Source organism: Streptomyces sp. CB02980 (assembly GCF_014451325.2).
In the GTDB taxonomy this organism is placed as follows: Bacteria; Actinomycetota; Actinomycetes; order Streptomycetales; family Streptomycetaceae; genus Streptomyces.
On record NZ_JACSCH020000016.1, the window covers coordinates 1 to 44,116 of the forward strand.

Here is a 44,116-nt window from a genome sequence, read left to right on the forward strand (position 1 = left end):
GCCCCGCACGCCGGCACCGTCACCGAACTCGACGTCACACCCGGTTCGACCGTCGCCATGGACCAGATCCTCGCCGTGGTGACGCCCCGCGAGGAGGAGGACGCGTGAGCCTGCCGATGACCGTGAAGGACCCCTCCCTCCCCACCCGGGTACGCATCCACGAGGTCGGGGCCCGGGACGGGCTGCAGAACGAGAAGACGGCCGTCCCGACCGACGTGAAGGCCGAGTTCGTCCGGCGGCTCGCCGCCGCCGGGCTCGGCACGATCGAGGCGACCAGCTTCGTGCACCCGAAGTGGGTGCCCCAACTGGCCGACGCGGAGGAGCTGTTCCCGCTCGTCCGCGACCTCCCGGTCCGGCTCCCGGTGCTCGTGCCGAACGAGCGCGGCCTCGACCGCGCGCTCGCACTCGGGGCCCGCGAGGTCGCCGTGTTCGCCTCGGCGACCGAGTCCTTCGCGAAGGCCAACCTGAACCGGACCGTCGACGAGGCGCTCGCGATGTTCGCGCCGACCGTCACCCGGGCCATAGAGGCCGGTCTCAAGGTCCGCGGCTATCTGTCCATGTGCTTCGGCGACCCCTGGGAGGGCGCCGTCCCGATCGAACAGGTCGTCCGTGTCACCAAGGCCCTGGCCGACATGGGCTGCGACGAGCTGAGCCTTGGGGACACCATCGGCGTCGCCACCCCCGGGCACGTCCAGGCGCTGCTCACGGCCCTGAACGAGGCCGGTGTCCCCACCTCCCGCCTCGCCGTGCACTTCCACGACACCTACGGCCAGGCCCTCTCCAACACCCTCGCCGCCCTCCGCCACGGAGTGACCACGGTCGACGCCTCCGCCGGCGGCCTCGGCGGCTGCCCGTACGCGAAGAGCGCGACCGGCAATCTCGCCACCGAGGATCTCGTGTGGATGCTCGACGGTCTCGGCATCGAGACCGGGGTCGATCTGGCCGCCCTCACCGCCACAAGCGCGTGGATGGCCGACCAGCTGGGCCGGCCCAGCCCCTCCCGTACCGTCCGCGCCCTCTCCCACAAGGAGTGACGTCCCCCATGTCTCTCGACCACCGGCTCTCCGCAGAGCACGAGGAACTCCGCCGTACCGTCGAGGCGTTCGCGCACGACGTCGTGGCGCCGAAGATCGGCGACTACTACGAGCGGCACGAGTTCCCGTACGAGATCGTCCGTGAGATGGGCCGTATGGGCCTGTTCGGGCTGCCGTTCCCCGAGGAGTACGGCGGCATGGGCGGTGACTACCTGGCGCTCGGCATCGCCCTGGAGGAGCTGGCCCGGGTCGACTCCTCCGTGGCGATCACCCTGGAGGCGGGTGTCTCGCTCGGGGCGATGCCCGTGTACCTCTTCGGCACGGACGAGCAGAAGCGCGAGTGGCTGCCGAGGCTGTGTGCCGGCGAGCTGCTCGGTGCCTTCGGTCTGACCGAGCCGGGCGCCGGTTCGGACGCGGGCGGCACCCGTACGACGGCCGTCCGCGACGGCGACCACTGGGTCATCAACGGTTCGAAGTGCTTCATCACCAACTCCGGTACGGACATCACGGGTCTGGTGACGGTCACGGCGGTCACCGGCCGCAAGCCCGACGGCCGTCCGCTGATCTCCTCGATCATCGTCCCCTCCGGCACCCCCGGTTTCACCGTCGCCGCCCCCTACTCGAAGGTCGGCTGGAACGCCTCGGACACCCGTGAGCTGTCCTTCGACGACGTCCGCGTCCCGGTGGAGAACCTCCTCGGCGAGGAGGGCCGCGGGTACGCGCAGTTCCTGCGGATCCTCGACGAGGGCCGGGTCGCGATCGCGGCGCTGGCGACGGGTCTGGCGCAGGGCTGTGTCGACGAGTCGGTGAAGTACGCGAAGGAGCGTCACGCCTTCGGCCGGCCGATCGGCGACAACCAGGCCATCCAGTTCAAGATCGCCGACATGGAGATGCGGGCACACATGGCCCGGATCGGCTGGCGGGACGCGGCCTCGCGGCTGGTCCTCGGCGAGACGTTCAAGAAGGAGGCGGCGATCGCGAAGCTGTACTCCTCGACGGTGGCCGTGGACAACGCCCGTGAGGCGACCCAGATCCACGGTGGCTACGGCTTCATGAACGAGTACCCGGTGGCCCGGATGTGGCGCGACTCGAAGATCCTGGAGATCGGCGAGGGCACGAGCGAGGTCCAGCGCATGCTGATCGCCCGGGAGTTGGGCCTCCAGGCCTGACCCGGCTCGGCCCGGCACGGCTCGGCCCGACCCGTCCTGACCCGGTCTGGCCCGGCCCGGCCCGACCCGACCCGGTCCGGCTCGCACGGAGGGTCCGCCGCCCCGAGGGGGTGGCGGGCCCTCCCCCCTTACCTGTGTTTATGAGGTTAGGCTAACCTATGTTTTCATGACGAACCCCGAGACCGCCCCCTTCCAGTTCTTCCACCTGCGGGTGGACCGGACCCGGCGGCTCGGCCCGTCCCTGGTCCGCGTCACCTTCACCGGCGACGAGCTGAAGAACTTCGCCGCCGGCGGCCGCGACCAGTCGCTCTCCCTCTTCCTGCCGCACCCCGGCCAGGACGCGCCCGTCCTGCCGCCGCTCGACGACCCGGACATGTACGCGATCCTCGGCGCCTGGCGCGCGATGCCCGACGACGTGCGGGCCGTGATGCGTTCGTACACCGTCCGCGAGCAGCGCTCCGAGCCGGAGCACACCGAGAACGCCGTCGACATCGACTTCGCGATCCACGAGGACGGCGGCCCCGCCTGCCGTTGGGCCTCGCGGGCCACCCCCGGCGACCGCGTGGTCGTCCTCGGCCCGGCGATCGCCGAGAACACGGGTGTCCGCTTCCAGCTGCCCGAGGACGCCGACTCCGTCCTGATCTGGGCGGACGAGACGGCCCTTCCGGCCGCCTCGGCGATCCTGGAGTGGCTGCCGGCCGAGACCCGCGCCCAGGTGTTCCTGGAGGTGCCGTACTCCGGCGACCGTACGGAACTGGCGACACAGGCGGACGCGACCGTCACCTGGCTCGTACGCGAGGAGGGGGCGCCGTCCGCCGTGGACGCGGTGCGCGGCGCCGAGCTGCCCGGGGAGGCCCCGTACGTCTGGATCGCGGGCGAGTCGGGCGCGGTGAAGGCGCTGCGCCGGCACTTCGTGCGGGACCGTGAACTCGACCGGCGCCGGGTGACGTTCGTCGGCTACTGGCGCAAGGGCCTGTCCGAGGACGCGCTGCGCGAGGTCCCGGACGAGACTCAGGAAGACGCGTAGCCCAGGGCACACCCCGCCAAAAGCGGACAGTCCGGTCGATGGCGGCCGTCAACTGCCGTGACATGCGAGGGGCGAGAGGTCGTTGCGGTGGAAAGTTAGGTTAGGCTAACCTTGTTTTCACCGCGTCGCCCCTCGCCCCTTTCCCCTGTCCGGAGGGCGCGACCGAGCCCCGTACCTGGAGGCCCCCCACATGCGCTCTCACCTGCTCAACGACGCCACGGCGGAGAGCTACCGGCGCTCCGTCACCGAAGGAGTCGAGCGGGTGGCGGACAAACTCGCCGCGACGCGACGTCCGTTCACCGGAGTGACCCCCGCCGAGCTCGCCCCCGTCATCGACGCCGTCGACCTCGACCGTCCGCTCGGCGACTCCTCCGCCGCGCTCGACGAGCTGGAGAGCGTCTACCTCCGCGACGCCGTCTACTTCCACCACCCCCGGTACCTGGGCCACCTCAACTGCCCGGTGGTCATCCCCGCCGTGCTCGGCGAGGCCGTCCTCTCGGCGGTCAACTCCTCGCTCGACACCTGGGACCAGAGCGCGGGCGCCACCCTCATCGAGCGCAAGCTCATCGACTGGACCAACGGCCGCATCGGCTTCGGCCCGGGCGCCGACGGCGTCTTCACCAGCGGCGGGTCGCAGTCCAACCTCCAGGCCCTGCTCCTCGCCCGCGAGGAGGCCAAGAGCGACGACCTGTCGAAGCTCCGGATCTTCTCCTCCGAGTGCAGCCACTTCAGCGTCCAGAAGTCGGCCACCCTCCTCGGCCTCGGCCAGGACGCCGTCATCTCCATACCGGTCGACCGGAACAAGCGGATGCAGTCCGTCGTCCTCGCCGCCGAGCTGGAGGCCTGCCGCGCCGAGGGCCTCGTCCCGATGGTGATCGTCGCCACCGCCGGCACCACCGACTTCGGCTCCATCGACCCGCTGCCCGAGATCGCCGCCCTGGCCGACGAGTACGGCGCCTGGATGCACGTGGACGCCGCCTACGGCTGCGGACTGCTCGCCTCCCCGACCCGCCGCGGGCTCCTGGCCGGCATCGAGCGGGCCGACTCGGTCACCGTCGACTTCCACAAGTCCTTCTTCCAGCCGGTGAGTTCCTCGGCGATCCTGGTCCGCGACGGAGCCACCCTGCGCCACGCGACCTACCACGCGGACTACCTCAACCCGCGCCGCACGATCGCGGAGCAGATCCCCAACCAGGTCGACAAGTCCCTCCAGACCACCCGCCGCTTCGACGCGCTCAAGCTGTGGATGACCCTGCGCGTGATGGGCGCCGACGGTGTCGGCCGGCTCTTCGACGAGGTCTGCGACCTGGCCGCCGAGGGCTTCGCGCTGCTCGCCGCCGACCCGCGCTACGACGTCGTGGTCGAGCCGCAGATCTCCACCCTCGTCTACCGCTACATCCCGGAGGACGTCACGTCCCCCGAGGACATCGACCGGGCCAATCTGCACGCCCGCAAGGCCCTGTTCGCGTCCGGCGAGGCCGTCGTCGCCGGCACCAAGGTCGACGGCCGCCAGTACCTCAAGTTCACCCTGCTCAACCCCGAGACCACCGCGGCCGACATCGCCGCCGTCCTCGATCTGATCGCCGGCTACGCCGAGCAGTACCTGGGAGAGACCCTTGTCCACGCCTGAGACGACCGAGATCCACGACTTCATCGGCATCGGACTCGGTCCGTTCAACCTCGGCCTCGCCTGCCTGACCGAGCCGATCGACGAGCTGAACGGTCTCTTCCTGGAGTCGAAGCCCGACTTCGAGTGGCACTCGGGGATGTTCCTCGAGGGCGCCCACCTCCAGACCCCGTTCATGTCGGACCTGGTCACGATGGCCGACCCGACCTCGCCGTACTCCTTCCTGAGCTACCTGAAGGACAAGGGCCGGCTGTACTCGTTCTACATCCGCGAGAACTTCTACCCGCTGCGGACCGAGTACAACGACTACTGCCGCTGGGCCGCCGGGCGCCTCTCCTCCGTCCGCTTCTCGACGACCGTCGCGACCGTGACGTTCGACGAGGCCGCCGAGGTGTACGTGGTGACCACCGAGACCGGAGAAACGTTCCGCTCGCGTCGTCTGGTCCTCGGCACCGGCACCCCGGCGTACGTCCCCGAGACCTGCCGGGGCCTCGGCGGCGACCTGATCCACAACTCGCGCTACCTCCCGAACAAGGAGGAGCTCCAGAAGAAGAAGTCGATCACCCTGGTCGGCAGCGGCCAGAGCGCCGCCGAGATCTACTACGACCTCCTCGGCGAGATCGACGTCCACGGGTACAAGCTCAACTGGGTGACCCGCTCCCCGCGCTTCTTCCCGCTGGAGTACACCAAGCTCACCCTGGAGATGACCTCCCCGGAGTACGTGGACTACTTCCACGCGCTCCCCGAGCGGACCCGCTACCGCCTGGAGACCGAGCAGAAGGGCCTCTTCAAGGGCATCGACGGCGAGCTGATCGACGCCATCTTCGACCTGCTCTACCAGAAGAACCTCGACGGCCCCGTGCCCACCCGCCTCCTCACCAACTCCGCGCTGCACACCGCCGCGTACGAGGAGTCGACGGGCACGTACACCCTCGGCTTCCGCCAGGAGGAGCAGGAGAAGGACTTCACCCTGGACACCGAGGGCCTGATCCTCGCCACCGGGTACAAGTACGCCGTCCCCGCCTTCCTCGAGCCGGTCCGCGACCGCCTCAACTGGGACGGCCAGGGCCGCTTCGACGTGGCCCGCAACTACGCGATCGACACGACGGGCCGCGGGGTGTTCCTGCAGAACTCCTCCGTGCACACCCACTCGATCACCTCGCCCGACCTCGGCATGGGGGCGTACCGCAACGCGTACATCATCGGGGCGATGCTGGGCTACGAGTACTACCCCGTCGAGAAGACCATCGCTTTCCAGGAGTTCGCCGCATGACCGTCCTCTTCCGCCCGCTCGACCCCGTCAAGGACGCGGAGCTGCTCCACGGCTGGGTCACCCACCCCAAGGCCGCGTTCTGGATGATGCAGGACGCGAGCGTCGAGGACGTCGTGCGCGAGTACACGGCCTTCGCCGCCCACCCGCACCACGAGGCGTTCATCGGCCTGGTCGACGGGGTCCCCGCGATCCTCATGGAGCGCTACGACCCGGCCCACCTGGAGCTGGTCGGTCTCTACGACCCGCTCCCCGGCGACGTCGGCATGCACTTCCTCGTCGCCCCGACCGACACCCCGGTGCACGGCTTCACCCGCAAGGTGATCACCGCCGTGATGACGGAGCTGTTCGCCGACCCGGCGACCGTCCGGGTCGTCGTCGAGCCGGACGTGTCCAACAAGGCCGTCCACGCCCTCAACGAGGCCGTCGGCTTCGTGCCGGAGCGGGAGATCCAGAAGCCGGAGAAGAAGGCTCTGCTGAGCTTCTGCACCCGGGAGCAGTTCGAGGCCGCCGTGGGAGTCGCCGCATGAGCACCACCGATGTGTCGAACCCCGTCGCGCACCTCACCCCCGAGCTCTGGGCGGACGCCAACCGCGCGCTGATCCGCAAGGGTCTCGCGGAGTTCGCCCACGAGCGGCTCCTCGACCCGCGGGAGCTCGGCGAGAGCCGCTACGTGGTCCTGTCGGACGACGGCGCCACCGAGTACCGCTTCACCGCGGACCGGTACGCCCTCGACCACTGGCAGGTCTACGCCGAGTCGATCAGCCGCCACCGCGGCGACGAGCAGCTTCCGCTGGACGCCCTCCAGTTCATCACCGAGCTGCGCGGCGCGCTGGGCCTGAGCGACGAGGTCCTGCCGGTCTACCTGGAGGAGATCTCCTCCACGCTCGCCGGTACGGCGTTCAAGGCGACCAAGGAGCCGGTCACCTCCGCCGAGCTCACCCACGCCGGTTTCCAGGCGATCGAGACGGGGATGACCGAGGGCCACCCCTGCTTCGTCGCCAACAACGGCCGGCTCGGCTTCGGCGTCGACGAGTTCCGCGCGTACGCCCCCGAGGCGGCGAGCGGGATCCATCTGATCTGGCTGGCGGCGCGGCGCGACCGCACCACCTTCACGGCCGGCGCGGGCATCGACTACGAGACCTTCGTCCGCGCGGAGCTGGGCGACGCGACGGTGGACGGCTTCGCGGCGACCCTGGCGGCCCGCGGCCTGGACCTGGCCGACTACCTCCTCATGCCGGCGCACCCGTGGCAGTGGTGGAACAAGCTGTCCGTCACCTTCGCGGCCGAGGTCGCACAGCAGCGTCTGGTGTACCTGGGCGCGGGCGACGACACGTATCTGGCGCAGCAGTCGATCCGTACCTTCTTCAACACCTCGGACCCGGCCAAGCACTACGTGAAGACCGCCCTCTCGGTCCTCAACATGGGCTTCATGCGGGGCCTTTCGGCCGCGTACATGGAGGCCACCCCGGCCATCAACGACTGGCTGCACACGCTGATCCAGTCGGACGCGACGTTCCGCTCGGTCCGCTTCTCGATCATCCGCGAGCGGGCGGCCGTCGGCTACCGGCACCTGGAGTACGAGGCCGCGACCGACCGCTACTCGCCGTACCGCAAGATGCTGGCGGCGCTCTGGCGCGAGTCCCCCGTGCCGACCCTCGCCGAGGGCGAGCGGCTCGCGACGATGGCGTCCCTCGTTCACGTGGACCACACGGGCGCGTCGTTCGCGGGCGCGCTGATCAAGGAGTCGGGCCTGGAGGCCTCGGTCTGGCTCCGCCAGTACCTGGACGCCTACCTGCTCCCGGTCCTGCACAGCTTCTACGCGTACGACCTGGCGTTCATGCCGCACGGCGAGAACGTGATCCTGGTCCTCGACGAGCGCGGCGCGGTGTCGCGGGCGATCTTCAAGGACATCGCCGAGGAGATCGTCGTCATGGACCCGGCGGCGGTCCTGCCGCCGGCGGTGGAGCGGGTCCGTGCGGAGATCCCCGAGGACATGAAGCTCCTCTCGGTCTTCACGGACGTCTTCGACTGCTTCTTCCGCTTCCTGGCGGCGACGCTCGCCACGGAGGGCGTCCTCGACGAGGACGGCTTCTGGCGGACGGTCGCGGAGTGCGTGCGCGGCTACGAGCAGTCGAAGCCGGAACTGGCGGACCGGTTCGCCCAGTACGACATGTTCGCGGAGACCTTCGCCCTGTCGGCCCTGAACCGCCTCCAGCTCCGCAACAACAAGCAGATGGTCGACCTCTCGGACCCGTCGGCGGCCCTCCAGCTCGTCGGCGACCTGGTCAACCCGATCGCCCGCTTCGCGTAACCCCCGGACCGATGCGAGCCCCGGCGGAGTACGGTCCTCCGCCGGGGCTCACATCTGTGTGTACGGGGCTACTCCGCCGGCCAGGGGACCTCCGGGGAGCGGTAGTAGTCGATGCCCAGGGCGTCGAACCTCGGGGCCTGCTCCGCGAGGCGGACCTTGTACGTGTCCCAGTCGTGGGTCGCCGCCGGCGACCAGCCCAGTTCCGCCAGGCCCGGCAGGCGCGGGAAGGCCATGACGTCCAGGTCGTCCGTGGTGGCCAGGGTCTCCGTCCAGAGCGGGGCCTCGACGCCGCGGACGCTGTCCTCCGGGGCGCCCGCGAGGTAGGCGGCCGGGTTCCAGTCGTACGACCTGCGGACCTCCACGTAGCCCGCCCAGGCGAGGCCGAGCTTGGTGTCCTTCGTGTACTTCATGTCGAGGTACGTGCGGTCGGCCGGGGAGAGGATCAGGCCGGCGCCGTTCCGGGCGGCGGCCGCGACCCGTTCCTTCTCCTCCGTGGGGGTGCGGTCGAGGCCCCAGTACTGGACGAGGGCGCCGTCCGCCGGGGTCGTGCCGGTCAGCTGGTGCCAGCCGACGACCTTCTTGCCGTACTTCGCGACGACGGGCTGCACCTTGTCCATGAAGGTGACGTAGTCCGCGTGGCTGGTGGAGTGCGCCTCGTCGCCGCCGATGTGGATGTACCGGCCGGGGGTGAGCGCGGCGATCTCGCGGATCACGTCGTCGACGAAGTCGTACGTGACGGACTTCGGCACGCACAGGGAGCTGAAGCCGACCTTGGTGCCGGTGTAGAGCGGCGGGGCGACGCCGTCGCAGTTGAGCTCGGCGTAGGAGGCGAGGGCGGCGTTGGTGTGGCCGGGGAGGTCGATCTCGGGGATCACCTCCTGGTAGCGGGAGGCGGCGTACCGGACGATCTCCTGGTACTGCGCCTTGGTGTAGAAGCCGCCGGGGCCGCCGCCGACCTCGGTGGAGCCGCCGTAGGTGGTGAGCCGGGGCCAGGAGTCGACGGCGATGCGCCAGCCCTGGTCGTCGGAGAGGTGCAGATGGAGGGTGTTGACCTTGTAGAGCGCGAGCTGGTCGATGTACCGCTTCACCTCGTCGACGGTGAAGAAGTGGCGGGAGACGTCGAGCATGGCGCCCCGGTAGGCGTAGCGCGGGGTGTCGGTGATGGTGCCGCCGGCGATCTTCCAGGGCCCGTTCTGGACGCTCTTGCGTTCGACGGCGGAGGGCAGCTGCTGGCGCAGGGTCTGGACGCCTCGGAAGAGGCCGGCGGGTTCGCGCGCGGTGAGGGTGACGCCGTCGGGGGCCGAGCGGAGCCGGTAGCCCTCGGCGCCGAGGGCGGTGTCGCCGGGGCTGAGACGGAGTCGGATGCCGCCGCCGGCGGCCTGGTCGTCGACGACGGGCAGCGGGAAGCCGGTGGCGGGGCGCAGCAGTCCGGCGAGGTAGCGGCCGAGCTCCCGGATCTCGCGGTTCGTGTCGTCCACGCCGATGCGGGTGGTCGGGGTGAGGGTGTAGGGCTCGCCCTCGGGGGCGACGGAGGCGGGTACGGGCACGATGCGGCCGAGCGGGCGGACCTCGGGCTCGGCGGCGGCCGGGGCGTTCTTGCCGTCCGCCGGGCTGTCGGCGGCGGCCTCGCCGCAGCCGACACCGGCGGCGGCGACGAGGAGCAGGGATCCGATCAGGCGCGGAATCCTTCGGCGCTGTGTCACAGGCTGGTCCCCTTCAGACGTTGGATCAGGCGTTGGACGCGTCTGTCGAGTTCTATATCCGAACCGTCACCATGCGTACCGCTGTGATAGCCATCAGTCAAGGTCTGGACCAATCACCCCGAATGACGGGGGGATCATGACGCACCTGCCCGATATCGGGCAGGATTCTTGCGAATGAGGACGGGTACCCCTCAATATTCATGGGTGCTCGAACGCCGCCCGTCGCACGACGACCTCATCGACCACCTGGTCCGCAGCACCGCGCTCCAGCGCGGTGAGGCCGCCCGGGTGGTACTCGACGTGCTGGCGTACTTCGACGAGACGACCGAGGAGTTCGTCCGCCGCCGACACCGCGAACTGCAGTCCGGCGGGGCCGTGAACGCCGAGATCTTCGAACGGATCTCGGCGGAACTGCCCCACCGGGCCGTGGCGCCGCCGGAGCTCTCGCTCCGGCAACTGCGCCGCATCGTCTACGGCTGAATCACGAACGAGCACGGCGAGCACGCTCACCAACCTGGAGGGGTTTCACCTTTATGTGCGGAATTGTCGGTTACATCGGAAAGCGCGACGTCGCCCCGCTGCTCCTCGAGGGCCTGGCGCGTCTGGAGTACCGGGGATACGACTCGGCCGGCATGGTCGTCACCAGCCCGAAGGCCTCCGGCCTGAAGATGGTGAAGGCCAAGGGTCGCGTCCGTGACCTGGAGGCCCGTGTCCCCAAGCGCTTCACCGGTACCACCGGCATCGCCCACACCCGCTGGGCCACCCACGGCGCGCCGAGCGACATCAACTCGCACCCGCACATGGACCCCGAGAACAAGGTCGCGGTCGTCCACAACGGCATCGTCGACAACGCCCAGGAGCTCCGCGCCAAGCTGGAGGCCGACGGCGTCGTCTTCGCCTCCGAGACGGACACCGAGGTCATCACCCACCTCATCGCCCGCTCCCAGGCCACCACCCTCGAGGAGAAGGTCCGCGAGGCGCTCAAGGTCATCGAGGGCACCTACGGCATCGCCGTGATGCACGCCGACTTCAACGACCGCATCGTCGTGGCCCGCAACGGCTCGCCGGTCATCCTCGGCATCGGCGAGAAGGAGATGCTCGTCGCCTCCGACGTCGCCGCCCTGATCGCCCACACCCGCCAGGTCGTCACCCTCGACGACGGCGAGATGGCCACCCTGAAGGCCGACGACTTCCGTACCTACACGACCTCGGGCGCGACCACCACCGCCACCCCGGAGACCGTGGAGTGGGAGGCCGCCTCGTACGACATGGGCGGTCACGACACGTTCATGCACAAGGAGATCTCCGAGCAGCCCGACGCGGTCGACCGCGTGCTGCGCGGCCGGATCGACGACCGCTTCTCCACCGTGCACCTGGGCGGCCTGAACCTGGACCCGCGCGAGGCCCGCACCATCCGCCGGATCAAGATCCTCGGCTGCGGCACCTCGTACCACGCCGGTCTCATCGGCGCCGGGCTCATCGAGTCCATGGCCCGCATCCCCGCCGACGCCGAGCCGGCCTCGGAGTTCCGCTACCGCAACCCGGTCGTGGACCCCGACACCCTCTACATCGCCGTCTCCCAGTCCGGCGAGACCTACGACGTGCTCGCCGCCGTCCAGGAGCTGAAGCGCAAGGGCGCCCGCGTCCTCGGCGTGGTCAACGTGGTCGGCTCCGCCATCGCCCGCGAGGCCGACGGCGGTGTGTACGTCCACGCCGGCCCCGAGGTCTGCGTCGTCTCCACCAAGTGCTTCACCAACACGGTCACCGCCTTCGCGCTGCTCGCCCTGCACCTGGGCCGCATCCGCGACCTGTCCGTCACCGACGGCAAGCGGATCATCGAGGGCCTGCGCAAGCTGCCCGCGCAGATCCAGGAGATCCTCGAGACCGAGGACGAGATCAAGAAGATCGCCGCGGAGTACGCCGGCGCCCAGTCGATGATGTTCATCGGCCGCGTCCGGGGCTACCCCGTCGCCCTCGAGGCCTCCCTGAAGCTCAAGGAGATCTCCTACATCCACGCCGAGGCCTACCCGGCCTCCGAGCTGAAGCACGGCCCGCTCGCCCTCATCGAGCCGGCCCTGCCGACGGTCGCGATCGTCCCCGACGACGACCTGCTCGAGAAGAACCGCGCCGCCCTGGAGGAGATCAAGGCCCGCAGCGGCCGCATCCTCGCGGTGGCGCACCAGCCGCAGGCCAAGGCCGACCACACCATCGTCGTGCCGAAGAACGAGGACGAGCTGGACCCGATCCTGATGGGCATCCCGCTCCAGCTCCTCGCCTACCACACGGCGCTCGCCATGGGCCGCGACATCGACAAGCCGCGCAACCTGGCCAAGTCCGTCACGGTCGAGTAGCAGCGACCTCGGGGCCTGTCCCCCCGAGCCGCGCCGCCGGGCCTGTCCCCCGGCGGTTCGACCGGACACGAAGCGGTCCCCCCGTGCATCCCAGGTGCACGGGGGGACCGCTTCTTTTGAGGCCCGGTTCACCTCCGGGGCCTGAGGGGCACCCCGGTCAGCTCGCCGCGGCCGCGCTGCGGTTCGCCCGGCCGAGTGCGGTCGGCCAGCCGGCCACCGCCGCCGTCGCGCCGTACCAGGCGACCAGACCGGCGACGGCCGCCACCCAGCCGCCCGCCTTCGCGAGCCCGCCGTTGTCGGCGAGCGCCCCGATGCCGAGCAGCAGGAGCGCGACGAACAACAGCCCGTACACGCCCTGTCCGAACAGTCCGCTGCCCGAGGCGGCCAGCGTCAGCGTGAGCGTGAGGAGCGCCCACAGGAGCAGGAAGACGCCCACGGCGTCGGCGGACTCACCGCCGCCGGCCGCGGTGCCCCAGGTGAACCAGAAGGCGCCGAGCGCCGCGAACGCCGTGCCCTCACCCTTGTCGCCCGCACGGAGGGCGAGCAGACCGACGAGGAAGAGCGTCACCCCGCCGACCCAGGTGGCGAGGCCCGCGGCATCCGCTGCCGCGACGTTGTCGATGACACCGGTGCCGCCCAGGCCGAAGGCCAGCAGGGTCAGTCCGAGTGCGAGGTGGCCGAGAGTGGAAGTGGTGTTTCCCGCGGCGACTTCGTTGTTCACGGCGGGCTCCCTTCAAGTGCGCAGGTGTACTGCGTGAGCTGCTGTGTTCCGGTGACACTTATGTACCCTTCACAAGCGCACAATTCACCTGAGGAAGGCCGAATTTATGGCGGGATGACGTCAGTTGAGGAAGAGACCTGACGGGTCGTACGGGACGGAAGGGGCCCTCGTACGCGACGGAAGGGGTTCTCGTACGCGACGGAAAGGGGTTCTCGTACGCCCTACGGGATGACGATCACGGGCCGCTGGGCGCGGCGCGCGAGGCGGCCGGCCACCGAGCCGAAGATCCGGCCGACGATCCCGTGCGTGGAGCCGACCACGATCGCGTCGGCCGAGTACTCCCGGCCGACCTCCTCCAGCTCGTGGCAGATGTCGCCGCCGCGCTCGACGAGGATCCAGGGCACCTCGGAGAGGTGCTCGGCGCAGGCCAGCTCCAGGCCGAGGACCTCGGTCCGGTGATCGGGCACGTCGACGAAGACGGGGGGCTCGCAGCCGGCCCACACCGTGGTGGGCAGCCTGTTGGCCACGTGCACGATGATCAGGCCCGAGCCGGAACGCCTGGCCATGCCGATGGCGTACGCGAGGGCGCGCTCACTGGACGTGGAGCCGTCGAAGCCGACGACGACACCGTGCCGGAAGGCCGGGTCGCAGGCGTGACGTGGCTGTTCTACCGCGAGGGGGTCGACCGTGGAATCGGCGACGCGCTTGCGGTCCGCGGGTTCGGGGAATTCGTGACCGGCCATCGGTGTCTCGGCGAAGAGAGTCCTCGTGGGAAGGGACGGGGAACGGAGGGGACGGAACAACGGGTGGCGGCGGAGCTGTGTCCGGGAATCATCTTCCCAAGCCCATACCCCCAAGGGTACGGCGACACTCCTCTCCTGCCCAGAGCCCGCCGTGCCACTCCCCGGCGTGCGCCCCGCTCGCGCGCGGCGTTCCAGGGAGCATGCCCGAGCGGCTCGGGATCTGGCAATGCCGGTTGTGCCCTACAGGTGTCCGTACGGGGGCCAAACGGACGTCGCCGAGAGTGACCGGAAGGTTCCGCTTCTCGTTGCCACAGGTCCAGCCCACCGTCGCAGGGAGACCGCCCGTGCCCGCACCATCGACCGCCGCCGGCCAGACCTCCACCGCCCCCGCCGCCACCCGCGCCACCGCGCTCGGAGGGCCCCGCGGCCGCCGCCGGGCGCCCGTCCTCGGCCCGGCCGCCGCCGCAGACCCGGATCCGGGCAACGGGCAGGGGGCCACGGGGACGGTCCCGCGCGCGGGGGCCGGCGCGGGCACGGCGGCCGGCGCGGGGACGGGTGCGGGGGCGGGCGCGGGGACGGGTGCGGGGGCGGGCTCGGGGACGGGCTCGGGGACGAGTGCAGGGACGGGTGCGGGGGCGGGCTCGGGGACGGGCTCGGGGACGAGTGCAGGGACGGGCTCGGGGGCGGGCTCGGGGATCGGCGGGGCCACCGCGGACCAGGCCGGTGACGTCGTCCGCTGGGCGGTCTTCTGCTGCGTACTGGTCCCGGTGGTCCTGCTCGTCTACGGCAGCTCCCTCGGCGGCGCCGCCGGGACCGCGCTCGGCCTCGTCTCGGTGACGGCGGCCTGCCGGGTGCTGCTGCGGCGCTCGGAGCGGGGGATGCGGAGCGAGGGCGTCCGTGGCAGGCGACGCAGCCAGGACACCCGCTAGGTTTCCAGGGGTGTAAATCAACCCGAATCGGGGCGCCGATCGGGCCCGCCCCTCGTGGAGTTGACAGGTTCGTACACGCGAACCCATATGTTTTCAGCCAACTTCCATCCGTCGGCGAGTCCTTGGCAAAACGGTTGCCCAACCCCGGTGCCGGCACCCGAAAATCCCCCGCCCCAAGGGCTCGCACCCCCCGCGTACGGGGGCGTTCACCGCCCCACCCCTTCCCCCGGGGGCCTCCCGACGGAAGACTTCGCGATCGATCGCTTCACGCCAAGTGGCCTTGTCGACAATCCACCGGATGAAGAACTTGTCACGCCGGCGCCATGGGACGCAGTAGATTCGATCATGGGTACCGAAGACTGGGGTCTCGTGCAAAACCGAGGGGAAACGTGCAGGAGCGACACGACCAGGGAGACGCGAACACCGAGGGGGGCTTAGCGTCATGAGCCAGGACTCCACCGCACCGGAGGCCGCACGGAAGCTGACCGGGCGGCGCCGTCGCGAAGTCGTCGCGGTGCTGCTGTTCAGCGGCGGCCCCATCTTCGAGAGCTCCATCCCGCTCTCCGTGTTCGGCATCGACCGGCAGGACGCCGGAGTGCCCCGCTACCGACTGCTGGTCTGTGCGGGCGAGGACGGACCGCTGCGGACCACCGGTGGACTCGAACTGACCGCGCCATACGGCCTGGAGGCGATCAGCCGGGCGGGCACCGTCGTCGTCCCGGCCTGGCGGTCGATCACCTCGCCGCCACCGCCGGAGGCGCTCGAAGCGCTGCGCCGCGCCCACGAGGAGGGCGCGCGGATCGTCGGGCTGTGCACCGGGGCGTTCGTCCTCGCCGCGGCCGGCCTGCTCGACGGCCGCCCGGCGACGACGCACTGGATGTACGCGCCGACGCTCGCCAAGCGCTACCCGTCGGTCCATGTGGACCCCCGGGAGCTCTTCGTCGACGACGGCGACGTGCTGACCTCCGCGGGCACGGCGGCCGGAATCGATCTGTGTCTGCACATCGTGCGGACCGACCACGGCACGGAGGCCGCGGGCGCCCTGGCGCGCCGGCTGGTCGTCCCGCCGCGGCGCAGCGGCGGTCAGGAGCGCTACCTCGACAGGTCTTTACCTGAGGAGATCGGCGCCGACCCGCTGGCCGAGGTCGTCGCCTGGGCGCTGGAGCACCTCCACGAGCAGTTCGACGTGGAGACCCTGGCGGCCCGCGCGTACATGTCACGGCGGACCTTCGACCGCCGGTTCCGCTCGCTGACCGGTTCGGCCCCCCTCCAGTGGCTGATCACCCAGCGGGTGCTGCAGGCGCAGCGGCTGCTCGAGACCTCCGACTACTCGGTCGACGAGGTCGCGGGCCGATGCGGCTTCCGCTCGCCGGTGGCGCTGCGCGGCCACTTCCGACGGCAGCTCGGCTCCTCGCCGGCCGCCTACCGGGCGGCGTACCGTGCGCGGCGGCCGCAGGGCGACACCGCCACGGCGGTGCTCGACCCGGTCGTGCCCGCCCAGGTCATGGCCGGAATCCGGCGCCCGGCGTCCCCGCTGGACCAGGGGAAGCCGCAGTCCGACGCCTACGCCCCGGGGCGCGCCTCGCTCCCGGGCCAGCGCAGCGCGCCGTAAGGAAAGAGAAGACCGCCGCCGCCACAAGCGGCGCGACGCAGGAACGACGGGCCCTCGGGGACATCTCCCCCGGGGGCCCGTCGGCGTCGCGTCGACCGGGCTGCCGGCGCGGGGCGGCCGTCCGTGGCGCGCGGGGGAAATCGGCGTCGAGTCCGGCATCGACCCCTCCACGGACGGCTCGGCCGCTCCGACATGCAGAAGAGCCCCTAAGGTGGACGCATGAACGATCGCATGGTGTGGATCGACTGCGAGATGACCGGGCTCTCGCTGACGGACGACGCACTCATCGAGGTGGCCGCACTGGTCACCGACTCGGAACTGAACGTGCTCGGCGACGGGGTGGACATCGTGATCCGCCCGCCGGACACGGCCCTGGAGACCATGCCCGAGATCGTGCGCCAGATGCACACGGCCTCGGGGCTGCTCGACGCGCTCGCCGACGGCACCACGCTCGCCGACGCGGAGGCCCAGGTCCTCGCGTACATCCGCGAGCACGTCAAGGAACCCGGCAAGGCGCCCCTGTGCGGGAACTCGGTCTCCACGGACCGCGGCTTCCTCGCCCGGGACATGCCCGCCCTGGAGAGCCACCTGCACTACCGGATCGTCGATGTCTCCTCGGTCAAGGAGCTGGCCCGCCGCTGGTACCCGAGGGCGTACTTCAACAGTCCGGAGAAGAACGGCAACCACCGGGCGCTCGCCGACATCCGCGAGTCCATCGCGGAGCTGCGCTACTACCGCGAGGCGGTCTTCGTCCCGCAGCCCGGCCCCGACTCGGAGACCGCGAAGCGGATCGCGGCCCGGCACGTCGTACCGGCCGAATAATCCCCTCCGCGCAGGGCCGCTCGTGCCCGCACATCAATGCGGGCGCGAGCACCCTCCAGGACCCTGTAGACTTCTTCTCGGCCGGTCGGGGAAACCTTCGGGAAAACCGCCGGTCATGGTGGGTATAGCTCAGACGGTAGAGCACCTGGTTGTGGTCCAGGATGTCGCGGGTTCGAGTCCCGTTACTCACCCTGTTGGTTCAGGCCCCGGTTCAGAAATGAACCGGGGCCTGAGTCGTTGTCGCGACCGTCGACCGGGGGGCGGCGCTGCTCGCACTGGTCGCCGTCGCCGCGTGCGGCCTGGGACTGACGGCCCATGTGACGGAACACACACCCGGGGTCGGTGGGGTGGTGGAAGACCTCCCGGGCCTGACGGGCGACGGGCACAGGGGTGCGCGCCCCGGCCGGGAGGTGGGGTGGCTCCGGCCGGGGCGCGCGGTGTGGGGGGCGCGATGGCTTCTGGGGACCGGCCTACTTGTAGGCGGCGAAGGCCTTCGTGAAGGCCAGCGGCTGCTGGAGGATCGAGGAGCAGGTGGCGTCGGCGCGGTTCACCGCGCCGTCCGCGCACTGCTTGTCCCGGGTCGAGGACCACATCGAGAGCCAGCCGATGCCCTTGGACTTCGCGAAGTCGACGAGCTGGGTGGCGTCGTCGACCTTGAAGATCTCGCTCACGACGTCGTTGACGCCGATCATCGGGGTGACGGCGACGGCCTTCCAGGCGGCCGCGTCGGAGAGCCCGAGAACACCCTTGATCTGCGCCTGGGTCGCGGTCGCGGCCTGGATGGCGTACGTGCCCATGTCGGCGCTGTAGGCCGGCCCGTAGTCCATCGCCATGATGTTGACGGCGTCGATGCGGACGCCGTTGCGCTTGGCGTCGGCGAGCAGGTCGACGCCCGGCTGGGTCAGGCCCTCGGGCATGACCGGCAGGGTGAAGGAGACGTTCAGGCCGGGGTGGGACTTCTGGAGCTGGGCGATCGCCTGCGAGCGGCGGGTGTTGGCGGCGGTGTCGGGCAGGGCCGCGCCCTCGACGTCGAAGTCGACCTTGGTCAGCTTGTACTGGTCGATGACCTTGCCGTACGCGGCGGCCAGCGCCGAGGAGGACGAGCAGTTCAGAGCCAGCTCGTGCCCGGCGGCGCCGCCGAAGGAGACCCGGACGTCGCCGCCCTTGGCGCGCAGGGCGCCTATCTGGGCCGCGACCCTGTCGTTCGCCAGGTCGGTGACCCCGCCCCACAGCGGGGCGCAGGAACCACCGGAGGTGATGAAGGCGAGGTTGAACTCCTTCACACCGGTGGCGTCGGCGGTGGCGAGGAGGTCGTACGCCGGGTAGAGCGAGGTGTCGACGTACGGGGCGTACCTGGCGGCGGTGACGGGCCCGCCGGTCGCCGTGGGCGTCGGGGTGGGAGTGGGGGTGGCCGTGGGCTTCGGGGGCGCCGTGGTGGTGGCGGTGGCGGTCGGCGTGGGGCTCGTGGTGGCCGTGGCGGTGGCGGTCGGCTTCGGGGTGGCCGTGGGAGTGGGAGCGGTCGTGGTGGGGCGGCCGCTGGGGGTGGGGGCGGTGCCTCCGGCGGAGCAGGCCGCCTTGTTGATCAGGCAGTTGGCGGGGTCGCCGGCCTGTCCTGCGGCGGAGGTGACGAAGCCGACGGTGACGGACTGGCCGGGCGCGAGCTGCTTGTTCCAGCTGGCGGGCTTCACCGTGACGTGGCTGCCGGAGACGGTGTGCTCGCCGTTCCAGAGGGAGCCGATGGTCGTCCCGGCCGGGAGGTCGAACTCCAGGGTCCAGTCGGCCTGGGCGGCGGAGGTCTCGTTGGTGACGACGTACTGCCCGGTGTAGCCGCCGGTCCAGGAGCTGGTCCTGGTGTACGCGGCGCCGACCGCCGCGGCCTGGGCCGTACCGGTGAGCGCGAACGCGGCGCCGCCGACGACCGCGGCGGCGACGACCGCTCCGACGACCTTGGTCCTGGTGCTCGCCGTGCGCCGGTGCGAACTGGTGCCCATCGCGTGCCTGCCTCTGCGTACTGGGGGGTGGGGAGGGGGTGCGGCAGCACGCTAGCGACCGGGAAACGGACAAACCGGCGTCCGGGGACGCGGCTGGGGATCCTTAGGCTCCGCTTAAGGAAGGCATCGGAGCCACGAAAGGTTGGGGCGCGGCCGACGCCGGTACGGGGTGCACCGACTGACCCCGATGCCGGCGCGGATGCGGCCGAACGCCCGTCCGGGGCGCGGTCGGTGCCGTCAGCCCTCGGCGGCCCTGCGGGTGCCCGTCCCCCCGCGCCGCCGGCGGGCCGGGCGGCGACCGCGGCGGCCGGACGCGCCGCCCGTGCGGCGTCCGTCGAGGCCGATCCAGATCCGGACCTCCGTACCGCCGAGCACCGAGTGCCCGATGCGGACGTCGCCGCCGGTGGTCTCCGCCATCCGTCGCACGATGTCCAGGCCGAGGCCCGTGGAGCCGTCCCGGGCCCCGCTGTTGCCGCGGGCGAGCGCGGCGGCCGGGTCGGCGATGCCGGGGCCCGCGTCGGAGACGAGGACGATGACGGCGTCCTCGCCGTTGTGGACGTCGATCGAGAAGGCCGTGCCCTCGGAGGTGTGCCGGAAGACGTTGCCGAGCAACGCGTCGAGCGCGGCGACGAGTTCGGGGCGGGCGACCGGGATGCGGACCGGACGCTCGACGCCCGCGACGCGGACCCGGCGGCCCTCGTCCTCGGCGAGCGCCGACCAGAACTCCATGCGTTCGCGCACCACTTCGGCGGCGTCGCAGCCCGCGCCGGGTCCGGTGGCCTGGGTCTGCGGCTTCGCGTCCCGGGCGGTCCGGATGATGATGTCGACCTCGCGCTCCAGCTGCTCGACGGCCGCGCGGGTCTGCTCGGCGGCCGGACCCGAGCCCAGCGAGGCCGCGTTGAGCCGGAGCACGGTGAGCGGGGTGCGGAGCCGGTGGGAGAGGTCGGCGGCCAGTTCCCGCTCGTTGGCCAGGAGTTGGACGACCTGGTCGGCCATCGAGTTGAACGCGACGGCGGCCGACTTGAGTTCGGGCGGCCCCTCCTCGGGGACGCGTGCGCCGAGCCTGCCCTCGCCGAGGTCGTGGGCGGCGCCCGCGAGCCGCTGCGCGGGCTGGACCATCCGGACGCCGAGCCGGTCGGCGACGGCGACCGAGCCGACGATCAGGGCGATGCCGACCCCGGCGAGGACCAGCCAGGCGGTGGCGACACCGTTGGACACCTCGCCCTCGGGGACGAAGAGTTCGACGACGGCGACCTCGCCGCTGCTGAGCGCGGTGGGCTGGAGCAGTGCGAAGCCGCCCGGCACCTCGGCGATGGACGCCCGGCCGAGCCGGCGGGTGGCGGACAGCTCCTCCTCGCCGGCCCGCCGGGTGCCGATCTCCAGGCCCGGGTCCCCGGGTTCGGCGGCCGGCACATGGACGGCGAGCCGCCCGGCGGCCCCGTCCTCGGTGGTGGCGACGGCCTTGTCGAGCTCGTCGCGGTCGGTGGTGATGGCGAGCACGGGGGCGAGGCCGGCCGCCCGCCGTTCGGCGTTGGAGAACGCCCGGTCGCGGGCCATCTCCTTGACGACGAGCCCGAGGGGTACGGCGAAGGCGACGACGACCATGACGGTGACGGCGAGCGACACCTTGACGAGCGCCCATCTCACGGCTGCGGCTCCCGGGGCGGCTCCAGCTTCACGCCGACCCCGCGCAGGGTGTGCAGATAGCGGGGCCGGGCGGCCGTCTCACCCAGTTTCCGCCGCAGCCACGACAGATGTACGTCGATGGTCTGGTCGTCCCCGTACGACTGCTGCCACACCTCGGCGAGCAGCTCCTTGCGCGGGACGACGACGCCGGGCCGCCCGGCGAGGAAGGCGAGCAGGTCGAACTCCCGCCGGGTCAGATCCAGGGGTGCCCCGTCGAGTTCCGCCTGCCGGCGCAGCGGGTCGACGGTGAGACCGCCGACCGAGATCACCCGCGGCGGCGGTGCCTCGCCCGCGGCGGACCGGGCCCGGCGCAGGACGGCGGCCATCCGGGCCGAGAGGTGGTCGACCGAGAACGGCTTCACGAGGTAGTCGTCGGCGCCCGCGTGGAGGAGCCGTACGATCTCCGCCTCGTCGTCCCGGGCGGTCGCGATGATCACCGGTACGTCGGTGATCCCGCGCAGCATCTTGAGCGCCTCCGACCCGTCCAGATCGGGCAGTCCGAGGTCCAGGATGACCACGTCGAACCGGAAATGGGCGACCTCGCGCAACGCCTCCAGAGCCGTACCGACGCTCCGTACCGTGTGGGAGGCCTCGGAGAGCCGGCGGATGAGGGCGGAGCGCACGAACTGGTCGTCCTCGACCACGAGCACACTTGCCATGGGCCGCACCGTACGCCATTCGGGGGATTGTGAGGCAAGGAGCACCCTGCGGTGAGGGCGGGGACGGTGTGGTGCAGTATGGCCCGGATGCGAAGAGGACTCGTTCACGCCCTGGCCTGGTCGCTCGCCACCGGCGCGGCGGTCACGCTCTCCTGGTGGGGAGTGCACACGGTCATGTCCGGGACGGTGTACGACCCTCCGCGCGCGCTGCCCCTCCCGGCCGGAAGCGCCGGTGAACCGGACACGGCCGGCAGCGATCCGCTGTCCTCCTCGACCCACCGGCCCGAGACCGTCGAGCCCACCGCGGCCGTCACGAGGAAGCCGTCGCCGAGCGGTGACCGTTCGACGCCGGCCACCCCTTCCACGTCGCCCTCGCGGACGGCGAGGCCGACGACGCAGGCGCCCCCCGTCACCACGCCGCCCGCCGACTCGAACGTGAAGACGTACACGGTGGACGGCGGCCGGGTCACCTTCGACCTGGGCGAGGACTCGGCCGAGCTGGTCTCGGCGATCCCCGCCTCCGGCTGGCAGATGCAGGTGTGGAAGCAGACGAGCTGGATCCGGGTCACGTTCACGGCGAACGGCCGTGAACTGTCCGTCTTCTGCGTCTGGCACGACACCGCGCCCCGCGTGGAGATCGACGACCGCTCGGTCTGACGCGATGCCCCGGGCGATCGGCCGGTCAGCGGAAGACGGACGCGGGCGGTACGGGTGAGGGCTTGGCGCTCGCGTCGGTGACCGGCGCCGCTCCCCCGGCGAAGTCGGCGAGGGCCCGCCCGTGTTCGACCCGGCCCGGGTGCGGGTCGGTGGCGACCCGGCGGGTCAGCTCCGCCACCGGCAGTTCCCGGTCGGAGGCGAGCAGCACCGCGTTGCCGAAGCGGCGGCCGCGCAGCACCGTCGGGTCGGCGGCCAGGGCCAGCTCGGGGAAGACGGCCGCGGCGGTGGCGATCTGACCGCGGAGGTGCGTCAGCGGCGGGCCGTCGGCGAGGTTCGCGGCGTAGAAGCCGCCGGGACGCAGCACCCGCCGTACCTCGCCGAGGAACTCGGTGCTGGTCAGATGTGCCGGGGTACGGGCCCCGCTGAACACGTCGGCGATGACGAGGTCGGCCCAGCCGTCCTGGACCTTGGCGAGCCCGGCGCGGGCGTCGGTGGAGCGGACCCGGATCCGGGCCCCGGCGTCGAGCGGCAGCTCCCGGCGGACGAGCTGTACGAGGAGCCCGTCGAGTTCCACGATCTGCTGCGTGGAGCGGGGCCGGGTCGCGGCGACGTACCGGGCGAGGGTGAAGGCGCCGCCGCCGAGGTGGACGACCTGCAGCGGCCGGTTCGGCGGGGCGACGAGGTCGGCGATGTGGCCGAGGCGCCGCTGGTACTCGAAGGTGAGGTGGGCCGGGTCGTCGAGGTCCACATGGGACTGCGGGGCGCCGTCGATGAGCAGGGTCCAGGCGCGGGGGCGCTCCCGGTCGGGTATGAGTTCGGCGAGCCCGCCGTCGACGGTCTCGACGACGGAGGCGGCGGACGCCGCCCGGTCGCGCTGTCTGTTCCTGGCCACGGGCCCATTATCGGGGCATTCGCCCCGGCCCCGCCCGGCGGCCCCGGGACCGTGGCGACGGGACCTCCGCGGCCGCCCTCAGTGGCAGCCGTCCGCCGCCTCGATGAGCCGGGCCGCCTCGCCGAGCGCCTCGCGCAGGACGACGGGGTCGGTGACGGGGTCGGTGTCGCCGGGGGGCAGCAGCCAGCCGGCGGGGCGGGGCGCGTCCCCGGCGGGTTCGGGCAGCTCCGGCAGCTCGGGGAGGCGCAGGCCGCGGCCCGAGGTCCGGGTACACGCGCTGCCGGGCATGTCCCAGGCGGCGGCCGTTCCGGGCGGGACGAGGAAGCCGAGGGTGTCGCAGGTGCCGTCGTGGACGACGGGGCCGACGGCGGGGCCCGCGCCGCGCCGCAGGATGTCGACGGCCTCGAGGCCCTGTCGGACCGGCACGGTCACCAGGTCCCAGGGTTCGGCGGGCTGCTGGGCCGCGGCCGGAACCGGACTGCGGTCCTGGGGGGTGGTCCGGGACGCGCGGGCGTCCGGGGCGGGCGCCTGGCGCGTGGCCGACTGGGAACCGATCTCCGACATGGGACCCCTCCTCGCTCCTGAGGAGACACGTTCCGTCTCTCCCTTACGGTTCAACGCCCGTGCGCGTCAACGGCTACGGCGCCATGCCGCCGCAAAGGATGGCAGTTCATGGCAGATCACAGGCGAGATATCCGATTTGTAGCCAAACTCTGCGTATGCATCCGGTCACAGCAGGTACGTTCTTGCCGCCGGACCACCCGGCAGCACAGGAGAGGGCTCGGCCATGGCGATGTCACGGGCAGTTCCCAATCTCGCCTTCCGCCGGCTCCGCGGACAGCACTCGCCGGCGGAGTTCGCCGCAGCGGTCCGCCGGGCGGCGCGGGAGATCGGCGAACAGGTCGCGTGCGACGCCCGCTACATCGGGCGCGTGGAGGCGGGCGAGATCCGTTGCCCCAACTACGCGTACGAGCGGGTCTTCCTGCACATGTTCCCCGGTCTGGGTCTCTCCGACCTGGGCTTCTCCGCGCGGGAGACGGTGCGCGGCCGGCGGCAGCCGGTCGCGGCCGGGGCTCCGGCTCCCGCGGCACTCCCGACCCGGAACGATGAGGAGAGCGACGTGCTGCGTCGCGCATTCATGACGAGCGGCTCCGCCACCCTGGCGGCCGCCTCGCTGGGACTCGGCGGCCCCGCCGTCGCGATCCCCGCCCCCCGCGGCACCCACCGGATCGGCGACGCCGAGGTGCGGGCCGTCGAGGACGCCGTACGGCAGATCCGTCTGCTCGACGACCGGCACGGCGCCGACGGGCTCTACAAGGTCGCCTCCCACCCGCTCCGGGCCGCGTACGCGCTGCTCGACGCGGGCGCCATGACCCGCCGCTCCACCGAGGACCGGCTGCACGCGGGCGCGGGCGAGCTCTCCCTCTCGGTGGGCTGGCTGGCCCACGACTCGGGCCGGCACGACGACGCCCGCTCGCACTACGCCGAGGCCCTCGCCACCGCGCGCGTGTCGGGGAACGCGGCCCTGGAGGCGCACGCCTTCTGCAACACGTCCTTCCTCGCCCGGGACACCGGCCGGTTCCGCGAGGCGGTGCGGGCGGCGCAGGCGGGCCTGCGGGCCGCGCAGCCGCTGGACTCGGCCCGGCTGCTCTCGCTGCTCTCGCTGCGGGAGGCGGCCGCGTGGGCCGGGCTCGGTGACAGGTCGGCCTGCGAGCAGGCCCTCGGCCGCGCCCACGGCTTCTTCGACCGGGGCGCGGCGGACGACGACCCCGAGTGGATGTCGTTCTTCGGGGAGCCGGAGCGGGAGGCGCTGGAGGCCCAGTGCTGGTCGGCCCTGGGCGACTGGGGCCGGGCGGCCCGGCACTCCCACCGGGCCACGGTCCTGCAGAACCCGCACTTCGCGCGGAACCTGGCGCTCTACCGCGCCCATCTCGCCAAGAACCTGGCGCACGCGGGCCGCCCGGACGAGGCCGCGGCGGAGGCGAAGCGGGTGGTGGACTCCCTGGAGGGCATCGCCTCGGCGCGGATCCGCGGGATGCTCTCGGACACCCGCCAGGCACTGGCCGCGTACTGACGGCCCCGGCCGGGGCCGCCCGCTGTTCCAGGTGCCCGGTGGCGCCTACTCCAGGTGCCCGGTGTCGTTCCAGCGCTCGACCGCGGGGGCGCCGTACGCCCAGCCGAGGACGGACAGGCTCGTCGGGTCGAGGCGGATGCGGGAGGCGAAGGAGACGTCCTCGCCGAGCCAGCGGGCGCCGATCGACCGCAGGATGTGGCCGTGGGCGAAGACCAGGACGTCACGGTCGGCCGAGCGGGCCCAGTTCACGATCTCGTCGGCACGGTCCGACAGCTGCGCCAGGGTCTCGCCGTCCGGCACTCCGTCGCGCCAGATGAACCAGCCCGGCCGGATCTCCTGGATCTGCGGCGGGGTCAGCCCCTCGTACGCCCCGTAGTCCCACTCCATCAGCGCGTCCCAGGGCTCCGCCCGCTCGCCGAATCCGGCGATCTCGCAGGTCTCGCTCGCGCGGACCAGGGGGCTCGTGCGCACCTCCACACCGGGCAGTCCCTGCCAGGGACCGCGGTGGAGACGCTCGCCCAGGAGCTTCGCGCCGCGCCGCCCCTCGTCGAGCAGGGGGATGTCGGTCCTGCCGGTGTGCCGGCCGAGAAGTGACCACTCGGTCTGGCCGTGCCGGGCGAGCAGGATGCGCGGTGCCATGGGAAGGATCTCCAGGGGTTCACGGTGCGGACGTGCCTCCGTCCATCATCGCCCACGTGGATTGGGGGTGACCTCCGGGCAACCCCCGGGCGGCCTCCGGCGTCCCCTCCCCCGGGGCGATCACTGGTTGGGGGGACCTTTTCGTATGCGCAAGCCACGCTGGTGGGCCGAATCGGCGCTGATCGCGGTCGTGTACGCGGCCTATTCGGGCGGTCGGCTGCTCGTCCGGGGCGACGAGGCCTCGGCCGTCGAGCACGGGCTTGCGATCCTGCGGCTGGAACGGCTCTTCGGGATCGACGCCGAGCACCCGCTGAACCGGCTGTTCACGGACGTGCCCGCGCTCGGGATCCCGGCGGACTTCGCGTACGCCTCGCTGCACTATCTCGTCACCCCGGCGATCCTGGTCTGGCTCTTCCGCCGCCGCCCCGCCCACTACCGGGCCGCCCGCACCTGGCTGATGCTCTCCACCCTGCTCGGTCTGGCCGGCTTCACCCTGCTGCCCACCTGCCCGCCCCGGCTGCTCGACCCGGCGTACGGCTTCACCGACACGATGGCGTACTTCAGCGCCTACGGCTGGTGGGGCGGCGAGGCCAGCGCGCCGCGCGGGCTCGGCGGTCTCACGAACCAGTACGCGGCCATGCCCAGCCTGCACGTCGGCTGGGCGCTGTGGTGCGGGGTGATGCTCTGGCGGTACGGGCGGACACCCGTCACCAAGGCGCTCGGGCTCGCGTATCCGCTGGTCACGACGTTGGTCGTGATGGGGACCGCCAACCACTATCTGCTCGACGCGGTCGCCGGCGCCGCCGTGATGGGCGCCGGTCTGCTCCTCACCCCGCACGCGCTGCGGCTCGCCCGGCGACTGCGCGGGACGGCCGAAGCGCCCCCGGTTGTCAGTGCCGGATGCGAGACTTCCACGGGTGAGCGCATCCCTGGACAGCGGTCTGTCCCGACCTCCGCAGACGACACGTCGACGGCAGCTCGCTGAGCTGCGCGGACCGGCCACCCCGCCGCGTCCGCTGGACGCGCGGGCCCTCGCGGCGCTGGCCGCCAACCCCGGCTGCCGGCGCCGGGCCCTGCTCGACGGCGCGGGGGTCGACAAGTCCGCGCTGGCCGCGAAGCTCGGCTCGCCGGCCCCGTTCGGGCAGTCCCAGTTCGCGATCGTCCGGGGCAACTCCTTCGAGGCGAAGGTCAAGGCGGACGGCGGCCGCGAGCTGCTGCGCCTGATCGGCGTCGAGGATCCGGGCACGGTGTCCGTGCCCGAGCTCGCGGCCGCCGGACCCGAGGGACGGGTGGCGCGCACGGCCCTCGCCCTGCGGGAGGCGACCGCCGCGGGGGCGTGGACGCTGCTCGACCATCCGCTGCTCGCCCTGGAGGTGGCCGGTTCGCCGGTGTACCTGGAGCCGGACGCGGTGGTGGTCCGGCCCGACGGCGGGTGGACGGTCGTGGAGATCAAGTCCTTCCCGATGGTCGACGGCGCGGCGGACGCGTCGAAGGTCGGCGCGGCGGCCCGGCAGGCCGCCGTGTACGTGCTCGCGCTCGAACGGGTGGCTGCGGTGACCGAGGGCGCCCGGGTCGCCCGGTCGGTGCTCCTCGTCTGCCCGAAGGACTTCTCCAACCTGCCGACGGCCTCGGTCGTCGACGTGCGCAAACAGCGGTCGGTCACCCGGCGCCAGCTCGACCGGCTGACCCGGATCGACGAGATCGCGGCGGCGCTGCCGGAGGGTGTCAGCTTCGATGTGGCGGAGCGCTCGGCCGAGGAGCTGGCGGCGGCCGTGGAATGCGTGCCCCATCAGTACGCGCCGGAGTGCCTGGCCGCCTGCGAGCTGGCCTTCCACTGCCGCTCGCGGGCCCGGCAGGCGGACGCGGTGGAGACCCTGGGCCGTTCGGTACGGGGTGAGCTCGGCGGCCTGACGACGGTCGCCGCGGTCCTCGCGGCGGCGCGGGGCGAGGAGGGCGACCCGGAGGACCCGGCGGTGGCGGCGCTGCGCAGGGCGCGGGCGCTGCGCGAGGAAGCGCTGTCGGGAGCGGGGGCCCGGGCATGTCGCTGATCTCCACCCTCGCCCGTATGGAGGCCGTCGAGTCCGGCCGGGCGCAGCCCCTGGCGACCGTCCGGCACCGGCGGCTGTCCGAGCGGCCGCTCGTCCTCGTGCCGCTGACCACGGCCGGCGAGGCGGGCGCCCCGCTGGGCGCGCTCGTCGGCACCGACCCGGAGGAGCCGCGGCTCCTGGTGGTGGCCCAGCCCCGGGACCGGGACCTGCGGTTCGCGTTCCTCGCCGATCTGGCAGAGGAGGTCCTGCCGTACATCGACTCCTTCGCGGAGGCCGTCGAGGCGGCGGAGAAGAGCGAGGTCGATCCCGAGACCGGCAAGAAGGTGAAGGTCGAGGTCGAGCTGTGCGCGGACGCGCCGCAGCTGATCGTGCCGAGCCGGGCGGGCATCGAGTACGTACGGCTGCTCGGGCGGTCGACGCGGTTCCGGCGGACGGCCGAGCAGGACCCGGAGACGCCGTTCCCCGCGCCGCCGCGCGTCCCGCTGCTCGGGCGCTGGCTGACGCACTTCGGCGACCGGGCCCGGGTGCCCGGCTCCTCGCTGCTGCTGTCGGCGACCGATCTCCTCAACCGGCACTGGGCGACCGGCCAGTCCTCCCTGGAGGACCAGCACCTGGGCGCGCTGCTCGCGTGGATCGACCACGGCGGTGAGCCGGGCGCCGAGGCGGCACTGCGGGCCGAGGCCGGGCGGGACTCCGCGGGGCAGTTGCTGTGCCCGCCCGCCGGTCCCGCCACCGATCCCGCCTTCGACAACGGGCTCCTCGCGCCGGCGATCGAGCGGTACGACCGGGCCCGGCAGGCCGTCGGCGCCGCCGAGGACGGCGAGGCGGCCGAGCGCGGACTCGGCGAACTGCACCGGGCCGAGCGGGAGCTGCGCCGGCTGGTCGTCTCACAGACGAAGCCGACGTGGGACGCGGTCTGGCGGGCGATCGGCCTGCTGCGGGAGCTGCCGGAGGGGGCCAGGGTCGAGGACCGCTGGACCCGCGACCGCTGGTCCTTCACCGCCCACCGGGACCGGGTCACCGCAGGCGAGCCGCCGCAGCCGCGCCGGGACGACGCCGTGACGGCGGCCCGGAAGCTCGCCGCGCGCGAGCAGGCGCAGGGCCAGCTGGAGGCGCACGAGGCCCTCGACGATCCCCTGGTGCTCGCCGGACGGCGGCTGTCGGGCGAGGCGTTCACGGCCGAGGTGGTCGAGGTGACGATGGCGTGGACGGAGTCCAAGAGGCCCGCGCCGCGCCCGCTGCTCACGGTCCGCACCGAGGACCGGCCGCACCTGGGCGAGAAGGTGAAGGTGTACCGCTCGCTCGCCGGGAAGCCGCAGTCGGCGGAGTTCGTGCGGTACGAGGAGGACGGGGCGCTGCTGCTGCGCCTCCTCGACAGGATGGGCCGCTCGAAGGAGCCCGCGGAGGGCTCGGTGCCGGAGAAGGGCGAGCGGATCGCCTGGACGCTGTTCGAGCACGACCAGCGGGTCGGGCCGCAGCTGCCGGAGGCGGAGGAGACGCCCTGGACGCACGGCGGTCCGCCCCGGACCGACGTCGTGGAACTGCCTGACGCCGTGACCGCGGAGGACGTGCTGTGACCGTGTTCGACCTCTCGACGCCGCCCGTCGACGACGCGGCGCCGTTCGACCCCTCGGCCGCCGCGGGCCGGGCGACGGCCGACATCCTCGCGGCCACCCTGCACGGCTCCGCGCGCGGTGTCGTCGTGGACTCCCCGCCGGGCGCGGGGAAATCGACGCTCGTGGTGCGGGCCGCGCTCGAACTGGCCGCGGCCGGACGCCCCCTGATGGTGGTGGCCCAGACGAACGCGCAGGTGGACGACCTGGTCCTGCGGCTCGCCGAGAAGGAGCCGGATCTGGAGGTCGGCCGGCTGCACTCGAACGACAGCGACCCGTACGACAAGGCGCTCGACGACCTGGAGAACGTACGGAAGTCGGCGAAGGCCGGTGAGCTGACCGGGCTGCCGGTCGTCGTCTCCACGGCCGCCAAGTGGGCGCACGTGAAGAACGTCGAGCCGTGGGCGCACGCGATCGTCGACGAGGCGTACCAGATGCGCTCGGACGCGCTGCTCGCCGTGGCGGGGCTCTTCGAGCGGGCGCTGTTCGTGGGCGACCCCGGGCAGTTGGACCCGTTCTCGGTGGTGGGTGCCGAGCAGTGGGCGGGACTCTCGTACGACCCGTCGGCGAGCGCGGTCTCCACCCTGCTCGCGCACAACCCGGAACTGCCGCAGCACCGGCTGCCGGTGTCCTGGCGGCTGCCCGCCTCGGCGGCGCCGCTGGTCTCGGACGCGTTCTATCCGTTCACGCCGTTCCGCAGCGGCACCGGGCACGGGGACCGGAAGCTCTCCTTCTCGGCCGCGTCGGACGGTTCGGGCCCCGACCGGGTCCTCGACGAGGCGGCGGAGTCGGGCTGGGGCCTGCTCGAACTGCCCGCCCGGCACACCCCCCGCACCGACCCTGAGGCGGTCGGCGCGGTCGCCGTCGTGGTGCGCCGGCTCCTCGACCGGAGCGGCGCCGCGGTCTCGGAGCGCTCGGAGACCCCCGTACCCCTGACACCCGACCGGGTCGCGGTCGGCACCGCCCACCGCGACCAGGCGGCGGCGATCCGGGCGGCCCTCGCCGAACTGGGCGTCACGGGCGTGACGGTGGACACCGCGAACCGGCTCCAGGGGCGTGAGTACGACGTGACCGTCGTCCTCCATCCGCTGTCCGGGCGCCCCGACGCGACCGCCTTCCACCTGGAGACGGGCCGGCTGTGCGTCCTCGCGTCCCGGCACCGGCACGCGTGCATCGTGGTCTGCCGGGCGGGCGTCACGGACCTGCTCGACGCGCACCCGTCGACCGAGCCGGTCCAGCTGGGCGTCGCCGTGTCGTTCCCGGACGGCTGGGAGGCGAACCACGCGGTCCTCTCCCACCTTGAGGAGCACCGGGTCGCCTGGACGCCCTGAGTTCTCATGGACGTCCCGAGTTCTACGGGGCCGTCCTGAGTTCTCGTGGACGTCCCGAGTTCTACGGGGCCGGTTCCGCCGCCAGGGTGAGGAGTTCGTCGACCGACCACTGGTCGTAGACGTGCTCGCCGTACTTCACGGCGACGACCCGGCCGTCGGGCGCGATCAGGAAGTCGGCGGGGAGACCCAGGCGACCGGCCGGCTGCGCGCCGGCCGGCAGCCGGCCCCTGCCCCGGAGCAGCTCCCAGGTGTCGCGGAGCACGCCCCCGGCGATCGCGGGCCAGCCGCGCGGGTCGAGCAGGGCCCGGCGGTGGGCCTCCACGCCGAACTCGGCGTACAGCACCTTGTCGGGGTCCGCGACGACGGCGAACGGCAGGTGGGCCACGTGCTCGCGGAGCTCCTCGGCGGGCGAGTGGAAGAACACGACCTCCCGGATCCCGGCCCGCTCGATCTCGTCGTGGCGCCGGACGACCGAGCGCAGATGGAGATTGCAGACGGGGCAGCCCGCGAAGCGCCGGAACTGCACGTGGGTGGTCCGTCCGGGGTCGGGGAGGGTCAGCGCGGGGCCGATGACCGGGGTGAGGGCGCGGCTCGGCACGAGGTCGCCGGGGGCCGGCCGGGCGCGGCGCGGGGTCGTGGAGGACATCGCGGGCGAGGTCGCTGAAGAGGCTGTCTGGGGCATGCGCATGGGGCACCGTCCTCGTAGGCGTACGGCGTACTCCTAACAGCGTAGGCGTAGGGCGTACGCTGTCAACCGTCATGCCACGACCCCGCTCCCTCACCCCCGACCGGCTGGCCGCCGCCGCCCTCGCCGTCATCGACCGCGACGGACTCGCCGCCCTGTCGATGCGCACCGTCGCCAAGGAACTCGGCATGAGCCCCATGGGGCTCTACCGCTACGTCGCCGACCGCGAGGAGCTGGAGGGGCTCGTGGTCGACCGCGTCCTGGGCGGCCTCGACACCACCCCGCCCGCCGCGGACGCGCCCTGGCGGGACCGGATCGAGACCATGGTCGGGCGCCTGCGCGACGCCGTGGTCCGCCATCCGGAGGCCGTCCAGCTGACCCTCACCCACCGGCACCGCGCACCCGGCGGCCTGCTCTGGTCGGAGACGGTGCTCGGCATCCTGACCGATGCCGGCATCGACGGCGCACGGCGGGTCGTCGCCCTGCGCGCGCTCCACGGGTACGTCACCGGCGCCATCCAGCTCGAACACCTCGGGCCGCTGGCCGGAGCCGGCACCTCGGCCATCGCCGCGCTGCCCGAGGACCGCTTCCCGTATCTGACGCAGACCGCGCGGACGGCCGGCGAGGTCGGCCCCGACCAGGAGTTCTTCGGCGGCCTGCGGCTGCTCCTGCGCGGCCTCGACGGCTGACCACGCCCCGTCCCCCGACGCCCTCTTGCGGGGCGCGGGACAATGGAAGACGGCCCGGGGTTCCGGGCCGCCCGTGTGCGAGGAGCCGGTGCGCGACGCGCCGGTGTGGACAGCGTGAACGTGAGCGTGAAGAGGAGAGCGACGATGGCGGAACCCGCGGAGCGGAGCGGACAGCGGCGGCTCAGGCCGGCACCGCTGGTCTTCGAGCCTGCCGAGGCGACCGCCGACCCGGAGCATTTCTTCGATCTGGAGTCGATGGACGACCCCCGGGAGCTGCTGTCCCGCGCGACGGAGCTGACGCTGGCGTTCCGCGCGGCGACGGACCGGGCGACCGAGTTCCAGGCGATCGCGGCGGCGCAGCTGGCGGATCCGCGCCGGTTCGACCGTCTGACGCCGGCGGACGTCGCCGAGCGGGCGCAGTGGACCGAGGACTACGCCCGGAAGATGATCGAGTTCGGCCGCGACCTGATCAGGACGAACGGCCGGCCGGCGGAGGACTGAGCCTCGACCGCTCGGCGGAGGACTGAGCACTCGCCGGCGGAGGACCGAGCCACTCGGCGGCCTCGAGCCCTCCGGAGGCCCCCGGGCCACCTGGAGGGCTCCGTCGTTCGTGGCCGAAAAAGCACCCCTGGCATATGCCGGGGGTGCACGATACTCCTCGCCCTCCCCTTCTGTCCGGAATTCCGTGAACTCTCGGCGACCGATCCGTGACAGCCGGTAGACCTGGACGCATGACGACGTGGACGCGCGACGAGACCGAGCACGACATCTTCCGGTTTCTCCGGGAGGGCGACGAGGGGCGTCACCAGACCGCCCGGGTGACCGCCGACGGTGCCTCCTGGCTCGCCTCCGCCACCGGGAACCGCGAGGCCGCGCTCACCCGCTGGGAGTCCCGGCCGACCTCCCCGGCGGCGCTGCCCTGCGGGGCCGTCTTCGACGTCGTCAACGTGGACCCGGTCTTCGGGCGCCGCATGCTGGACCGGCTGTGGGAGGAGGGCCCGGGTTCGGGGCCCGTCGCGGTGCACCGGGGCCGGATGATGCTGTTCGCCGCGCCGGGCACGGCCCAGCGGCTGCCGGCGCTGCTGGACTGGGAGGAATGGGGCGACACCGTCCCCCGGCCGCTCTGTCATGGGATCGGGGACGCGGTGACCGTGCCGCCGCTCGTGCCGTCCGGGCCCACCGGGCCCCGCTGGCTGGTGGCGCCCGACACCCGGAATCCCTGGCTGCCCGGCCCCGAGGTCGTGCTCTGGGCCTGTGTGCGGGCCCACCGGGCGGCATCCGTCGCCGACGTGCGGGTATCGATTTTTCCTCCCGCCGATCCGGGTGCTAATGTCTACGACGTCAGCAGGCGCCGCTAGCTCAGTTGGTTAGAGCAGCTGACTCTTAATCAGCGGGTCCGGGGTTCGAGTCCCTGGCGGCGCACAGACAGAAGAAGCCCCTCGCGGAAGCGAGGGGCTTCTTCGTGTTCCCGGCGTGTTCCGGTGTGTTCCCCGGTCCGGCCGCTCAGTCGACGGCGGGCGGGGTGATCCTGACCGTCCAGGCGCCCGTCCCGGTGCGTTCCGCGACCTCCACCCGTACCCCCGTCCCGGGCACGGTGAGCGTCTCACCCTCCTCCAGCGGGGCGTCCGCGAGGGGCGGGTAGACGGAGCGGTCCCAGCAGGCCTCGGTGCGCGGGTGCGCGTCGACGACCTCGACGGGGCCGTCGCCCGAGGCCGCGCTGCCCCGGACCCGGTAGACGAGGACACCCTCGGTACAGGTCTCGGCGTTGCTCCCGGCGCTGCCCCGGGCCTCGACCGCGAGGACGCTGTCGGGTCCCGTACGGACCACGGCGAGCCGGGTGCCGAGGCTGGCGCCGGGCGCGGGCTGGGCGTCGGTCGGTTCCAGGCTCACCATCCGGGGACCCGTCCCCTGGACACAGGCGATCTGGGCGCTGGAGAGCCAGCCGAGCTTCCACTTGTGCCAGCCGAAGAGGTCCGGGGAGAGCCCGAACTGGCTGCCCATGACGTCCCAGTCACCCACATGGGTGTCCCAGTCGCCCTTGCCGTCCGCCGGTCGGTGATAGAGGTCGGGCAGGTCGAAGACGTGACCGGTCTCGTGGGCCAGGACGTTCCGGTCGGGCGGATGCCGCTCGAAGACGGTGACGACCCGCTTGATCTCGGTGCCGTCGACCTCCATCGGCTTCTCCAGGTTGACGACCTTGGTCGCGTCGGAGTCCACGCCGGGCGCGTCCGGGTCGGCGACCAGGTAGACGATGTCGTACCGGGAGAAGTCGACGCTCGCGTCGGCGGCGCCGATCGCGTCCCGGAGGTAGGCGGCGCGCTGTCCGGCGTCCCAGTCACGCCGTATGTCGTACGCGCTCGACTCCTTCGGCATCGGGGTCCAGAAGCGCTGGGGGTGCGGGCGCAGGTGGAAGCGCCCGTAGGAGGCGCGGGTGAAGTACTCGCTGGTGGCGGGGAAGTGGTCGGCGGCGAGTTCGGCCGGATCGGTGAGCGGCTCGGCGTCCGGGAACGACAGGAAGATCATGACCGCGTCGAGGGTGCGGTCGGGGCGCGGATACGACCTGTTCCAGGTGTCGAGGCCGAGCGAGTGATGGGCCGCCGTGCGGGGCAGGGCGCAGGGACCCGCCGAGGGAGCGCCGACGGCGGGGCCGGCGACGAGCCCGGTGGCGGCCAGGGCGGCGAACGAGGTGAGGGCCGCCGCGCCGGCGCGGAGCCGCGAGCGTTCCACTCCCCCGGGTGGCTGCTGACCCCTCACGTGGACCTCCGGATCGGGAATGCGGGACACTCCACCCACCTTGTGACGGTTTGACGCGTTTCGCACGTTTCCGCTGCCCCGGTCGGGTGAGGGCGCGCCACGCGGTCGACGCGACACGAGCGCGCTTCAGCTCACGGAAAGTCACATTCGGTCACGTCGTCGTCGACCCGTGTCAGACCCGCGCAGAAACGATCGGGCGGAGTGCGGCGGTGGGCGGTCTCACAGCGGCGGGCGCTCCCCGGAGGCGCCTCGGAGCTGGAAGGCTCCCCCGTACGGGCTCTATGATCGGCACACTCTTCCTCGGCCGACCGTCCCGACCACATGTGACCGGCCCGACTGCACTACGGGAGCGAGCGGTGAGCGGAATCCCCGAAGGACCGGTGCACCCAGAGCCGCCGGAGACGCGCGCGGCGGAATCCGCACTCACGGAGCGTCACCCCCCGTACGGCGCCGAGCCACGCGTCGGCTGCTCCCCCTCCGAACTCCGGGACTACCGCGCCGCGTTCCGCGTCGCCCAGCTCGCGATGGCCGTCATCGACCAGGACGGCGTCGTCGTCGCGGCCAACGACTCCTTCGGCCTCCTCCTCGGTGCCGAGCCGGAGGCGCTCCGGGAACAGGCCGCCGCCGACCTCGTCGACCTCGCGTCCGACGGGCGCACCTGGCACGCGTACCGCGAGGTGCTGCGCGGCCGGCGCTCCCGCTTCCGCTGCACCCGCCGCCTCAAGCACGCCGACGGGCGCTCGCTGTGGGCCGAGGTCACCGTCGCCCCCGTGCCCGACAGCCGGCGCGTCCTGCTGTCGATCGCGGACATCAGCGACCGGCGCGAGCTCCAGGCGCGGCTGCGGCACCTCCAGATGCACGACCCGGTGACCCGACTGCCCAACCGCGCCCTGTTCTTCGAGCGCCTCTCGGCGGCTCTGGAGGCCTCGGCGCAGGATGCGGCGGACCTCGCGAGCGCCGCGGCCATCGCGGGCACCGCGAGCGCCTCGGCCATCGCGGGCGCGGTGGGCGCGGTGGACCCAGGCGAAACGATCAGCTCTTCGTACGAGTCGTACGGGTATGGCAGAACAGGGCGGATCGGTCTCTGCTACCTCGATCTCGACGGCTTCAAGGCCGTCAACGACACCCTCGGCCACCGCGTCGGCGACCGGCTCCTCGCCGCCGTCGCCTCCCGCCTCACGGAGTGCGCGGACAGCGACGGCTACACCCGCAGCGGCGGCCATCTCGTGGCGCGGCTCGGCGGGGACGAGTTCGCGATCCTGGTCGAGGACTCCACCGGCACGGAGCAACTCGCCGATCTGGCGCGCTCGGTGCTGTGCGCGCTCCAGCAGCCCTTCGACCTGGGCGGCCAGCGACTGTCGGTCTCCGCCTCGATCGGCGTGGTCGAGCGCTCCGGGTCCGGCACGACGGCGACGGCCCTGATGCAGGACGCCGACACCACGCTGTACTGGGCGAAGGCGGACGGCAAGGCCCGCTGGACCCTCTTCGACCCGGAGCGCAACGCGCACCGGATGACCCGGCAGGCGCTCTCCTCCACCCTGCGCCCGGCCGTGGAGCGCGGGGAGTTCGCCCTGGAGTACCAGCCGCTGGTGGATCTGGTGGACGGCGCGGTGCGCGGGGTGGAGGCGCTGGTGCGCTGGAACCACCCGCAGTTCGGCGTCCTTCCGCCGAATCGGTTCGTCGGGATCGCCGAGGAGGACGGCTCCATCGTGGAGCTCGGCCGCTGGGTGCTGCGCACGGCCTGCCGGCAGGCCCGGCAGTGGCAGAAGGACCATCCGCGCGAGCGCCCGATCTTCGTCAGCGTCAACGTGGCGGTGCGTCAGGTCTGGGACTCCGACCTGGTCGCCGACGTGGCCGGCATCCTCGCGGAGACGGGGCTCGCCCCGTACCTGCTCCAGCTGGAGCTCACCGAGTCGGCCGTGATGGGCTCCGCCGGCCGGCCGCTCCAGGCGCTCCAGGCGCTGAGCGACATGGGGGTGCGGATCGCGATCGACGACTTCGGGACCGGCTACTCGAACCTGGCCTATCTGAGCCGGCTGCCGGTCTCCGTGCTCAAGCTGGACGGCTCCTTCGTCCGCGGCTTCCAGGACGAGGAGCACGCCAACCCGGCCGACGAGCTGATCGTCGAGGCGCTGGTGCAACTGGCGCACCGGCTGGGGCTGACGGTCACCGCCGAGTGCGTGGAGACCTCGGGGCAGGCGAGCCGGCTGCGCAGGATCGGCTGCGACACGGGGCAGGGCTGGCTGTACTCGCGGGCGGTGGCGCCGGACCGTATCGCGGAGCTGATCGGCGCGGAGCCGCTGCCGGTCTGAGGCCCGTACGTCGTCTGTACGAGGCCCGGGGCACTCACGTGGCGCGTACGGGCCCGGGGCACGGAGCCGTCTCCGGCCGGAGGCATGGAACTGCCCCCGGCCGGAGGGACATTCCGGGCGGGGGCAGCGGTTCATGCGGGGTTCAGCGGGTCACGTGAGGTGTCCCGGGTCCCGGGTCAGGGCCTCAGCAGGCGCCCTGGTCCTTCCAGACGCCCCACTCGCCGGTGGTGCCGGGGGCCTCGTTCTGGGTCCACCACTGGGCCAGCCACTTGCGGCCGTTGTGGGAGACGACCGTGCCGCCGGTGTAGACCGTGCCGGCCACGTACGCCGGGACCGAGCCGCAGCCCGTGGGCGGGGTCGTGGGCGGGGTCGTGGGCGGGGTGGTCGGAGGCGTGGTGGGCGGAGTGGTCGGGGGCGTCGTCGGCGGGGTGGTCGGCGGGGTGGTGGTGGAGCCGAGCGCCGTGTTGATCTGCTTCAACAGGGTGGCGTTCTCGTCCAGACCGAGGAGCGAGTACATCATCGCGCCGCCCAGGCCGCGCTGCTTGGCGTAGTCCACCCGGGCCTGGATGGAGCGCTGGTTGAGGCCGGTGAAGAACTCGCCGTCCTTGTAGAAGTACGAGGACTTCGCCTGGTCGTCCCAGAAGGTCGTCGACGCGTTGTCGACGATGCCGCCGAGCTCCTTGTAGTGCGCGATGCCGGCCTGCTGGCTGAGCGGGCGGGCGTTGGAGCCGCCGGTCGCGGTGCCCGCGAGACCGTTGGCGGAGCCGGCCGGGACGCCCTTCCAGCCGCGGTAGTAGAACTCGTAGCCCAGGGTCAGCTTGTTGGCGGGGAAGCCGCCGGCGATGCCGTAGGCGGGCTTGCCGTCGATCCAGGAGTCGATGGCGTTGTCGATCGAGTACTTCTCGGTGCCCGGCGCGATCACGTCGGTCGGGTCGTTCGAGCCGGAGTACAGCGGGGACTGGTGGTACGTCGGCCCGTCGCCGTCCCAGGCGCCGTGCATGTCGTACGTCATGATGTTGGCGTAGTCCAAGTACTGGCCGATCTTGTCGGTCTCGATGTACTTGATCTTGTCCTGGCCGGCCGGGAGGGCCGAGGTCAGCAGGTACTTCTTGCCGCCGTTGGCGGCGCCGTACTCGTCGAGCTGCTTGCGGAACTCGGCGAGGAGCAGCGTGAAGTTCTGCTTGTCCTCCGGGGCGTAGTGGTTGCCCAGGTGGCCGCCGGAGGAGCCGGGGTACTCCCAGTCGATGTCGATGCCGTCGAAGATGCCGGCCGCCGTGCCCGCGCCGCCGAAGCCGCCCTCGACGGGCAGGTTGCCCTTGATGTACTGATCGATGCAGGAGGAGACGAGCTTCTTGCGGCTCGCGTCCGTCTTCGCCGCGTCGCTGAAGTACTTGGAGTACGTCCAGCCGCCGAGCGAGATATTGATCTTCAGGTGGGGGTATTTCGCCTTCAGTTCCTTGAACTGGTTGAAGACGCCCACGATCGGCTGGTTCCACGTGTCGGCGACGCCGTCGACACTGTCCGCCGCACCGAAGGACTTCTGGTAGTCGGCGTACGAGTCGCCCGCACCGTCACCCGCGTTGGGGTTGTTGTCGTCACCCGCGGCCTTGTTCGCCATGAAACAGGTGAGGTTGGTGGGGTGGATGTTGCCGAACGAGTAGTTGATGACGTCCAGCTGGCCCGCGATGCCCCGGGTGTCGAGGTGCTTGGGGAAGAACGCGTTGCCGTAGACGCTCCACTGGTCGTAGTACGCGATGCGCACACCGCCCGCAGCGGCAGTGGTCGTCGTGTCGGCCGCCTGGGCGGAGCCGAGGCCGACGGTCGCCGCGAGGGCGCCGGCGGCGAGGGCCGTGCTGAGGAGCGCGGCGATCAGGGGCTTACGGGGGTGCACGTGCGGCCTCCATCGGGGGGAGTGCGGGGGTGGTGCCGTACAGGAGCTGGAGCAGTGATAACCGGCTCGTGAACAGTGCGTCAATGGTCTGAACCAGATTGAGGACTAGACCAATTAGAAGGAGAAAGCCCTCGTCAGAGGCGCGCAGCACAAAACGGAACCGCCCGCCACCATCGGTGACGAGCGGTTTAAGGTTCACTTAGGGGTGGAGCGGGGCCGGATCCGTGCAGGAACCAACCGGCCTCGGGGACCAGGGTTTTTACCCGGCCGCCCCCGGACCGGAACAGATGGCGCGCCCTACTCCTCCGGGAGCTCGGGGAGTTCGTACGCGTCCGCGATGAGCTCGTAGCTCCGCAGCCGAGCCTCCCCGCCGTGCGCGTTGGCCGTGATCATCAGCTCGTCCGCGCCCGTCCGCTTCCTGAGGTCGTCCAGGCCGGTACGGACCTCGTCGGGGGTGCCGTAGACGATGTTCGCCAGCCATTCGTTCACGAACTCCCGCTCGGCGGGGCTGAACCCGTACGCCTCCGCCTCCTCCGGCGTCGGCACGAGGCCGGGCCGGCCGGTGCGCAGCCGCAGCATCGCGAGGGCACCGGAGAGGACCTGGCGGTGAGCCTGCGCCGCCTCGTCGGCGGCCAGCGCCGAGACGCCGATCATCGCGTACGGCGCGTCGAGCACCTCGGAGGGCCGGAAGGACTCCCGGTAGAGGTCGAGTGCCGGGATCGTGTTCCTGGCCGAGAAGTGGTGGGCGAACGCGAAGGGCAGCCCGAGCAGGCCGGCCAGGCGCGCACTGAAGCCGGACGAGCCGAGCAGCCAGATCGGCGGCCGCCCCTTCGGGCCCTGCACCGGGCCGGGCACGGCGTGGATCCGGGCGTACCGGTGGCCGTCCGGGAAGTCGTCGTCCAGGAACCGGGTCAGCTCGGCGAGCTGCTCCGGGAAATCGTCGGCGCCCTCGTTCAGGGTGGCGGTGCGGCGCAGGGCGGCCGCGGTCGCCCCGTCGGTGCCGGGCGCGCGCCCGAGACCGAGGTCGATCCGGCCCGGGGCGAAGGCCTCCAGGGTGCCGAACTGCTCGGCGATGACCAACGGAGCGTGGTTGGGCAGCATGACGCCGCCCGAGCCGAGGCGGATGCGCTTGGTGTGGGCGGCGAGGTGGGCGAGGATCACCGCCGGGGACGAGGAGGCGACGCCGGGCATGGAGTGGTGTTCGGCCACCCAGTGCCGGTGGAAGCCGCGCCGCTCGGCGAGCCTGCTCAGCTCGACGCTGGTGGCGAGCGCCTGGGTCGCGGTCCTGCCGCTGCCGACGGTCACCAGGTCCAGCACGGACAGCGGCACGGGCGCGGATCCCCGCACCTCTCCTCGAATAGCGTCGGTCACCTTCGGGACCCTCCTCGGCACACGTACGGACTCATGAACGCCCCGTGGATCGGCTGAACGACCCGTGGAACGGCGTGGACTCGATGACAACAGGAGGGTGTCTCCGTTTATTCCGGAGGCCCCGTGGGGACCTTCCGATGCTTCTCGGCCACCGCGTGGGGCCGGAAGGCGACCGGAACGACTGCCACCGCGTCCGTTTCCCCATAAAAAATCTCGCGTTCTCCCAGGGCCGAACGCATGGGCGAACCCCCTCACACACGTCCCTGACCTGAGACTCTCCGGGTCACTCATGACCAGGGCATATGCCAGGGTGGTGCGCCCCAGCCCAGGGCCCGGATGCTCCGCATCATTCTCGCCAACAGCCGCCCCGTAAACGGTGCTTGGCGGCTATCGTGGTACGAAAGCTTGCGGTCACAACCTGGTAGGGGGAAACCGTGGCGCTGAAGCCCGAGCCCACCGCGCCGTTCCACTCGGTGCAATACGCCTTGCGCGTCCTCGAGACGATCTCACGGCACGGTGGCGGAGTGACGGACGTCCAGATCGCGCGCGAAGCCGGCCTGCCCGTAGCCCACCTCACCTCGCTGCTCCTCATGCTCCGCCGTGAGGGGTACGTCGAGCAGGTCGCCGACGGCGCGTACGTGATCGGGGACTCCCTCGTCCTCCTCGGCTCCGGCATGACCCGCCGCGAAGCCCTGGAGGCGAAGCTCCAGGAGACCCTGACCGAGCCGCGCGACTCCGTCGGCGCGGCGGTCTACATCAGCCGGTACATCGACGGCGAGGTGAAGATCACCCAGTTCGCCGACGGTCCGCGCACACCCAAGGTCAACGAGTGGGTCGACTTCCGCTCGGCCGCGCACGCCAGCGCGGTCGGCAAGTGCCTGCTCACCCAGCTCGACCAGAACGGACGCCGGGACCATCTGTCCCGGCACAAGATCGCCCGGCTGACCTCCCGGACGATCACCAGCGAGCGGATCCTCTTCTCCAAGCTGGACAGCCAGCCGCCGACCGTCCCGGTGCTCGACCTCCAGGAGTACGCGGTGGGCACGGTCTGCGCGGCCGTTCCGCTGACGGCCGGCTCCGCCGTGGGCTGCCTGGCCCTCTCCCTGCCGATCGAGCACGCCCACCGGCTGCGCTCGGCGGCGGACACGCTGAACCGGCGGGCGGCGCCGGTGGTCATGGCGCTGGCGATCTGAGAGACCCGGGCCCCGGGGAGCCGAGGAATCCGCGGCATTCGGGGTATTCGGGGCATTCGGGGGTCCTTACGGCGCGGTCGCGCGGGGTGGTCATGAGCACCCCGCGGGACCGGGTAGTATTTTCTCTGTCAGCAGGCGCCGCTAGCTCAGTTGGTTAGAGCAGCTGACTCTTAATCAGCGGGTCCGGGGTTCGAGTCCCTGGCGGCGCACAGACGGAAGAAGCCCCTCGCGGAAGCGAGGGGCTTCTTCGTGTTCCCGGCGTGGGCTGGGCGCGGGCTAGGCGCGGAGGTAGGTCAGGACGGCGAGGACCCGGCGGTGGGTGTCCTCGGCCGGCGGCAGATCCAGCTTCGCCAGGATGTTGCCGATGTGCTTGCCGACGGCGGCCTCGGTCACGACCAGGCGGCGGGCGATCGCGCCGTTCGAATGGCCCTCCGCGACCAGACCCAGGACCTCGCGCTCGCGCGGGGTCAGCGCCTCCAGCGGATCGCGGTGCCGGCGGAGCAGCTGACGTACGACCTCGGGGTCGACGACCGTCCCGCCGTCCGCGACCCGGGCGAGCGCGTCCAGGAACTCCTCCACCTGACCGACCCGGTCCTTGAGCAGATAGCCGACGCCGGTGCCGTCGCCCGCGTCCAGGAGATCGGCGGCGTAGCTGCGCTGCACGTACTGGCTGAGGACGAGGACCGGCAGGGCGGGGCGCTCGGCGCGGAGTGCGACGGCGGCGCGCAGCCCCTCGTCCTGGAAACCTGGCGGCATCCGGACGTCGGTCACGACGATGTCCGGGTCGTGGGCGGTGACCGCATCGCGCAGCGCGTCGGCGTCCCCGACGGCGGCGACGACCTCGTGACCGAAGCGGGCCAGGAGCCCGATCAGTCCCTCCCGGAGGAGGACGCTGTCCTCGGCGAGGACGACGCGGAGCGTTCGCTCAGTGCGGGGCATGGGATCTCCACTCGGAGGAGGGTCGGCCCGCCCGGCGGGCTCATGATCGTCAGTGTGCCATCGAGGACGGCGATCCGGTCGGCCAGGCCGGTGAGACCGGTGCCCCCGGCCGGGTCGGCGGCGCCGCGCCCATCGTCCTCGACGTCGATCCGGAGGACACCGCCGGTGTGCCGGGCGGTGATCGAGGCCCGGCTCGCCCCGCTGTGCTTGCCGATGTTGGCGAGGGCCTCACAGCCGGCGAAGTAGCCGGCGCTCTCGACGGACTCCGGCAGCCGGGGCAGGTCGACGTCCGTGGCGACGGGCACGGCGGACCGGTCGGCGGCGTCGGTGAGGGCCGGGCCGAGGCCGTAGTCGGCGAGGACCTGCGGGTGGATGCCGTGGATCAGCTCGCGCAGCTCGGTCAGGACCTGCCCGGCCTCCGCGTGCGCCTTCGCCAGCTGGCCGGCGAGCGGGCCGCCCGGCGGGGCGTCGAGGCGGGCGAGCCCGAGGGTCATCGTGAGGGCGACCAGGCGCTGCTGCGCGCCGTCGTGCAGATCGCGCTCGATCCGGCGCCGCTCGGCCTCGAAGGCGTCGACGAGCCGGGCGCGGGAGGCGATGACCTCGCCGATCGCGCCCTGCTGCGCGGATTCGCGGGGGGTGAGCAGGGCGCGGACGAGGGCGGCGCGGGCCCCGGCGACGGCGGCGAGCGGGTAGGCGAGGGCGAGGAGGAGCAGGGCGCCGAGGAGGGCGGCGGCGAAGGCCTCCGGGTAGGAGGTCACCAGGTACGCCTTGACGACCTTGGCCTCCTGGCCGTCCACGGCCAGCTGGACCGGCGCGCCGAGCAGCAGCACGGGCAGGCCGATGCCGACGGCGACGGCGAGGAGGTCGAGCGGCCACAGGACGGTGGCGAGGAGCAGGGCGTACGCGAACTCCCGCCAGGTCGCCTGCTCCCCCGCCCGGAGCCGGAGCCAGGCGGCGAGGCCGGGGGCGGTGGGGACGCGGTGCGGGTCGGGGGCGGGGTCGAGGTCGACGAGGCGGAGGCGGCGGCGCTCGATGCCGCCGAGGGCGAGCCCGGAGAGGAGGAGCGGGGGCAGCCCGACGAGCAGGACGGAGAACAGCCCGAGCAGCACGAACACGGCGCAGACGGCGGCCCCGAGGAGCGCGCCGGTCGCCAGGTACGCGACGGCCCGCCAGGGCCAGGGTCCGAGGGGGAACCGGGGCCGGGTGAGCGCCTGCCAGGGGGTACGGGGGTCCATGCGGCCCCACGTTAGGCCCGCCGGCCGGGGCGGGGCGATGGGGCTGAGGGGTGGGGCGGGGGTGGGGCTGGGCCTACCCCCGCGACCGCCGGCTCCCCGGCCCCCCCCCCCCCCCCCCCCCCCCCCCCCCCCCCC

38 protein-coding genes and 3 tRNA genes are annotated in these 44,116 nt (G+C 72.3%); 26 read left to right on the forward strand and 15 right to left on the reverse strand.

Annotated elements, in window-relative coordinates; genetic code table 11:
- The first annotated feature begins 104 nt into the window (after positions 1-104).
- The 7 genes from E0F75_RS28755 (at position 105) to E0F75_RS28785 (ending at position 8,441) form a co-directional block, all read left to right on the forward strand.
- Positions 105-1,034, forward strand: coding sequence for a hydroxymethylglutaryl-CoA lyase (locus tag E0F75_RS28755; protein WP_229313877.1), 930 nt, complete (start codon positions 105-107; stop codon positions 1,032-1,034).
- Positions 1,035-1,042: 8 nt separating this feature from the next.
- On the forward strand, positions 1,043-2,203 hold the full coding sequence (locus E0F75_RS28760; protein WP_030324736.1) for an acyl-CoA dehydrogenase family protein: 1,161 nt from the start codon (positions 1,043-1,045) through the stop codon (positions 2,201-2,203).
- Positions 2,204-2,369: 166 nt separating this feature from the next.
- Positions 2,370-3,230 (forward strand): siderophore-interacting protein, encoded by an 861-nt coding sequence (locus E0F75_RS28765; protein ID WP_229313878.1) that lies wholly within the window; start codon positions 2,370-2,372, stop codon positions 3,228-3,230.
- A gap of 190 nt (positions 3,231-3,420) precedes the next feature.
- Positions 3,421-4,860: an aspartate aminotransferase family protein gene (locus tag E0F75_RS28770; protein WP_229313879.1), complete on the forward strand. Its 1,440-nt coding sequence runs from the start codon at positions 3,421-3,423 to the stop codon at positions 4,858-4,860.
- Positions 4,847-6,130, forward strand: a complete 1,284-nt coding sequence (locus E0F75_RS28775; RefSeq protein WP_229313880.1) for a lysine N(6)-hydroxylase/L-ornithine N(5)-oxygenase family protein — start codon at positions 4,847-4,849, stop codon at positions 6,128-6,130. The genes E0F75_RS28770 and E0F75_RS28775 overlap by 14 nt, the downstream gene beginning before the upstream one ends.
- Positions 6,127-6,657: a GNAT family N-acetyltransferase gene (locus E0F75_RS28780; protein WP_229313881.1), complete on the forward strand. Its 531-nt coding sequence runs from the start codon at positions 6,127-6,129 to the stop codon at positions 6,655-6,657. Before E0F75_RS28775 ends, E0F75_RS28780 begins: the two co-directional genes overlap by 4 nt.
- Complete coding sequence (locus E0F75_RS28785; RefSeq protein ID WP_229313882.1) at positions 6,654-8,441, forward strand: IucA/IucC family siderophore biosynthesis protein; 1,788 nt, start codon at positions 6,654-6,656, stop codon at positions 8,439-8,441. Before E0F75_RS28780 ends, E0F75_RS28785 begins: the two co-directional genes overlap by 4 nt.
- Positions 8,442-8,509: 68 nt before the next feature.
- On the opposite strand, the gene E0F75_RS28790 is transcribed toward E0F75_RS28785, so the two are convergent.
- Positions 8,510-10,144: a beta-N-acetylhexosaminidase gene (locus E0F75_RS28790; RefSeq protein WP_229313883.1), complete on the reverse strand. Its 1,635-nt coding sequence runs from the start codon at positions 10,142-10,144 to the stop codon at positions 8,510-8,512.
- 204 nt (positions 10,145-10,348) lie between these two features.
- Here E0F75_RS28790 and E0F75_RS28795 point away from each other — a divergent pair, with 204 nt between their 5' ends.
- Both E0F75_RS28795 and glmS read left to right on the forward strand, forming a co-directional pair.
- Positions 10,349-10,624 carry a hypothetical protein gene (locus tag E0F75_RS28795; RefSeq protein ID WP_030324756.1) on the forward strand — a complete coding sequence of 92 codons (276 nt, stop codon included), beginning with the start codon at positions 10,349-10,351 and terminating at the stop codon, positions 10,622-10,624.
- Between the two features lie 53 nt (positions 10,625-10,677).
- Positions 10,678-12,495: a glutamine--fructose-6-phosphate transaminase (isomerizing) gene (gene glmS, locus E0F75_RS28800; RefSeq protein ID WP_229313884.1), complete on the forward strand. Its 1,818-nt coding sequence runs from the start codon at positions 10,678-10,680 to the stop codon at positions 12,493-12,495.
- Between the two features lie 157 nt (positions 12,496-12,652).
- On the opposite strand, the gene E0F75_RS28805 is transcribed toward glmS, so the two are convergent.
- The gene (locus E0F75_RS28805) at positions 12,653-13,216 is read right to left on the reverse strand and encodes a GPR1/FUN34/YaaH family transporter (RefSeq protein ID WP_229313885.1); all 564 of its coding nucleotides are present in this window, start codon (positions 13,214-13,216) and stop codon (positions 12,653-12,655) included.
- Positions 13,217-13,437: 221 nt separating this feature from the next.
- A complete protein-coding gene (locus tag E0F75_RS28810; RefSeq protein WP_015033782.1) occupies positions 13,438-13,959 on the reverse strand; it encodes a universal stress protein in 522 nt (173 codons plus the stop codon).
- Positions 13,960-14,303: 344 nt separating this feature from the next.
- On the opposite strand from E0F75_RS28810, the gene E0F75_RS40765 reads away from it, so the two are divergent.
- From E0F75_RS40765 to E0F75_RS28830, 4 genes are all read left to right on the forward strand, one after another.
- Positions 14,304-14,888, forward strand: a complete 585-nt coding sequence (locus tag E0F75_RS40765; RefSeq protein ID WP_374115449.1) for a hypothetical protein — start codon at positions 14,304-14,306, stop codon at positions 14,886-14,888.
- A 442-nt stretch (positions 14,889-15,330) separates the two neighbouring features.
- On the forward strand, positions 15,331-16,500 hold the full coding sequence (locus E0F75_RS28820; RefSeq protein WP_229313886.1) for a helix-turn-helix domain-containing protein: 1,170 nt from the start codon (positions 15,331-15,333) through the stop codon (positions 16,498-16,500).
- A gap of 219 nt (positions 16,501-16,719) precedes the next feature.
- A complete protein-coding gene (gene orn, locus E0F75_RS28825; RefSeq protein ID WP_229313887.1) occupies positions 16,720-17,322 on the forward strand; it encodes an oligoribonuclease in 603 nt (200 codons plus the stop codon).
- Positions 17,323-17,440: 118 nt separating this feature from the next.
- Positions 17,441-17,513: transfer RNA gene (locus tag E0F75_RS28830), tRNA-His, on the forward strand.
- A 279-nt stretch (positions 17,514-17,792) separates the two neighbouring features.
- On the opposite strand, the gene E0F75_RS28835 is transcribed toward E0F75_RS28830, so the two are convergent.
- The 3 genes from E0F75_RS28835 to E0F75_RS28845 all read right to left on the reverse strand — a co-directional run bounded on the left by E0F75_RS28835 (position 17,793) and on the right by E0F75_RS28845 (position 21,658).
- Complete coding sequence (locus E0F75_RS28835) at positions 17,793-19,313, reverse strand: cellulose binding domain-containing protein (protein ID WP_229313888.1); 1,521 nt, start codon at positions 19,311-19,313, stop codon at positions 17,793-17,795.
- 237 nt (positions 19,314-19,550) lie between these two features.
- Positions 19,551-20,960, reverse strand: coding sequence for a HAMP domain-containing sensor histidine kinase (locus E0F75_RS28840; RefSeq protein WP_229313889.1), 1,410 nt, complete (start codon positions 20,958-20,960; stop codon positions 19,551-19,553).
- The gene (locus tag E0F75_RS28845; protein WP_229313890.1) at positions 20,957-21,658 is read right to left on the reverse strand and encodes a response regulator transcription factor; all 702 of its coding nucleotides are present in this window, start codon (positions 21,656-21,658) and stop codon (positions 20,957-20,959) included. Before E0F75_RS28845 ends, E0F75_RS28840 begins: the two co-directional genes overlap by 4 nt.
- A 78-nt stretch (positions 21,659-21,736) precedes the next feature.
- Here E0F75_RS28845 and E0F75_RS28850 point away from each other — a divergent pair, with 78 nt between their 5' ends.
- The gene (locus E0F75_RS28850) at positions 21,737-22,315 is read left to right on the forward strand and encodes a hypothetical protein (protein ID WP_229313891.1); all 579 of its coding nucleotides are present in this window, start codon (positions 21,737-21,739) and stop codon (positions 22,313-22,315) included.
- Positions 22,316-22,340: 25 nt separating this feature from the next.
- On the opposite strand, the gene E0F75_RS28855 is transcribed toward E0F75_RS28850, so the two are convergent.
- Together E0F75_RS28855 and E0F75_RS28860 are read right to left on the reverse strand one after the other, a co-directional pair.
- Positions 22,341-23,207, reverse strand: a complete 867-nt coding sequence (locus tag E0F75_RS28855) for a spermidine synthase (RefSeq protein ID WP_229313892.1) — start codon at positions 23,205-23,207, stop codon at positions 22,341-22,343.
- A 78-nt stretch (positions 23,208-23,285) separates the two neighbouring features.
- On the reverse strand, positions 23,286-23,771 hold the full coding sequence (locus tag E0F75_RS28860; protein WP_229313893.1) for a hypothetical protein: 486 nt from the start codon (positions 23,769-23,771) through the stop codon (positions 23,286-23,288).
- Positions 23,772-23,994: 223 nt separating this feature from the next.
- On the opposite strand from E0F75_RS28860, the gene E0F75_RS28865 reads away from it, so the two are divergent.
- Positions 23,995-25,281 carry a tetratricopeptide repeat protein gene (locus tag E0F75_RS28865; protein ID WP_229313894.1) on the forward strand — a complete coding sequence of 429 codons (1,287 nt, stop codon included), beginning with the start codon at positions 23,995-23,997 and terminating at the stop codon, positions 25,279-25,281.
- A 45-nt stretch (positions 25,282-25,326) separates the two neighbouring features.
- Here the strand turns inward: E0F75_RS28865 and E0F75_RS28870 are convergent, their stop codons facing one another.
- Positions 25,327-25,920, reverse strand: a complete 594-nt coding sequence (locus tag E0F75_RS28870) for a histidine phosphatase family protein (protein WP_229313895.1) — start codon at positions 25,918-25,920, stop codon at positions 25,327-25,329.
- A gap of 145 nt (positions 25,921-26,065) precedes the next feature.
- Between E0F75_RS28870 and E0F75_RS28875 the strand changes: the two genes are divergently transcribed.
- From E0F75_RS28875 to E0F75_RS28890, 4 genes are read left to right on the forward strand one after another with little or no spacing between them, the layout of a single operon-like run.
- Positions 26,066-26,905, forward strand: a complete 840-nt coding sequence (locus E0F75_RS28875; RefSeq protein ID WP_229313896.1) for a phosphatase PAP2 family protein — start codon at positions 26,066-26,068, stop codon at positions 26,903-26,905.
- Positions 26,838-27,968, forward strand: coding sequence for a hypothetical protein (locus E0F75_RS28880; RefSeq protein ID WP_229313897.1), 1,131 nt, complete (start codon positions 26,838-26,840; stop codon positions 27,966-27,968). Before E0F75_RS28875 ends, E0F75_RS28880 begins: the two co-directional genes overlap by 68 nt.
- The gene (locus tag E0F75_RS28885; protein WP_229313898.1) at positions 27,959-29,545 is read left to right on the forward strand and encodes a hypothetical protein; all 1,587 of its coding nucleotides are present in this window, start codon (positions 27,959-27,961) and stop codon (positions 29,543-29,545) included. Before E0F75_RS28880 ends, E0F75_RS28885 begins: the two co-directional genes overlap by 10 nt.
- Positions 29,542-30,912: an AAA domain-containing protein gene (locus E0F75_RS28890; RefSeq protein ID WP_229313899.1), complete on the forward strand. Its 1,371-nt coding sequence runs from the start codon at positions 29,542-29,544 to the stop codon at positions 30,910-30,912. Before E0F75_RS28885 ends, E0F75_RS28890 begins: the two co-directional genes overlap by 4 nt.
- A gap of 61 nt (positions 30,913-30,973) precedes the next feature.
- Here the strand turns inward: E0F75_RS28890 and E0F75_RS28895 are convergent, their stop codons facing one another.
- Positions 30,974-31,558, reverse strand: coding sequence for a peroxiredoxin-like family protein (locus E0F75_RS28895; RefSeq protein WP_229313900.1), 585 nt, complete (start codon positions 31,556-31,558; stop codon positions 30,974-30,976).
- Between the two features lie 113 nt (positions 31,559-31,671).
- On the opposite strand from E0F75_RS28895, the gene E0F75_RS28900 reads away from it, so the two are divergent.
- From E0F75_RS28900 to E0F75_RS28915, 4 genes are all read left to right on the forward strand, one after another.
- Positions 31,672-32,286, forward strand: a complete 615-nt coding sequence (locus E0F75_RS28900) for a TetR/AcrR family transcriptional regulator (protein ID WP_229313901.1) — start codon at positions 31,672-31,674, stop codon at positions 32,284-32,286.
- A gap of 144 nt (positions 32,287-32,430) precedes the next feature.
- Entirely contained in the window at positions 32,431-32,787 is a 357-nt protein-coding gene (locus E0F75_RS28905; protein WP_229313902.1) for a hypothetical protein, read from the forward strand.
- Positions 32,788-33,017: 230 nt separating this feature from the next.
- Complete coding sequence (locus E0F75_RS28910) at positions 33,018-33,644, forward strand: bifunctional DNA primase/polymerase (RefSeq protein ID WP_229313903.1); 627 nt, start codon at positions 33,018-33,020, stop codon at positions 33,642-33,644.
- Positions 33,635-33,708, forward strand: a tRNA-Lys gene (locus E0F75_RS28915). The genes E0F75_RS28910 and E0F75_RS28915 overlap by 10 nt, the downstream gene beginning before the upstream one ends.
- Positions 33,709-33,789: 81 nt before the next feature.
- On the opposite strand, the gene E0F75_RS28920 is transcribed toward E0F75_RS28915, so the two are convergent.
- Positions 33,790-35,070 carry a M6 family metalloprotease domain-containing protein gene (locus E0F75_RS28920; RefSeq protein ID WP_374115450.1) on the reverse strand — a complete coding sequence of 427 codons (1,281 nt, stop codon included), beginning with the start codon at positions 35,068-35,070 and terminating at the stop codon, positions 33,790-33,792.
- Between the two features lie 326 nt (positions 35,071-35,396).
- Between E0F75_RS28920 and E0F75_RS28925 the strand changes: the two genes are divergently transcribed.
- Entirely contained in the window at positions 35,397-37,352 is a 1,956-nt protein-coding gene (locus tag E0F75_RS28925; RefSeq protein WP_308189619.1) for an EAL domain-containing protein, read from the forward strand.
- Positions 37,353-37,536: 184 nt separating this feature from the next.
- Here the strand turns inward: E0F75_RS28925 and E0F75_RS28930 are convergent, their stop codons facing one another.
- Entirely contained in the window at positions 37,537-39,243 is a 1,707-nt protein-coding gene (locus E0F75_RS28930) for a glycosyl hydrolase family 18 protein (protein WP_229313904.1), read from the reverse strand.
- Positions 39,244-39,540: 297 nt separating this feature from the next.
- A complete protein-coding gene (locus tag E0F75_RS28935; RefSeq protein WP_229313905.1) occupies positions 39,541-40,614 on the reverse strand; it encodes an LLM class flavin-dependent oxidoreductase in 1,074 nt (357 codons plus the stop codon).
- 434 nt (positions 40,615-41,048) lie between these two features.
- On the opposite strand from E0F75_RS28935, the gene E0F75_RS28940 reads away from it, so the two are divergent.
- Both E0F75_RS28940 and E0F75_RS28945 read left to right on the forward strand, forming a co-directional pair.
- Positions 41,049-41,807, forward strand: a complete 759-nt coding sequence (locus E0F75_RS28940) for an IclR family transcriptional regulator (RefSeq protein ID WP_229313906.1) — start codon at positions 41,049-41,051, stop codon at positions 41,805-41,807.
- A gap of 135 nt (positions 41,808-41,942) precedes the next feature.
- A tRNA-Lys gene (locus tag E0F75_RS28945) sits at positions 41,943-42,016 on the forward strand.
- Between the two features lie 67 nt (positions 42,017-42,083).
- On the opposite strand, the gene E0F75_RS28950 is transcribed toward E0F75_RS28945, so the two are convergent.
- Entirely contained in the window at positions 42,084-42,746 is a 663-nt protein-coding gene (locus tag E0F75_RS28950; RefSeq protein ID WP_229313907.1) for a response regulator transcription factor, read from the reverse strand.
- On the reverse strand, positions 42,677-43,981 hold the full coding sequence (locus tag E0F75_RS28955; protein ID WP_229313908.1) for a sensor domain-containing protein: 1,305 nt from the start codon (positions 43,979-43,981) through the stop codon (positions 42,677-42,679). The genes E0F75_RS28950 and E0F75_RS28955 overlap by 70 nt, the downstream gene beginning before the upstream one ends.
- Positions 43,982-44,116 lie beyond the last annotated feature (135 nt).

Excerpts from the sequence above, each read along its gene's own strand:
- E0F75_RS28760 (WP_030324736.1), top strand. The coding sequence starts at position 1,043 with ATGTCTCTCGACCACCGGCTCTCCGCAGAGCACGAGGAACTCCGCCGT.
- E0F75_RS28765 (WP_229313878.1), top strand. The coding sequence starts at position 2,370 with ATGACGAACCCCGAGACCGCCCCCTTCCAGTTCTTCCACCTGCGGGTG.
- E0F75_RS28770 (WP_229313879.1), top strand. The coding sequence starts at position 3,421 with ATGCGCTCTCACCTGCTCAACGACGCCACGGCGGAGAGCTACCGGCGC.
- E0F75_RS28780 (WP_229313881.1), top strand. The coding sequence starts at position 6,127 with ATGACCGTCCTCTTCCGCCCGCTCGACCCCGTCAAGGACGCGGAGCTG.
- E0F75_RS28785 (WP_229313882.1), top strand. The coding sequence starts at position 6,654 with ATGAGCACCACCGATGTGTCGAACCCCGTCGCGCACCTCACCCCCGAG.
- glmS (WP_229313884.1), top strand. The coding sequence starts at position 10,678 with ATGTGCGGAATTGTCGGTTACATCGGAAAGCGCGACGTCGCCCCGCTG.
- E0F75_RS28810 (WP_015033782.1), bottom strand. The coding sequence starts at position 13,959 with ATGGCCGGTCACGAATTCCCCGAACCCGCGGACCGCAAGCGCGTCGCC.
- E0F75_RS28820 (WP_229313886.1), top strand. The coding sequence starts at position 15,331 with ATGAGCCAGGACTCCACCGCACCGGAGGCCGCACGGAAGCTGACCGGG.
- orn (WP_229313887.1), top strand. The coding sequence starts at position 16,720 with ATGAACGATCGCATGGTGTGGATCGACTGCGAGATGACCGGGCTCTCG.
- E0F75_RS28835 (WP_229313888.1), bottom strand. The coding sequence starts at position 19,313 with ATGGGCACCAGTTCGCACCGGCGCACGGCGAGCACCAGGACCAAGGTC.
- E0F75_RS28845 (WP_229313890.1), bottom strand. The coding sequence starts at position 21,658 with ATGGCAAGTGTGCTCGTGGTCGAGGACGACCAGTTCGTGCGCTCCGCC.
- E0F75_RS28850 (WP_229313891.1), top strand. The coding sequence starts at position 21,737 with ATGGCCCGGATGCGAAGAGGACTCGTTCACGCCCTGGCCTGGTCGCTC.
- E0F75_RS28860 (WP_229313893.1), bottom strand. The coding sequence starts at position 23,771 with ATGTCGGAGATCGGTTCCCAGTCGGCCACGCGCCAGGCGCCCGCCCCG.
- E0F75_RS28865 (WP_229313894.1), top strand. The coding sequence starts at position 23,995 with ATGGCGATGTCACGGGCAGTTCCCAATCTCGCCTTCCGCCGGCTCCGC.
- E0F75_RS28870 (WP_229313895.1), bottom strand. The coding sequence starts at position 25,920 with ATGGCACCGCGCATCCTGCTCGCCCGGCACGGCCAGACCGAGTGGTCA.
- E0F75_RS28875 (WP_229313896.1), top strand. The coding sequence starts at position 26,066 with ATGCGCAAGCCACGCTGGTGGGCCGAATCGGCGCTGATCGCGGTCGTG.
- E0F75_RS28885 (WP_229313898.1), top strand. The coding sequence starts at position 27,959 with ATGTCGCTGATCTCCACCCTCGCCCGTATGGAGGCCGTCGAGTCCGGC.
- E0F75_RS28895 (WP_229313900.1), bottom strand. The coding sequence starts at position 31,558 with ATGTCCTCCACGACCCCGCGCCGCGCCCGGCCGGCCCCCGGCGACCTC.
- E0F75_RS28900 (WP_229313901.1), top strand. The coding sequence starts at position 31,672 with ATGCCACGACCCCGCTCCCTCACCCCCGACCGGCTGGCCGCCGCCGCC.
- E0F75_RS28905 (WP_229313902.1), top strand. The coding sequence starts at position 32,431 with ATGGCGGAACCCGCGGAGCGGAGCGGACAGCGGCGGCTCAGGCCGGCA.
- E0F75_RS28910 (WP_229313903.1), top strand. The coding sequence starts at position 33,018 with ATGACGACGTGGACGCGCGACGAGACCGAGCACGACATCTTCCGGTTT.
- E0F75_RS28950 (WP_229313907.1), bottom strand. The coding sequence starts at position 42,746 with ATGCCCCGCACTGAGCGAACGCTCCGCGTCGTCCTCGCCGAGGACAGC.
- E0F75_RS28955 (WP_229313908.1), bottom strand. The coding sequence starts at position 43,981 with ATGGACCCCCGTACCCCCTGGCAGGCGCTCACCCGGCCCCGGTTCCCC.